We start from the raw sequence: 57,671 nt of genomic DNA, 5'->3' as shown, positions 1-57,671 counted from the left end.
GTCCGGCGGCGCCGGCCCCTGATTCCGGGCCGGCGCCCCCGGCTTTCCGACCTGGCGGCCCGGCATCGCCCCCTGCTCCGATCTTCGGTGCATAGGGTGGTGCCGGGCGCCGTCGTTTCTCGTAGATGGAGGGGTGTTGTCGTGAGTGTTCCCTCGGTCCTGATCCACCGGGACGCCGATGTGCTGGCCAAGGCCGTCGCCGCCCGCCTGATCACCGGGCTGGCCGACGCGCAGGCGGCCAAGGGGTCGGCCCACGTGGTGCTCACCGGCGGTGGCATGGGCGTCGCCACGCTGAGGGAGGTCGCCGCCACCCCGGCGCGCGACGCCGTCGAGTGGCGCCGCCTGGACGTCTGGTGGGGTGATGAGCGCTTCCTGCCCACCGGCGACGCCGAGCGCAACGAGACCGGCGCGCGGGAGGCGCTGCTGGACCGGGTGGAGGTCGACCCCGCGCGGGTGCACCCGATGCTCGGCCCGGACTCCGGGCTGAGCGCCGAGGAGTCCGCCGAGCGGTACGCCGACGAGCTGCGCAAGGCCGCGAGGCCCGAGGACCACGGGCCGGTGCCCTCGTTCGACATCCTCATGCTGGGCCTCGGCCCGGACGGCCACGTGGCCTCGCTGTTCCCCGAGATGCCGGCCGTCCACGACGAGCGTGCGGTGGTGGCGGTGCACGGCGCGCCCAAGCCGCCGCCGACGCGCATCTCGATGACCCATCCCACCATCAGGGCGGCCCGCGAGGTGTGGGTCATCGTGGCCGGCGAGGACAAGGCCGGGGCCGTCCGGCTGGCGCTGCAGGAGTCGGGCCCGTACCAGGTGCCGGGGGCGGGGGCCAGGGGGCGGCTGCGCACCCTGTTCCTGCTGGACCGGGCCGCCGCCTCCAAGATCCCGCCGGGGCTCACCCGGCGCGCGTCTCCCTGACAGGGCGCGCGGCGGGCCGTCCCGCCGCGCGACTCCGGCGCCGTCCGCCGAGACCCGCCGCCGGGTCATCGGAGCCGACGGGCCGGCGGCGGCGGGTCAGGCGCTCGCCGGCCCGGCCGCGCACACCTGGTCGATCTCGTCGATGATCTCGCGCTTGGCCCGCTCGCCGAGGAAGGACGCCCGCACGGCGTTGCGGGCCAGCGCGGCCAGCTCGGCCTCCCCCAGGCCGAAGACGCGGGCGGCGACGCCGTACTCGCCGTTCAGGGTGGTGGCGAACATGGGCGGGTCGTCACTGTTGAGCGTGACGAACAGGCCCTCCTCCAGCAGCCGGGGCAGCGGGTGGGAGGCCAGGTCGCGCACCTGGCCGGTGCACACGTTGGAGGTCGGGCACACCTCCAGCGGGATCTGGGTCTCCTTGAGGTGGGCGATGAGGCGGGGGTCGCGCACGCAGCTGATGCCGTGGCCGATGCGCTCGGCGCCGAGCCCCTCGATGACCTCCCAGATCGTCTCGGGCCCGCTCATCTCGCCCGCGTGCGGCACGCTGTGCAGACCGGCGGCGGTGGCCGCGCGGAAGGCGTCCCGGAAGGCGTCGCGGTACTTGGGCCGCTCCTGCTCGATGCCGGCCAGGCCGAGGCCGACCAACGCCTCCGGCGGCGTGGACAGCGCGTGGTCGAGCGTCGCCCGCGCGGCCTCGGGCCCGGCCTCTCCGGGGATGTCGAACACGTAGCCGACGCGCACGCCGTGGTCGGCCGCCGCGGCCCGGGCGGCCAGGTCCAGCGCCTCGGTGATCGCGGCGTTGGACATGCCCATCCGCTGGTGGGAGTAGGCCGTGACCGTCAACTCGGCGTAGCGGACGTTCTGCGCGGCCAGGTCGCGCGCGGCTCCGGTGACCAGCGTGGCGACGTCCTCGGGCTCGCGCACCAGGCGGTTGACGTCGGCGTAGATCTCCGCGAAGTGGGGGAAGTCCCTGAAGGCGTAGAAGGCGCGCAACTCCTCCTCGCTGGAGGGCACCGGGCCGCCGGGGTGCCGCCGGCTGAGCTCCAGGACCGTGGGCACCGAGGCGGCTCCCACCAGGTGCAGGTGCAGTTCGACCTTGGGCAGGGCGGCGATGAAGGCGTGTGTCGAGGCGGTGCTCTGCGTCATAGCGCCCGACCCTAAGCAGCCCGCCGGGACCGGTGGTAGTGTCCCGGCGGAAATCTCACACGAAGATGTCAGTTTCCGGTTCTCAGCTACGAATGGCGCACAGCAAGCGGTCGTTCCCGTTCTGCCACAGGGTGCCCACCTCGGCGAAGCCGGCGTCGCGCAGGGCGGTGACGTGCGCGGACAGCTCCAGCGACTCCGATCCACGGTGGGCCGCGCCGGCGACCTTGCGGGCGCGCTCGTCCGCCAGTGCCGCCAGGTCGGGGTCGGCGGCCACGGCGTCCCACCACTGGCGCCAGTCCTCGGGCCGTCCGGCGCCGAACCTGCGGCGCATGGCGCGCTCGTGCACCGCCCGCTCCAGCTTGGCCAGGGCCGGCGCGATGTCGATCACTTCCATGTGGTCGCCGTTGAGGAACACGCCGCCGGGCTTCATCACGCTCGCCAGCTCGGGGTACATCACGCGCAGTTCCGGCTCGGCCAGCCAGTGCAGCGCAGTGGTGCTCACCGCCGCGTCCACCGGGCGGTCCAGGCCGAGGGACGAGGCCCATCCGGGGGTCCGCAGGTCCACGTCGGCGAAGCGCAGCCCCGGCCTGCCCTCGTGCGCGGCGCGGGCGAGCGCGAGCAGCAGCGGGTCGGCGTCCAGGGCCACGACGGTGGCCTCGGGCAGGCGGTCGAGCAAACGGGCGGCGAGCGAGCCGGGCCCGCAACCGAGGTCGAGCACCAGCGGGTCGGGCCGCCCGGCCCCGGCCTCCACGGCGTCGATGAGGGCGGCGAAACGGGCCTCGCGGTCGGGCATGTAGCCCTCCTGCTGGCGATCCCACCGCAGGATCCAGTCGCGGGCCCGCTCGCGGGGAACAATGGACATGAGGACTCCCTGTAACTGCCGTAAACTATTTGGGCAGTCACACGGTAAGACGTGAGGATGTAACCGGTCAAGTGAATTTCAACAGTCACACCGATGCCGTGGTGGCCGTCGCCGCCGCCCTGGTCAACCGGCTCACGCCCGGCGAGGCGCACGGGAGGCCGTACACGCCTCCGCCGCCCGGCCCCGACCGGCGCGCCACCGTCACCGATGCCCTGCGCGCCGGCCACCGGGGCTCGCGGGAGGTCACCGACGCCGAGGCGGCCGAGCTGTCCCGGGTGGCCGCCGAGCTGCGGGTGGTCTTCGACGCGGTCGAGACCGGCGACCTGGACACCGCCGCCCGGCAGGTCAACCGCGTCCTCGACCGCACCCAGGCCCGGCCGCACCTGGAGCGGCACGACGGCGAGCCCTGGCACCTGCACTTCCACGGCGGCGGGGGCACCCTGGGCGACGACTGGGCGGCGGGCTGCGCCAGCGGCCTGGCCATCGTCCTGGGCGGCGACCTGTACGACCGGCTCGGGGTGTGCACGGCGTCCCACTGCGACCGCGTCTACGTCGACGTCTCGCGCAACGGCACCCGCCGCTTCTGCTCGACCACCTGCCAGAACCGGGTCAAGACCGCCGCCTTCCGGGCGCGCGCGAGCCGTCCCTAGCTCCCGCGGGCGGCCTCGACGCCGGCGAGCCGCCTCCGCCCCCGCGAGCCGCCTCACTCCGCGCGAGCCGCCTCAGCCTCACTGGAGGCCTCAGCACCCGCGGGACTGCTGAGCTGCTGCCCGCGGGACTGCTGAGCGCCCGCGGGAGGCCTGAACGCCCGCGGGAGGCCTCAGCGCCACACCATGCCGGTGAGTCCCCAGACCTCCGTGACGCGCCCGTCGGCGACGCGGATCATCTCCATGAGCGCCGGATCCGGCCGCCCGTCCGCCCCCGCGGCCCCGTGCACGGTGGAGCGCAGGGCGATCTTGTCCCCGTCGATGAGCATGTCCTCGATGGTGACCCGCAGGTCCGGGTAGCGCTCGCGGATGTCCCGCCAGGCGTTCTTGACGGCCTCGGTGCCCGTCGTCCCCATCGGGTGGCTGTAGAAGTCCGGGGCGAAGATCTCCTCCACGGCGTCGAGGTCTCCCGCGTTGGCGGCCGCGTACATGCGTTCCACGATCGCCTTCATGTCATCCCTGGTCATTTAGCTGCTCCGTTCACTTGCCGACCGTTCGGTAAGCAAGCGTGCAGCACTTACTGAACGGTCGTCAAGTACACTGCTCCGTGGAGGCGCGGACAGCGGGTCCGTCCTCCGCGGCCGGAGGGCGGGCGATGTCGGGCACCAGGGAACGTCAGGGCGGCCGGGCCGGGCAGAACGCCCAGGAGACCCGGCGGCGCATCCTGTCCATCGCCCAGGAACTGTTCGCCGAGCAGGGGTACGCCGGGACGTCCATCGCCGACATCGCCGGCCGGCTGGGCACGAGCAAGGCAGCCCTGTACTACCACTTCGCCTCCAAGGCCGAGATCATCGAGGCGCTGATGGCCGAGCCGCTGCTGGCCTACCAGCGGCTGGCCGACGCCGCCATCTCCGGCCGCGCGGACGCCGGAGAACTGCTGGGCGCGGTCATCGACACCACGGCGGAACTGCACACGCTGATCGACCTCATCGGCGGCGACCCCTCCGCGCGCGCCGCGCTCCAGCGCGTGGTCCCGAGGTCCCAGGAGATCAACGCCGCCCTCACCGCCGCGCTCACCCCGGCCGGGCCCGACGCGGCCGGGCCTGACGCGGCCGGCGTCGTGCGGGCGTACGCCGCGTACGCGGTGGCGAAGAACGGCACGCTGGCGCTGCTGTCGGCCGGCGACGGCGCCCTCACCCCCGCCGAGCGGTCCGGCCTGCTCGCCGCCGCCCTCCGCGCCCTGCACGGCTGACGCCTTCAGCCCGCTGACCTGCTCTTTTCCGCGGTGAGCCGGTCGCGTATCCTGTGAGCGCGGAGGGGAGTACCCCTAGACGCCAGGGTCGTCAGTACGGCGGGCCCGATGCCCGCCCGGTCCTGGCGCCGTCCCGGAACACCACGTGGCCTGGGCGGCGGAGAGACCTCCGGTCGTCTCGACCGGAAAGGTGTCCCCTTGTGAACGTCGCCCTGTGGGCCTGGCCGGCGGTGCTCGGTGTCATCGCCGCGATGCTCGCCATCGACCTGTTCACCCATCGCCATGCCCATGTGATCGGCATGCGCGAGGCGGCCCTGTGGTCGGCGATCTGGGTGTGCCTCGGACTGGCCTTCGGCGCCGCCGTCTGGTGGTGGTGGGGCGCGGAGTACGCCGGCCAGTACTACGCCGGTTATGTGATCGAGAAGTCGCTGGCCGTCGACAACATCTTCGTGTTCGCGATCATCTTCGGCCACTTCGCCGTGCCGGCGCGCTACCAGCACCATGTGCTGTTCTACGGCGTGCTGGGCGCGCTGCTCTTCCGCGGCGTCTTCATCGCCGCGGGCTCGGCGCTGATCGCGAGCTTCTCCTGGGTCCTGTACGTGTTCGGCGCCTTCCTGGTGCTCACCGGCGTCCGCCTGGCCCTGCACCGCGGCCAGACCGTCGACCCGGCGCGCAGCAGGACGCTGCGGCTGCTCCGCCGTCTGGTGCCGGTCACCGACGACTACCACGGGCAGCGGTTCTGGGTCCGGGAGGCGGGCAGGCGGGCCGCCACCCCGCTGCTGTCGGTACTGGTGCTGGTCGAGGTGACCGACATCGTCTTCGCGGTGGACTCCATTCCCGCGATCTTCGCCGTCACCACCGAGCCGTTCCTGGTCTTCACCTCCAACGCCTTCGCCATCCTCGGCCTGCGCGCGATGTACTTCCTGCTGGCCGGGCTGATGCACCGGTTCGTCCACCTGAAGCTCGGCCTGGCGCTGGTGCTGGTGTGGGTCGGGGTGAAGATGCTCCTGCTGGACGTCTACAAGATCTCGACCTGGATCTCGCTGGCGGTGGTCGCCGCGATCCTCACGACCGCCGTCATCGCGAGCTGGCTCACCACGCGCCAGGGCGCCGGCCCCGCGCCGACGAGCCGGCCCGCCGTGCCGGCGTCCGGCGACCGGCCGGCATCGGAAGGCGATGGGGAGAGCCCGCCGACCAGGGCCCAAGCCGCTCACAAGAGGCGCTCCCGAAGCTGAGCCGTATGACGGTCAGGTGCCGGGGACGGCGTACGGCAGGTCGGGCAGACCGGCCTGGAACAGCGCGTCGACCTGCGGTGACACCGTCCCGGGACGCGCGAGGGGGATGTCACTCGATCGAGTGGCAGGAAGTGGTCAGCGGCGTGCAGTTTGCTGCCGCCGAATTGTCTGTTCCGAGGGCCCGCAATGGCGGAGAGTTGTTCTCACAAGGACGAACGACAAGCCCTCCAGAAAAGAGAAATAAAATGACCGCCAGCGCCTTCTCCGCCGCCACCGCCACTCGTTCCGCCGGCACCACCTGGGACTCCTACTCGCGCACCGCGGGCACCACCTGGGACGGTTACTCCCGCGCCGCCGGCACCACTTGGGACTGATATTCGACATTGACTTCGAACCGGATTCCAGCACCATCTACCCGATAATAGACCTCAAGCGAAAACGCCGGACGTAAGATTCTCCGGCGAGGACGGCTGAACGCACCAGCCCGCCCGGGTGAACCGCATACGGTTCACGAAGACGGCGGAAGACAATGAACTCCTCGGCCCGGCGCCCGTATATTCGGAGAAATCGACGCCCGGCCGGCCGATCGCGACCGGCTCTCGGCCACACGAGCGCACCACCGCTCAGGCCCCGCCCCTCGGCCCCTCTCTGTCGGCCCCCGCCCTGTTGGGCCCCGCCGCACACGGCACGTCGTTCCCGCCGGCCACCTCTCCGCACCGAGGCCGCCCTCGCGCCATGTCGCGGCCGTCGCGGCCGTCACGGCCGTCGCCCCGGGCCGGCGACGCCGGTGGCCCGCGTGAACGCGACAACGCCGCCGAGACCGCCATCTCGCGCGCACCGGTCCCGCGTCCGGCGGGACGATCGCATCGCGGCGGACCCTCCCGGGCGGCCGATCAAGGCCGGACAAGGACGGAACCGGCATGCGACGCCCGCGGCAGCCGTGTCCGCATCGCGCCACACCGCCGTCCAGACCATCCGCGGCGAGCCGGCGCGGCCCGGCAACAGCGCCTGTGACCTGCATCAATGCGGGCGGTGCGCCTCTCGGCGACATGGCCGCTTTCCTGGTGGCAGCAAGTGGTCAGCGGCGTGCAGCTTGCTGCCGCCGAATTGTCTGTTCCGAGGGCCCGGAATGCCGGAGAGTTGTTCTCACAAGGACGAACGACAAGCCCTCCAGAAAAGAGACGAAAAATGACCGCCAACGCTTTCTCCGCCGCCACCGCCACTCGTTCCGCCGGCACCACCTGGGACTCCTACTCGCGCACCGCGGGCACCACCTGGGACGGTTACTCCCGCGCCGCCGGCACCACCTGGGACTGACACACAGAACCGGCAGCAGAATCCGGACGACGAAGAATCGCAGAGAAAGAAAACGACTCCCCAGACCGAATCAACGGGCGATCCGGCACCCCAGCGGACACCGCCAGAACAGCACCACCTCGCCGGCTCCGCCCAGTCCCCTCCGGAAATGAACCGGAATTCCGGACGACGGCGGCGGCAGCGTCCAAGCCACGAATAGCGAGAACGCCGGAAGCTCAGACGGCGACCATCGTGAGCCAGGATCGACGCACCCGACCATCCTCCGGTCCGCCGCCCCGCTCCCCATCCGCGGCCCCGCAGGACCCCTCCCCCGAACGACGCCCCCGGCGGCCCTCACCCATGCCCCGATGCCGTCCCGTGGGAACAAGGCGACGAAGGGTCATGTGATGATCACCACCTTTCCGCGGGCGTGTCCCTCTTCGAGGTGGCGGATGGCGTCGGGGACCGCGCTGAGCGGGTACGTCCGGTCGATGACCGGGGTGACCTTCCCGGCTTCGATGAGCTCACGCAGGACGACGAGGTCGTCGCCGCTCCGGTGCGCCAGCATGGGCGCCAGCGTCTGGCTCACGACCCGGGAGAGCGCGAGCATCTTGAGCGGACCGGTCACCGGCCCGATCCACCGCCCCTTGACCGGTCCTCCTACCGCCACGAGCACGCCCTTCGGCGTCAGTACGCCCCTGATGGCGGACAGGGTGTGGTTGCCGGCCATGTCGACCATCAGGTCGTAGCGCCGCCCGGCGCGGGTGACGTCGTCCCGGGTGTGGTCGACGACGTGGTCGGCACCGATCGATCGGACCAGTTCCACGTTGCCGGTGCCGCACACGCCCGTCACCTCGGCGCCGTACGCCTTGGCGAGCTGGACCGCGAAGGTGCCGACGCCTCCCGCCGCGCCGTTGACCAGGACCCTGTCCCCTGACCGGACGCGCCCCTTGTCGCGCAGCGCCTGCAAGGCGGTGACCGCCGCCACCGGTACGGACGCCGCCTGCTCGAAGGTCAGGTTGACCGGCTTCCTGCGCACCATCCCGTCCTGGTGGAGGCTGGCGTACTCGGCGAACGCGGCGCTGCGCTCGACGGGCGCGGCGGCGCGGCCGCCGAACACCTCGTCCCCTGTCTTGAATCTGGTGACCTTCCTGCCGACCGCTTCGACGCGGCCCGCCAGGTCGCCGCCCATTCCGCCGGTGCTGGGCCGGAACAGCCCGGCCCGCGTGCGCAGGACGTACGGCGTCCCCCTCATGAAATGGACATCCAGCGGATTGACGGCGGCCGCCATCACCTTGACCAGTACGTCCTCATCACCGACGACGGGCACGTCGACGTCCTCCAGGCCGAGGACGTCCGGTGATCCGTACCGGTGATAGCGAATCGCCTTCATGGTTTCCCCTCGACGCCGGCTTCCTCGGACATGCCCGCCAGCGTAGGAAGCCCCGCGAAGCGCCCACATCACGGAAATTCGCTATCGGGTCGCCAATTCGATCGGCCGCGGCGCTCGCGGCGGGAGTAATGTCCATCTCGACGATGGCCAGACCCCCGCGCCCCTCGGGCAACCTGCCCGCCGAGGCGAGCAGCTTCATCGGGCGCCGCCGCGAACTGGCGGAGATCAGGACCAGGCTCACCGAGGCCCGCCTGGTCAGCCTCGTCGGGCCCGGCGGGGTCGGCAAGACGCGCCTCGCGATCCGGGCGGCGACCCATCTCGCACGGGGGTTCCCCGGCGGGGCGTGGCTGGTCGAGCTGGCCGAGGTCAAAGATCCCTCACGGGTCGGCGACATCGCCCTGGCCGCCCTGGATCTACGAGACCAGGCGGCGGCCGAGCCCTTGCCCCATCTGCTCTCCCATCTGCGGGACAAGAGGCTGTTGCTGGTGGTGGACAACTGCGAGCACCTGCTCGAGGCGGCCGCCCGGCTGGTGACGGAGGTCATGAGAGCCGCTCCAGGTGTGCGCGTGGTGGCCACCAGCAGGGAGCCGCTGTCGGCGCCGGGTGAGCACGTGGTCCCCGTCCCTTCCCTCCGGCTGCCGCCGGCTCACGCGGACGCGTCCCTCGCGCAGGTCCGGCAGGCCGAGGCGGTGATGCTCTTCGCGGAACGGGCCGCGGCAGGGTCGGGCGCCTTCGAGCTGACCGCCGCGAACCAGGCCGCCGTGGCCGATCTGTGCCGCCGTCTGGACGGCCTTCCGCTGGCGATCGAGCTCGCCGCCGTCCGGACACGGGTCCTCACCGCCGAGCAGATCCTCGACCGCCTGGCCGACCGGTTCGGCCTGCTCACAGGAGGAGGCCATGCCGCGCTGCCCCGTCACCAGACGTTGCGCACCACGATCGACTGGAGCCACGACCTGCTGACGGCGGGCGAGCGGACACTGCTGAGGCGGTTGTCCGTGTTCGCCGGCAGGTTCACCCTCGATGACGTCGAGGCGGTCTGCACGTCCGGCCGGGCGCCGCGGACTCACGCGCTGGACCTGCTGGCGTCGCTGGTCGACAAGTCCCTGGTGCTGAAACAGGACGCCGGACACCTCGCCTGCTACCGGCTGCACGAGACGATGCGCGAATACGCCGGGCTCAAGCTGCGCGAGGCCGGTGAGGGGGAAGCCCTCGAACGGCGATGCGCCGAGTACTACATCACAAGGTGCCGCCGATCCGCGGCCGAGGCGCGATATCGGCTCGCCGAATGGCTCGACTGGATGGAGGTGGAGATCGACAACGTCCGGTCGGTCCTCCGGCGCTGCCTGGAGCACGAGGACGTCCCGCGCGGGACCGTCCTCGCCTGCTCCATCGGCTGGTTCTGGATGACGCGCGCGACCGGCGAAGGCGTCCGGTGGCTCGACGAGCTGCTCGCGATCGCGGGCGGGGACGCGCGCACACGCGCCCAGGCGTGTTTCCTGCGCGGGTTCCTCGCGGTGCTGCAGTCGGATCCGGAGGCCGCCAGGCCGGCGCTCGAACACGCGGTGACGGCGGCCCGGCGGGCGGGGCCGGCCGGCCTGCTGTCGCAGTCGCTCGCGCTGGCCTCGATGGCCGCCAACATGGCCGGTGACCGCACGGCCGCCAGGCGCCTGGCCGATGAGGCCGACCTCGTCGCGACGGGTCTTGACGATCTGCCGGCCACGCTCATGTCACTACAGGCGCGAGCGCTCAACGGTCTGTCCGACGGTGATCTCGACGCCGTCGCACGCGCGGCGTCACAGGGCGTGCGGCTCAGCCGGGAAGCCGGTGACCTCTACAGCCTCGACATGATGCTGCTGAACCTCGGCTCCGCCATGCTGATCGCCGGCGATCTCGGCGCATCGGAGCCGCTGTTCGCGGAGGCGTTGGGGATCGCCCGGCGGATCGACGACCGGGTGGCGCAGTATTGCCTGCTCGACACCTTGGCGTGCCAGGCCGCGGGTTCCGGCCGGCTCCGGCTCGCGGCCCGGCTGCTCGGGGCGGCGCAGACCGTGCGAACGGGCGCGGGCGCGCGCATCCTGCCGTTCCTCGCCCGGCTGGTGGCCCGGGCCGAGGAGTCGGCGGCGGCCGGGCTCGGCGCGTCGGCGTTCCGGCAGGAGTTCGAGGCCGGAAGACGCCTGAGCCGGGGCGACGCGATCGCGCTGGCGCTCGGCGAGCCGGCCGACGAGGCCGCGGCCCGCGCCGACGTGGGCGCGGCGCCGCTCGGGAAGCGGGAAGCGGAGGTCGCCCGGCTGGTCGCCGAGGGCCTGAGCAACAGGCAGATCGGGGCACGCCTGTTCATCTCCGAGCACACCGTCGACAGCCACGTCCGCAACATCCTGAACAAGCTCGGGTTCAACTCGCGTGCGCAGATCGCCGCCTGGACGGCCTCACCGGATCAGTAAGGGCCGCCGCCAGCCGATGAGGCGACGGACACGCCTAGGACGGAAGGGCCTCGACGCGGGCGGGGACGTGTTTGTGCCAGGGAGTGCCGGCGTGGGGGTCGCGGTCTTCCGAGGCGGTCAGCTCGTTCGGCGCGGCCCCGGTGGTGATCTCGCCCGTCTCGCCCGGGTAGGACAGGCCGAGGCCGTTGGGCAGGGATATGTGCCCCGCCTGGAGGGTGTCGGTGATCTCGACGGTCGCCTCGACCGAGCCGCGTCTGGTCGTCACCCGAGCCCGGGAACCGTCGGACAGGCCGAGGCCGGCGGCGTCCTTGGGGCTGACCCGCAGCACGCCGTCGGTGTCGCGCCTGCGCCAGGAGGGGTCGCGGAAGATCGTGTTGGCCGTGAAGGCCCGCCGCTCCCCCGCCGACAGGACGAAGGGGTACTCAGGGTGCGCGTCCGGGCCCGGCCCGAGGCTGGCCAGTTCGTCCAGCAGGTCGGGCAGCGCCAGGTGGATCTTCTTGTCCGGCGTGCCGAGCCGGTCCCAGCCGTCCCCGGGCTCGTCGACGGTGAACACCAGGCCGGAGGGGCTGTCCAGAATGGCGTCGAACAGCCGGTCGCCCAGCGCGAGGCCCTCGCCCTCGATGCCCGCCCGCCGCACCGCGCCGGGGTGGGCCATGGCGACCCGCACGGCCTGCGCCCACAGGGACGCGGCCGCCGCCGCGCCGCCGGGCAGGGTGGGCCCGAGGGTGCGGTAGAGCAGGGCGGGGGCCACCTTGGCCAGCTCGGGGTCGGCCATGGCGGCCAGGAACGCCTCGGCGAAGGCCGCGCGGCCCCGCTCGGCCGCCTCGCGCAGGGTCTGGACGCGGTCGGCCGGCAGCGCGCCCACGGCCTCGCACAGCCGGGCGTGGATCTCCGGCTCGGGCAGCAGGTCGGCGCCCTGCGGCGGGTCCAGCACCGGGCGGCGCAGGTGAAAGTAGTTGGCCGGCGCCTCCAGGTTGAAGAAGGTCGCCTCCCACTTCTCGAACTGCGAGGGCGCCGGCAGCACGTAGTCGGCCAGCCGGGCCGTCTCGGTCATCGCGACGTCGATCACCACGAGCAGGTCCAGCGCCTCCAGCGCTTCGCGCATCCGCTTGGAGTCGGCGACCGAGTGCGCCGGGTTGGCCGTCTCGACGAGCATGGCGTGGTAGCGGCGCGGGTGGTCGGTGAGGATCTCCTCGGCGACCACGTTGGCCGGGACCAGGCCGGAGATGATGCGCGCCCCGGCCACCGGGCTGACCCGGTCGCGCTTGGGCCCGTGGTGGCCGAAGGTGATGAACGGCGCGAACAGGATCGGCGGGTTGTTGGTGCCGGGGCGCCCGAAGTTGCCGGTCAGCAGCCACAGCAGGTTGTCCAGATAGCTGTTGAGCGTGGAGTGCAGCGTCATCTGCACGCCGAGGTCCTCGAACACCGCCACGCCGGAGGCGGCGGCGATGCGGCGCGCCGCCGTGCGCACCAGCTCCTCGGGCACGCCCGCGATCGCGCAGTTTTCACCGACCGGTACCGCTCGAAGGACGGCGCGCACCTCTTCGAGGCCGGCCGCGTGGGCGGCCAGCCACTCGTGGGCGATGAGGTCCTCCTGGACGAGCACCGCGGCCATCGCGGCGAGCAGCCAGGCGTCCGCGCCGGGGCGCACCTGGAGGTGGATGTCGGCCAGCTCCGCCGTCTCGGTGCGCCGGGGGTCGATGACGATCAGGCAGCGGGCCGGGTCGCGGGCGATCTCGCGCAGGGTGGGCCGGGCGCGCGGCAGCCCGTGGGACTGCCAGGGGTTCTTGCCGACGAACAACGCGACCTCGCAGTGGTCGAAGTCGCCGGTGGCGGTGTTGCCCAGCATGCGGTCCGACACCCAGAACAGGCCGGTCTTCTCCTGGGCGAGGGCGTTGGAGCGGTACTTGGCGCCGAGCGCGCGCATGAAGGCGCCCGAGTAGGAGCCGCCGAGGTGGTTGCCCTGTCCTCCGCCGCCGTAGTAGAAGATCGACTCGCCGCCGTGGGCGTCGCGGACCGCGGAGAAGCGCGCGGCGATCTCGGCGATGGCGGTGTCCCAGCCGACGCGCTCGAACGTGCCGTCGGGCCGCCGCCGCAGCGGGTGGGTGAGCCGGTCCTCGGCGTTCTGGTAGTGGTCCAGCCGCAGCGCCTTCTCACAGGTGTAGCCCTGGGAGGAGGGGTGGGCCTTGTCGCCCCGGACCCGCGCGAACCGCCGGCCGTCCAGCTGGATCTGGATGCCGCAGTTGCAGGCGCACAGCACGCACGCCGAAGGCCGCCACCCGGTCTCCACGTCGCCTCCCCCAGCACGGGTTGAGTTCGATATCAAGACCCAGCCTAAAGCAGAATGTCCTTCTTGTCGCTACCTGGCGAACCGCCGCAAGACCGGCGATCCAACCCCCACCGAGGGGGTATTTGCCGCATAGTGGAAGAAGCCGCCCGGAGTCGGTTCCGCGTGTACGTGACGGCCGGCTTCACCGACACCCGCGGAGGGGTCCCGTGTTCGAGCGCTTCACCGATTCCGCCCGCCGCGCCGTGGTCTCCGCCCAGGAGGAGGCCAGGAGGCTCGACCACGGCCACATCGGCACCGAGCACCTCCTGCTCGGCCTGCTCGGCGAGGGCAAAGGGCTCGCGGGGACCATGCTCGCCGGGTCGGGCCTCACCCTGGAGGGCGTCAGGGCCGACATCGAGGAGATGGTCGGGCGCGGCGAGAACGCCCCCGGCGCCCACATCCACATCCCCTTCACCGGCCGGGCCAAGAAGGTGCTCGAACTGTCCCTGCGTGAGGCGCTGCAGCTCCACCACAACTACATCAGCACCGAGCACATCCTGCTCGGCCTCATCCAGGAGGGCCACGGCGTCGGGGCCAAGGTGCTGGAACTGCACGAGATCGATCTGGAGCTGATGCGCGGCAGGCTCATCGAGGGCGCCGCGGCCCGCCGCGAGCGCCGGCCGGTCGGCCCGCCCACCGTGGATCCGATCCCGCTGCCGTCCCAGATGTCGTTCATGGGACGTCTGGAGCGGATACAGGAGAGCCTGAACCGCATCGAGCGGCGGCTGGACACCATGGGCGTTCCCCCCGCGGACGAGGGCGACGACGCGCCGGAGAACAGGGGCACGCAGGAGGGCGGCGCGAGCCGGCCGTCGTGATCCGCCATCCCCGACTCCCGCCCGGAGTACGGCGGCCGTCCTGATCCACCGGTCCGCCGGGAGTCCGGCGACCGGCCGTCGTGATCCGTGATCCCCGAGCGTTCCCGGAGCACGGCGGCCGGCCGGCGCTCAGTCGCGCGGAGCGGGCACCATCGCGCCGGTGGCGATCCGCGCCTCCAGCACCCCGGGGTCGTCGGTGTAGGCGAGCGTCGCGCCCAGGGAGATCAGCAGGCGGCGCATGCGCGTGTTGTCCGACAACAGACTGGCCTTGACCTCGGCGAATCCCAGGTCGCGCGCCTGTTGCACCAGAATCCGCGCCAGCGCGCCGCCGAGCCCGCGCCCCTGCCAGCGGTCCTCGACCAGGAAGGCCATCTCGGCGATCCCGGGGTCGGGTGTGAAGATCAGGTTGGCCAGCGCCACGACCTGGCCGTCGTACCCGGCGACGATCGAGTATCCGCGGTCGCGGTCGCAGAGCCGGTCGAACATGCGCGGCGGCAGGGCGGGCATCGAGGTGTGGTACCGGAACCGGCGCGAATCCGGCGAGCAGCGGTCGTGCAGGTCGCGGACGGCCTCGCGGTAGAGCAGGGTCAGCGGGCGCACCTGCACCTCGACGCCGTCGTCCAGCGCCACGGGACGCTCCGGGGAGGGCGTCTCGGCCGGCGGCTGCGCGAGCCGTACGAGGGCCGCCGCCCGGGCGGCCTCGGTCAGCGTGAACGGCAGCCCGGCCCGGCGCAGCCGCACGGCGCGGCGCGGCGCCACCGGGACGGTCAGCAGGGTGGGGTCGGGCAGGTCGGAGGACAGCTCCACGCCGTACACCCAGCGCGCGTCGTCGGCGCGCAGCAGGTCGCACAGCGCCTCCGGCAGCCGCCACGGCATCGCCCGCAGGCGCGCGCCCAGCAGCAGGACGCGGGTGGGCTCGTCGGTCAGCTCATGGGCCGTGGCGGGCACCACCTGGACGCGCCGGCCGCCGGCCGCCTCCAGCGCCTCGCGCACCGCGTCCACCGAGGCGGGGATGTCGGCGACGAACTCGTCCACGGTGCCGTCGGTGTCGGGCTGGACGCTCAGCCCAAGGATGTTGCCGCCCTTGGCCGCCAGCGCGGCGGCGAGCGAGGCCAGCCGGCCCGGTCGCTCGTCCACGGTGGTACGGATCCGCAGAAATCCCATCGAAACCCCCTGTCGTCCGAACAGCAGGATGCCTCCGAGCTGTTACCAGGTTGCTACATGGACATGAGCCCGGGGTTTCCGATTCATCGGATTTGACGTACTAAGTCAGATTTTGCATGACATGTGGTGGTATGACGGTCGATTTCCTGGTCGTACGCCGGGTGGCCGCGACGGCTATAGCATCGTCTCCGATGACCGAACTGCTCTTCCGCGGCGGCCGCGTGTACACCGGCCCCGCGCGCCCGTCCGGCTCCCGCGCCTCCGCCGCGGCCGCCACCGTCCCCGCCGACCCCACCGGGGGCCCGGCCGCCGGGCTCACGGAGGCCGCCTTCGCCGAGGCGGTGCTCGTCCGCGACGGGCGCGTCGCCGCCGTCGGCGACGAGGCCGAGGTCGCCGCGCAGGCGGGCCCCCGCCACCAGACGGTGGACCTGGCCGGGCGGCTGCTGACGCCCGCGTTCACCGACGCCCACATCCACCCGATCCAGGCCGGCCTCGAGCGCGCCAAGTGCGACCTGTCGGAGGTGTTCGGCCTGGCGGCGTACGTGCAGCGGATCGCCGTGTACGCCCGCGACCATCCCGGCAAGGAGTGGATCGACGGCGGCGGCTGGGACATGGCCGCCTTCCCCGGCGGGCTGCCGCACCGCACGCAGCTCGACTTCGTCGACCGGCCCGTCTACCTCATCCAGCGCGACCACCACGCGGCCTGGGTCAACACCCGCGCCCTGCGGATCGCCGGGATCAGCGCGGACACCCCCGACCCCGCCGACGGCCGCATCGAGCGCGACCCGGACGGCACGCCGAGCGGCGTCCTGCACGAGGGGGCCATGGACCTGGTCGGCCTGCTGACGCCCCGGGCGAGCGCCGCCGACGTCGACGACGCGCTGATGGACGCCCAGGCCCACCTGTTCTCGCTGGGCATCACCGGCTGGCAGGACGCCATCGTCGGCTCCTACGCCGGCTCCGACGACCACTTCCCGGCCTACCTGTCGGCGGCGGCCTCCGGCCGGCTGCGCGCGCGGGTGGTCGGGGCGCTGTGGTGGGACCGCGCGCGCGGCGCCGAGCAGATCGACGAGCTGGCCGAACGCCGCGCCCAGGCCGGCGGGCTGTTCTCCGCCGGCTCGGTCAAGATCATGCAGGACGGCATCGCCGAGAACTTCACCGCCGCCGTCATCGAGCCCTACTGCAACTGCGGCCCCGACCAGCGCGGACTTTCCTACGTGGACCCCGAGCTGCTGAAGGGCTACGTCGCCGAACTGGACCGGCGCGGCTTCCAGGTGCACTTCCACGCCATCGGCGAGCGGGCCGTGCGCGAGTCCCTGGACGCGCTGGAGAGCACCTCGCCGCGCAACCGGCACCACATCGCCCACCTGCAGATCGTCGAGCCGTCGGACGTGCCGCGCTTCGCCCGCCTCGGCGTCACCGCCAACCTGCAGCCGCTGTGGGCCACCCACCACCTGCAGATGGACGAGCTGTGCATCCCCTACCTGGGTGAGCGGCGCTCCTCCTGGCAGTACCCGTTCGCCGACCTGGTGCGCACCGGCGCCCGGCTGTGCGCGGGCAGCGACTGGCCGGTCTCCTCGGCCGACCCGCTGCAGGGCATGCACGTCGCGGTCAACCGCACCGAGCCCGGCGGCTCGGTGCACGCGGGCTATCCGACCGCGCAGACGCCGTTCCTGCCGCACCAGAGCCTGGACCTGGCCACGGTCATGGCCGCCTACACCGCCGGGTCCGCGTGGATCAACCACGACGACGAGGCCGGCGTCATCGCCGCCGGCAACCGCGCCGACCTGGTCGTGCTCGACCGTGACCCGTACGCGCTGCCCGCCAAGGAGATCTGGACCACCCAGGTGGCCATGACCTTCGCCGCGGGAGAGCTCGTGTACGAGCGGCGCGGCTGACAGGCCCACGTAGAACACCGGCAGAGCGTGAGAAGGCCCCCGCGGAGCACCGCGGGGGCCTTTTCGCTCGTCGGAGCGGTGGCCGCGGACCTACCAGGGTGAGCGGTTGTTGCGCAGCCGCTCGAGGGCCTCGGCGAGGATCGCCGCGCCGTCGGTGTCGCTGCGCCGCTCCTTCACGTACGCCAGGTGGGTCTTGTACGGCTCGTTGCGCGGCGGCGCGGGCGGGGCCGACTCGTCCTGACCGGCGGGAAGACCGCACCGGGGGCAGTCCCAGTACTCCGGGACGGCCGCGTCACTGGCGAAGCTCGGACGCGTCTCGTGCATGTTGGCGCACCAGAACGAGACCCGGACCCGGGGGGCCGCCTCGCCTCGCTCGGCCTCCCCCATCGGACCGGCGCCGACACGGCTACCACGGATGGCGTTGCCACTGCCCACGGATGAACTCCTCGCTTGATCGCCCCACCGCGCGGCGGGGAAAAGAATCTCTGTCAGGCTTCGGGAAAGGCGTCTACGCCGGCCGGAGCAGCAGCCCGAGCGCGATGATGCAGACGAACCAGATCGAACCGGTGATGATCGTGAGTCGGTCGAGGTTCCGCTCCACCACCGAGGATCCGCCGAAGGACGATGTGAAGCCGCCGCCGAAGAGATCCGAAAGGCCGCCACCCTTGCCCTTGTGGAGCAGTACGAGCAGCACCATAAGGGCGCTCGACAGGATGAGGGCGATGGAGATGCCGATAATCACCGTTGACCTGTTTCCCTGTTATGCGCGCCGAAGCGCGACCTGACCTGCCCGGCGACCGCCGGGGTGACGATTCAAAGTGTCTCTTCGAGGGTACGTCGTAATGTCAACTCGTACCTCCCGAACAGCTCAGCTAGCCCGACATTTCGCCAAAACGACTGATCTTAACGAAGTCGGCCGGGTCGAGGGACGCGCCGCCGACCAGAGCCCCGTCGATATCCGGCTGAGCCATGATGCCGGCGATGTTGGCGCCCTTGACCGACCCACCGTAAAGGATACGGACGCCTCCGGCCACCTCCTCGTCGTACAGCTCGGCGAGTCGCGCGCGAACGGCGCCGCAGACCTCCTGGGCGTCGTCGGGCGTGGCGACCTCGCCGGTGCCGATCGCCCAGACGGGCTCGTAGGCGATGACGATCGACTTGGCCTGGTCGTGCTTGACGCCGTTCAGCGCCGCGTCGAGCTGCGACACGGTGTAGGCGACGTGGCCGCCCGCCTGGCGGACCGGCAGCCCCTCGCCCACGCACAGGATCGGCGTGAGCGAGTGGCGGTAGGCCGCCTGCACCTTGGCGTTGACGAGCTGGTCGTCCTCGCCGTGGTACTGCCGCCGCTCGGAGTGCCCGGCCAGCACGTACGTGCAGCCGAGCTTGGCCAGCATCGAGCCGGAGACCTCACCGGTGTAGGCGCCGGCGTCGTGCACCGACAGGTCCTGTGCGCCGTACACGATGCGGAGCTTGTCGCCGTCCACCAGGGTCTGCACGCTGCGCAGGTCGGTGAACGGAGGCAGCACCGCGACCTCGGCACGGTCGAAGTCCTTGTCGGTCAGGGTGAAGGCCAGCTTCTGGACAAGAGCGATGGCCTCGAGGTGGTTGAGGTTCATCTTCCAGTTGCCGGCGAAGAGCGGCTTGCGGGCTGTGCTCATGGGGCGCTCAGTCCTCCAGCGCGGCGAGTCCGGGCAGGGTCTTGCCCTCGAGGTATTCGAGGCTGGCCCCGCCGCCGGTCGAGATGTGGGAGAAGCCGTCCTCGGGCAGGCCGAGCTTGCGCACGGCGGCCGCCGAGTCGCCACCGCCGACGACGGTGAAGGCGCCGGAGGCGATCAGCGCCTCGGCCACGGCACGGGTGCCGCCCGAGAACGCCTCGAACTCGAACACGCCCATCGGTCCGTTCCAGAAGACGGTCGCGGCGTCGGCCAGCTTGCCGGCGAACAGCTCGCGCGTCTTCGGGCCGATGTCCAGGCCCTCACGGTCGGCCGGGATCGCGGTGGCCTCGACCACCTCGAACGGCGCGTCCTCGGCGAAGGTCGTCGCTGCCAGGATGTCGACCGGCAGCACCAGCTCGACGCCGCGCTTGCCGGCCTCGGCGATGAAGCCGCTCACCTGCTCGAGCTGGTCTTCCTGCAGCAGCGAGTTGCCCACCTCGTGGCCCTGGGCCTTGAGGAAGGTGTAGGCCATGCCGCCGCCGATGACCAGGCGGTCGACCTTGTCCAGCAGGTTGGCGATCACGCCGAGCTTGTCGGAGACCTTGGCACCGCCGAGCACGACGACGTAGGGCCGGGCGGGGTCCTCGGTGAGCTTCTTGAGCACCTCGACCTCGGCCACGACCAGGCCGCCGGCGGCGTGCGGCAGGCGCTGGGGCACGTCGTACACGCTGGCGTGCTTGCGGTGCACCGCGCCGAACCCGTCGCCGACGTACAGCTCGGCCAGGGCGGCGAGCCTGCCGGCGAACGCGCCGCGCTGCTCGTCGTCCTTGGACTCCTCGCCGGGCTCGAAGCGGAGGTTCTCCAGCAGGGCGACCTCGCCGTCGGCCAGGCCCTCGGCGGTCTCGCGCGCGGAGTCGCCGACGACGTCGGAGGCGAAGGCCACCGGGCGGCCGAGCAGCTCGCCGAGGCGCGCCGCGACCGGCGCCAGCGAGAACTGCGGCGCCACCTTGCCCTTGGGGCGGCCGAGGTGGGCGCAGACGATCACCCGCGCGCCGCGCTCGGCGAGCGCGGTGATCGTGGGCACCGAGGCGCGGATGCGCCCGTCATCGGTGATCACGTCCCCGTCGAGGGGGACGTTCAGGTCGGCGCGCACGAGCACGCGCCGGCCCTTCACGTCGAGGGAGTCGATGGTCTGCATCAGAGCTGCGAACCAACCAGCTCGATGAGGTCGCCGAGGCGGTTGGAGTAGCCCCACTCGTTGTCGTACCAGCCGACGACCTTGACCTGGTTGCCGATGACCTTGGTCAGGCCGGAGTCGAAGATGCAGGAGGCCGGGTCGGTGACGATGTCGGAGGAGACGATCTCGTCCTCGGTGTAGCTGAGGATGCCGCGCAGCGGGCCCTCGGCGGCGGCCTTGAGGGCGGCGTTGACCTCTTCGACCGAGGCGTCGCGCTTGAGCTCGACGGTCAGGTCGGTGGCCGAGCCGGTGGGGATCGGCACGCGCAGCGCGAAGCCGTCCAGCTTGCCCTTGAGCTCGGGGAGCACCAGGCCGATCGCCTTGGCCGCGCCGGTGGAGGTGGGCACGATGTTCAGGGCGGCGGCGCGGGCGCGGCGCAGGTCCTTGTGCGGGCCGTCCTGGAGGTTCTGGTCCTGGGTGTAGGCGTGGATCGTGGTCATCAGGCCCTTCTCGATGCCGAAGGTGTCGTTGATGACCTTCGCCATGGGGGCCAGGCAGTTGGTCGTGCAGGAGGCGTTGGAGATGATGGTGTGCGCCGCCGGGTCGTACTTGTCGTGGTTGACGCCCATCACGATCGTGATGTCCTCGCCCTTGGCGGGCGCGGAGATGATGACCTTCTTGGCGCCGTTCTCGGCGTGCACCTTGGCCTTGGCGGCGTCGGTGAACAGGCCGGTCGACTCGACGACGACGTCCACGCCCAGGTCGCCCCACGGCAGCTTGGCGGGGTCGCGCTCGGCGAACACCTTGATCGCCTTGCCGTCGACGGTGATCTCGTCGGCCGAGCTCTTGACCTCGTACGGCAGGCGGCCCAGGATGCTGTCGTACTTGAGCAGGTGGGCAAGGGTGGCATTGTCGGTCAGGTCGTTGACGGCGACGACCTCGATGTCCTTACCGCCGGCCGCCACGGCTCGCCAGAAGTTGCGGCCGATACGACCGAAGCCGTTGATGCCTACGCGGATGCTCACGGAACCTGATCTCCTCGAACGTCGTTGCGCCGGCTCGTGCCGGCGTCGTGGCGGGCTGAAACCTCAGATAACCCTACCGGGTGCCAATTGGTGTAGACCACGTGGCCATCCCCTTTCCCGCCGCCCCTGCGGACCTGGTGGATCTCCCCAGCTCACGGCCACTCCACGGCGCCGCCGTCCCCCTCGCCTTCCCCCGCCCGGCACCGCCGCCTGCCCGTCCGGCGGCCGCCGCGGCGCGGCCCGTCAGGGGGCGAGCATCTCGGCGGTGAGGTTGGCGTCGGTGCTGGCGATGCCGAGGTCGGAGGCGCGTTTGTCGGCCATGGCGAGCAGCCGCCGGATGCGGCCGGCGATGGCGTCCTTGGTCAGCGGCGGGTCGGCGATCTGGCCGAGCTCCTCCAGCGACGCCTGCTTGTGCTCCACCCGCAGACGCCCGGCGACGACCAGGTGCTCGGGGGCTTCGTCGCCGAGGATCTCCAGCGCCCTCTGCACCCTGGCGCCGGCGGCCACCGCCGCCCGCGCCGAGCGGCGCAGGTTGGCGTCGTCGAAGTTGGCCAGGCGGTGGGCCGTGGCGCGCACCTCGCGGCGCATGCGGCGTTCCTCCCATGCCAGGACGCTGTCGTGCGCGCCGAGCCGGGTCAGCAGGGCGCTGATCGCGTCGCCGTCCCTGACCACCACGCGGTCGACCCCGCGGACCTCCCGCGCCTTGGCGTGGATCTTGAGCCGCCGGGCGGAGCCCACCAGGGCGAGCGCGGCCTCCGGGCCGGGGCAGGTCACCTCCAGCGACATCGAGCGGCCCGGCTCGGTCAGCGAGCCGTGGGCGAGGAACGCGCCCCGCCAGGCGGCCTCGGCGTCGCAGGTGGCCCCGGAGACGACCTGGCGCGGCAGCCCGCGCACCGGCCTCCCGTGGTTGTCGATCAACCCGGTCTGGCGGGCGAGCGCCTCGCCGTCGCGGTACACCCGCACCACATACCTCGACCCCTTGCGCAACCCCGCGGGCGCCAGCACCAGCACCTCGGCCTTGTGCCCGAACACCTCGCCGATGTCCTTGATCAGCCGCCGGGCGGTGACGTTGGTGTCCAGCTCCGCCTCGATCACGATGCGGCCGCCCACAAGGTGCAGCCCGCTCGCGAACCGAAGCAACGTCGACACCTCGGCCTTGCGGCAGCAAGGCTTCAGCACCGACAGCCGGCTCAGCTCGTCCTTCACCACACCCGTCATGGCCATGTGCCTGTGTCCTCCCCCATACAGACGCCTTTCACGGTCGAAGCAGCCTCGTCGCGCCAGGCGGACCTCCGCCGGCGCCCGGCGCGGCTCCATCGGCCCCCGGCAAGTCTCTCGCACCCCGTGGGCGCGCTGACCAGGATCAACGCTTCCCACGGAAAATCTCGTCCAGGACCGAGGCAAGTCGTCGTGCATCATGCCTGGGTGAGCCGTCGGAGGCGGCGACGTCGGCGAGCACCAGACGCCCGCCCAGCGCGTCGGCGGCCTTCTCCAGTTCGTCGCGCTCGCCCACCACCCGGTGGTCGGCGAGCACCACGTCGACGGTGAGCCCGGGAGCGTGATCGCGCAGCACCTGCAGGTGCTTCTCGGCGGAGAACCCGTCGGTCTCCCCCGGCTGCGGGGCCAGGTTGAGGGTGACCAGCCGCCTGGCGGCGGCGCCGTGCAGGGCGGCGGCGAGCTGGGGCACCTTCAGGTGCGGCAGCACACTGGTGAACCACGACCCCGGCCCGAACACCACCCAGTCGGCCTCGCGCACCGCCTCGACCGCCTCGGGACAGGCCGGGGGGTCGGCCGGCACCAGGGAGATCGCTTGGACGTTGCCCGGGGTGAGGGCGCACGCGACCTGCCCGCGGACCACGCTGACGAGCCCGTCCAGCTCGACCTCGGCCTCGATGTCCAGCGGCACCGAGGCCATCGGCAGGACGCGGCCGTGCGCGCCGAGCAGGCGGCCCACCCAGTCGAGCCCCGCCACCGGGTCGTCGAGCAGCTCCCACAGCGCCACGATGAGCAGGTTGCCGACGGCGTGGCCGTGCAGCTCGCCCTCGCTGAGGAAGCGGTGCTGGACCACCTTGCTCCAGGTCTGGCCCCAGTCGTCGTCGCCGCACAGGGCCGCGAGGGCCATGCGCAGGTCACCGGGCGGCAGGACGCCCAGCTCGCGCCTGAGACGCCCGCTGGAGCCGCCGTCGTCGGCCACGGTCACCACCGCGGTCAGCTCGCCGGTGACCCGCCGCAGCGCCGACAGCGAGGCGTACAGCCCGTGCCCCCCGCCGAAAGCCACCACCCGCGCCGCCCCACCCCGCCCGAACCGCTCAAGCCCGTCGAGCAGGGAGGCTGAGCCGGCCGACCCGTCCGGGGTGGAGCGTGCCGGCACCGCTGGAGTGGAGGGTGCCGAACCCTCTGGAGCGGAGGGTGCCGACCCATCCGGGATGGAGGGTGCCGGCACCGCCGGAGTGGAAAGTGCCGACCCATCCGGAGTGGAGCGTGCCGAACCGTCCGGAGTGGAGGGTGCGGACGCCGCCGCTGGCTCGGCCGGGCCTCGGGGGCCGGCCGGCGCGTCGGTGGAGCGTGCCGGCGGCGCCGTGGACCCCGCCGGGCTTGGGGCGTCTTCGGTCTCCTCCGCGCCGCGGGCCGCGTGCCGGCGGCCCGCCGGGGTCTCGGTGCGGGCGCCGCCCGCGCGAGCCCCGTCATCGACGTTCACTCGCGGCCCACATCCCGGTGGCTGACCTGAACCTCCATGCCCCGATCGCGCAGGCGGGCGCCGATCTGCTCGGACATGGCCACGCTGCGGTGCTTGCCGCCGGTGCAGCCGACGGCCAGGGTGACATACCCCTTGCCCTCGCGGACGTAGCCTGCGGCCACGACGCCGAAGGCCTCCTCATAGGCGTCCAGGAACTCCTTGGCTCCCGGCTGGCTGAGGACGTACTCGCGCACGGGCGCGTCCAACCCGCTCATCGGCCGCAGCTCGGGCACCCAGTGCGGATTGGGCAGGAACCTGCAGTCGACCACCAGATCGGCGTCCACCGGCAGGCCGTACTTGAACCCGAAGGACACCACGTTGACCCGCAGGCCGGGGCGGTCGTCCCCGCCGAAGAAAGAGACGATCTTGCCGCGCAGCTCGTGCACATTGTGCGAGGAGGTGTCGATCACCAGGTCGGCGTTGGCCCGCACCTCGCGCAGGATGCCCCGCTCGCGGGCGATGCCGTCCACCAGGCGCCCCTCGCCCTGGAGCGGGTGCGGCCTGCGGACGTTCTCGAAGCGGCGGACGAGCTCCTCGTCGCTGGCCTCCAGGAAGACCACGCGCACCCCGACGCCCCGCGCCTCGAGCTCTTCGATCGCGGTGTTGAGGTCGGTGGTGAAGGCCAGGCTCCGGACGTCGACCACGGCGGCGACCTTGTCGGTGTCGAGCTTGACCCGGCCGGCCTCCTCCGCCATGGCGAACAGCATGCCCGGCGGCAGGTTGTCGATCACGAACCAGCCGAGGTCCTCCAGGGCCTTGGCGGCCGTGCTGCGGCCGGCTCCGGACATGCCGGTGACGATGACGAACGCGGTGTCGCGCACCGCCCCCTTGCGGCCCCGCGCCTCCGCCGGCCGCGGCCGCGACACCTCGCGCCCGTCGCCGTCTGTCTGCTCGGTCATGTGCTCTCCCCCTTCAACGCGGCAACGATCGCCTCGGCGGTCGAAAGCCCGATGCCGGGAACCTCGCGGATCTCCTCGACGGTCGCCCCCTGCAACCGCTTGACGGACCCGAAGCGCTTCAGCAAAGCCTGTTTGCGCGCTGACCCGAGCCCCCGGATCTCGTCCAGAACGCTCACCTTGACAGACTTCGAACGTTTCGAACGATGGTAGGTGATGGCGAAGCGGTGTGCCTCGTCACGCACCCTTTGCAGCAGATAAAGGCTTTCGCTGGTTCTGGGCAGGATCACCGGCTGGTCGTCGCCGGGGACCCAGACCTCCTCCAGCCGCTTGGCCAGCCCGCTCACCGAGACGTCGTCCACGCCGAGCTCGTCCAGCGCCCGCTGGGCCGCCGCCACCTGGGCGGGGCCGCCGTCGACCACGACCAGGTTGGGCGGATAGGCGAACCTGCGCGGTTTGCCGGTCTCGGGGTCGATCGGCTCGGGATCGAGCTCGCCGCTCTCGGCGCGCTCTTCGACCAGGCGCTTGAACCGGCGGTGGATCACCTCGTAGATGGAGGCGACATCGCCCTGCCCGGCCGTGCCGCGGATGGCGAACCGGCGGTACTCGCTCTTGCGGGCCAGGCCGTCCTCGAAGACGACCATCGAGGCCACGACGTCGTCGCCCTGCAGGTGGGAGACGTCGTAGCACTCGATGCGCAACGGAGCCTGGTCGAGGTCGAGCGCGTCGGCGATCTCTTGCAGCGCACGGCTGCGCGTGGTCAGGTCGCTGGCCCTGCGCAGCTTGTGCTGGGCGAGGGACTCTTTGGCGTTGCGCTCGACGGTCTCCATGAGGGCTTTCTTGTCGCCGCGCTGCGGCACGCGCACCTCGACCCTCGCGCCGCGCTGCTCGGTGAGCAGCTCGGCGACCGCGCCGGCCTCCGGCGGCAGGGCCGGGACCAGCACCTCACGCGGCACCGCCTCGGGCGTCGCCTCGCCGTACATCTGGAGCAGGAAGTGTTCGACCAGCTCGCCGGTGGTGGCCTCCTCGACCTTGTCGACGACCCAGCCGCGCTGGCCGCGGATGCGGCCCCCGCGCACGTAGAACACCTGGACCGCGGCCTCCAGCGGATCTTCGGTGAGGGCGACCACGTCGCAGTCGGTGCCCTCGCCGAGCACCACGGCCTGCTTCTCCAGCGCCCGCTGCAGGGCCTGGATGTCGTCGCGGAGGCGGGCGGCCCTCTCGTACTCCTCGGCGGCGGCGGCCTCGCGCATGGCGCGTTCGAGCCGCTTGATGAACCGGCCGGTGTTCCCGGCCATGAAGTCGCAGAAATCCTCGGCCAGCTCGCGGTGCTGCTCGGGGGTGACGTTGCCGACGCAGGGCGCCGAGCACTTGTCGATGTAGCCCAGCAGGCAGGGCCGGCCGATCTGCCCGGCGCGCTTGAACACCCCCGCCGAGCAGGTGCGCACGGGAAAGACGCGCAGCAGCAGGTCGACGGTCTCTCTGATGGCCCAGGCGTGGGAGTAGGGCCCGAAGTAGCGGGTGCCCTTGCGCTTGGCGCCGCGCAGCACCTGCACCCGGGGGAAGTCCTCGCCCATGGTGACCGCGAGGAAGGGATAGGACTTGTCGTCGCGGTACTTGACGTTGAACCGGGGGTCGAACTCCTTGATCCAGGAGTATTCGAGCTGCAGGGCCTCGACCTCGGTGCCCACGACGGTCCAGTCGACCCCCGCGGCCGTGGTGAGCATGGTCTGGGTGCGCGGGTGGAGGCCGGCGAAGTCGGCGAAGTAGGAGTTGAGGCGCTGCCGGAGGCTCTTGGCCTTGCCGACATAGATGACCCGGCCATGGGCATCCCTGAAGCGGTACACACCTGGTGACTCAGGGATCGACCCCGGCTCGGGGCGGAAGCTCAGGGGGCTGTTCGCGGGTCTCGCCACAACAGAAAGCCTATCCGGACCCGCCGACAGAATAGGGCTATCCACCTCCCCCGGAGATCGCCCCCAGGCATCCCCACCCCCTGGCACACACCACCTCCGCCGCCCTCGCCCGGTGCTCGCCGCGGAACCGCCCGGCCGTCCGCCCGTGCAGCTCGACCGACTCGCAGACGACCGCCCGCTTGCCGGTGCGGCCGCCGCGCAGCCGCATGCGCACGTTCTGCCCTCGCGGCGCCCGCTCCGGCGGGCCGGCCTCCTCGAACCTGCGCGGCCGCGTGCGGGCGGCGCGGTAGGAGGAGGCCACCGCGTCGTTGTTGGCGGCGGTCTGGCGCAGGGTGTTCACCAGCTGCCTGAGCCTGGCATGCTCCTCCTCCCAGCGGCGCTTCAGCTCCTCCAGGCGCTCGACGCGGTCGTGCCGGGCCTGGGCGTAGGAGGCGAAGCCGCCGCCGTGGACCCACACTCCCCGGTCCTCCACGGTGAGGATGCGGTCGGCGGTGTTCGCCAGCAGGCGGCGGTCGTGCGAGACGAGCAGAACGGTCTTCCCCACGGCGCGCAGGCGCTCCTCCAGCCACTGCTTGGCGGGCACGTCCAGGTAGTTGTCCGGTTCGTCCAGCAGCAGCAGTTCGTCCGGCCCGCGCAGGAGAGCCTCCAGCACCAGCCGCTTCTGCTCGCCGCCCGACAGGGTGTTCACCGGCCGTTCCTCGACGCGGTCGTAGGGCAGGCCGAGAGCCGCGGTCGCGCAGGTGTCCCAGACGACCTCCGCCTCATAGCCGCCGGCATCGGCGTAGTCGGCCAGAGCCTGGGCGTACGCGAGCTGCGCCGGCTCGTCGCCCGCGCGCGCCAGCGCGGCCTCGGCGCGCCGCGGGCGGGGACGGAGGTGGTCCTCCGGCCCCGCCCGCGTGCGGTCGCCTGGTGGTGGCGGTGTCAGGCCAGGGTGATGGACCCGCCCTCGACCTTGATCTTCTTCTCCTCCAGCGGCGAGCTCGCGGGGCCGTCGGCCACGGAGCCATCGGCGATCTTGAACTTGCTGCCGTGGCACGGGCAGTTGATCGTTCCACCGGACACCGAGCCCACTGGGCAGCCCTGGTGGGTGCAGATCGCGCTGAACGCCTTGAACTCACCGTCCGCCGGCTGGGTGATGACGATCTTCTCGTCCTTGAAGATCTTGCCGCCGCCCTTGGGGATGTCGCTGGTCTTGGCCAGAGCGTTCCCGCCGCCGCCGGAGCCGGAGTCGCTCGCGGCGCCGTCCGACGAGGACGCGGGCGCCGGATCGGAGGAAGAGTCGCCGCTGTCCGTCGAGGCCGACGTCCCATATCCGCCGCACGCGGTCAGCACGACGGCCAGCCCCGCGCCACTCGCGCCGAGCATCACCGCACGCCGTGTCGTATCCGTCTCGGTCATATTCGCCTTCCTCGGTTTTCCTTATCTCCTGCTACGGCTCTCGCCGCCACGTGGTTCAGCATGGAGCACACGTGACTCAGGCAGTATGAACAATTACGCATAAGACATGAGTCAGGCCCGCCGCTCCACCTGATGTGCGAAGGAGCGGCGGGCCGTCGTGACGCGGGCGAAGCGCCTCAGTCGCGAGGAGACGGGCTCAGCCGCCCAGGACCTTGCTGAGGAAGCGGCCGGTGTGGCTGTCCTCGATGCGGGCGACCTGCTCGGGAGTGCCGGTGGCCAGCACCAGGCCGCCCCTGGAGCCGCCCTCGGGGCCCATGTCGATGACCCAGTCGGCGGTCTTGATCACGTCCAGGTTGTGCTCGATCACGATGACGGTGTTGCCGCCGTCCACCAGGCGGCCGAGGACGCCGAGCAGCTTGCGGATGTCCTCGAAGTGCAGGCCGGTGGTGGGCTCGTCCAGCACGTAGATGGTGCGGCCGGTGGAGCGGCGCTGCAGCTCCGAGGCGAGCTTGACGCGCTGGGCCTCGCCGCCGGACAGCGTGGTGGCGGGCTGGCCGAGCCGGACGTACCCGAGGCCCACGTCGTTGAGCGTCTTGAGGTGGCGCTTGATCGGCGGGATGGCGTCGAAGAACTCAAGGGCCTCCTCGATCGGCATGTCGAGGACCTCGGAGATCGTCTTGCCCTTGTAGTGCACCTCGAGCGTCTCGCGGTTGTAGCGGGCGCCGTGGCAGACCTCGCAGGGGACGTAGACGTCCGGCAGGAAGTTCATCTCGATCTTGATGGTGCCGTCGCCCGAGCACGCCTCGCAACGGCCGCCCTTGACGTTGAAGCTGAACCGGCCGGGCTGATACCCGCGGATCTTGGCCTCGGTGGTCTGGGCGAACAGCTTGCGCACGTGGTCGAACACCCCGGTGTAGGTGGCCGGGTTGGAGCGCGGGGTGCGGCCGATGGGGCTCTGGTCGACGTGCACGACCTTGTCCACCAGGTCGGTGCCGGTGACCCGGGAGTGCCGGCCGGGGACGGTCTTGGCGCCGTTGAGCTCCTTGGCCAGCGCGTTGTAGAGGATGTCGTTGACCAGGGTGGACTTGCCGGACCCCGACACGCCGGTGACCGCGGTGAACACGCCCAGCGGGAACTCGACGTCGACGCCCTTGAGGTTGTGCTCGCGGGCCCCCTTGACGACCAGTTTGCGCTTGGCGTCGCGCTTGCGCCGGGCGGCCGGCACGTCGATGCTCCTGCGCCCGGACAGGTAGGCGCCGGTGAGGGAGTGCTCGCTGGAGAGCAGGTCTTGCACCGTGCCCGACACCACGACCTGGCCGCCGTGCTCGCCCGCGCCCGGGCCGATGTCGACGACCCAGTCGGCGGCGGCGATGGTGTCCTCGTCGTGCTCGACGACGATGAGGGTGTTGCCCATGTCGCGCAGGCGGATCAGCGTGTCGAGCAGGCGCTGGTTGTCGCGCTGGTGCAGGCCGATGGACGGCTCGTCCAGGACGTACAGCACGCCGACCAGGCCCGAGCCGATCTGCGTGGCCAGGCGGATGCGCTGCGCCTCGCCGCCGGCCAGGGTGCCGGCCGCGCGGTCGAGGGTGAGGTAGTCGAGGCCGACGTCCAGCAGGAAGCCCAGCCGCGCGTTGATCTCTTTGACGACCCGCTCGGCGATGTGCATGTCGCGCTCGGACAGGGTGAGCCCGCCGAGGAACTTGGCGCACTCGCCGATGGACATGGACGAGACGTGGGCGATGGAGCGGTCGCTGACCGTCACCGCCAGCGACACCGGCTTGAGGCGGGCGCCCTTGCAGGTGGGGCAGGGGATCTCGCGCATGAAGCCTTCGAAGCGCTCGCGCGAGGAGTCGCTCTCGGCCTCGGCGTGCCGCCGCTGCACCCAGGGGATCACGCCCTCGAAGGTGGTGTAGTACGAGCGCTGCCGGCCGTAGCGGTTGCTGTAGCGGACGTGGACCTGCTCGTCGTAGCCGCGCAGCAGGGCCTTCTGCGCCTGCTTGGGCAGCCGCTCCCACGCGGTGTCCAGGTCGAAGCCCATGGCGAGCCCGAGCGCCTCCACCAGCCGGATGAAGTAGTCACTGGTGTGGCCGCCCGCCCACGGGGACAGCGCGCCGTCGCCCAGGGTCTTCTCGGGATCGGGCACCACCAGGTCGGGGTCGACCTCCATGCGCGTGCCGAGGCCGGTGCAGTCGGGGCAGGCGCCGAACGGCGAGTTGAAGGAGAACGACCGGGGCTCGAGCTCCTCGAACGACAGGTCGTCGTAGGGGCAGTAGAGGTGCTCGGAGTAGAACCGCTCGCGCCCGGGGTCGCCCTCGGGCAGGTCGACGAAGTCGAGCGTGATCGTGCCGCCGGAAAGCTGGAGGGCGGTCTCGACCGAGTCGGTGAGGCGGCGGCGCGCGCCGTCCTTCACCGAGAGACGGTCGACGATGACCTCGATGTCGTGCTTTTCGTACTTCTTCAGGGTCGGCGGCTCTTCGAGCCGGATCACGGTGCCGTCGACCCGCGCCCGCGCGAAGCCCTTGGACTGCAACTCGCGGAACAGCTCGGCGTACTCGCCCTTGCGCCCGCGGATGACCGGGGCCATGACCTGGAAGCGCGTGCCCTCCTCCAGCTCGAGCACGCGGTCGACGATCTGCTGCGGGGTCTGCCGGGCGATGGGACGGCCGCAGGTGGGGCAGTGGGGCTTGCCGATGCGGGCCCACAGCAGACGCAGGTAGTCGTAGACCTCGGTGATGGTGCCGACCGTGGAGCGGGGGTTGCGGGAGGTGGACTTCTGGTCGATCGAGACGGCCGGGGACAGGCCCTCGATGAAGTCGACGTCGGGCTTGTCCATCTGCCCGAGGAACTGCCGTGCGTACGCCGAGAGCGACTCGACGTAACGCCGCTGGCCCTCGGCGAAGATGGTGTCGAAGGCCAGGCTGGACTTGCCCGAGCCGGACAGCCCGGTGAAGACGATGAGAGCGTCTCGCGGCAGGTCGAGCGAGACGTCTTTGAGATTGTGTTCGCGCGCGCCACGAACGATCAAGCGGTCGGCCACAGCAGATCTCTCATGTTGGGGTTGCGATCCACGGCGGCCGGAGAAGGCCACCTCTGACTAGTCGCCGCCACTGTAACGACGGGGTCCGACAGTTTTTCCGCGCTCCGGCGAGGGACATGCCGGGCACCGGCCGCCCGGCACCCGCGGAAGATCGCGCGGGCGGAGGATTTCGGATGAAGGATGTGTCGCATGACCGTTTTGAACGCCCTCCGGGCCGAGCTCACCGCGGCCACGAACCGTTTGCTCGCCACCACGGCCGCGTTGTCCGGCTCGGACGTCACGGCTCCCTCCCTGCTTCCGGGGTGGACGCGCGGCCACGTGCTGGCCCACATCGCGCGGAACGCCGACAGCCACGTCAACCTCGTGACGTGGGCCAAGACGGGTGTGTACACACCACAGTACCCAACGCACGAGGCCAGAGAGACGGAGATAGCGGAAGGAGCCGGCAGGCCCGCCGCGGAGCAGCACGCGGACATCGCCGCGAGCGCGGCGCGCCTGGAGGACGCCATCGCCTCGATGCCGGCGCCCGCCTGGGCCGCCACCGTGGGCGGCCTGAACGGCGGCGGGCACCCCGCCTGGTACATCCTGGTGCGCAGGATCCGGGAGGTGGAGATCCACCACGTCGACCTGGACGCCGGCTACACCTGGGCGGCCTGGCCCGAGCCCTTCGTGTGGCGCGAACTGCACGACTCCATGGCCGCCTGGCCGCGCGAGCAGAGCCCGGTCGGCGCCGTCCACGCCGGCGGGCGGCGCTGGACCGGCCTCGGTGACGGCCCGGCGGTGGAGGGGCCGCCCGGGGCCGTTCTCGCCTGGGTGGCCGGCCGCCTGCCTTCCCGTGATCTGGGCGAGGTGGTGCGCCTGAGAGACGAGCCCGCCGGCCGGGCGGAGGGCGACGATCAACCTGGGCCCGGGAGGCTTAGGCTGGCGGGAAAGCCTCCGGCTGCGCCGCGGTGGCCGGCGACGGCACCTCCCGGCCTGCCGGCGACGCCACCTGAGGAGTATCCATGAGCTACACCGGTGATGTGACGGCCGGCGGCCCCGCGGACGTCCGCGAGCTGCCCGACCTGACGATCAGCAAGGTGGAGGTGGGCGGTTTCGGGAACAACGCCTACCTGCTGCGCTGCCGCGAGACCGGCGACGGGGTGCTGATCGACGCCGCCGCCGATCCCGCGAGGCTGCTGGAGCTGGTCGGCGACCGGCCCATCAGCAAGGTCGTCACCACGCATCGCCACCAGGACCACTGGTCGGCGCTGGCGGAGGTCGTCAAGGCGACCGGGGCCGAGACCGTCGCCCACCCGCTGGACGCCCCGCACCTGCCCGTCCCGGTGACCCGGCCCGTGGAGCACGGCGACAGGGTCACCGTCGGCGTGGTCACCCTGGACGTCATCCACCTGCGCGGCCACACCCCCGGCTCCATCGCGCTGCTGTTCCAGAACGCCCACCTGTTCACCGGCGACTCCCTGTTCCCCGGCGGCGTGGGCAACACCGAGCGCGACCCGGCCCGGTTCGAGCGGCTCTACACCGACGTGGTGGAGCGCGTCTTCGACCGGCTGCCCGACGAGACCTGGGTGTACCCCGGCCACGGCAAGGACACCACCCTCGGCGCCGAGCGCCCTTCCCTGCCCGAGTGGCGCGCCCGCGGCTGGTAGGCCGGCGATGCGGCGCCCGGAACGGCCGGACGGCCGCCCACCGGAGCGCGGAACGGCCGTCGCCGGAACGGGCGTCCATCGGAAACGGCCGCCCGCCGGACGCGAGACGGCCCGATCTCCTCGGTGTCGAGGGGACCGGGCCGTGTGCGCGTCGCAGGGGCCGCCGCCGGGCTAACGGACGGCGGACTCGGTGTCCTTGCGCTCCTTGCGCTGCTCGCGCTTGAACATGAGCACGCGCAGCGGGATGGCCGACACCAGGGCGATCTGCATGCAGGCGCCGACCTGGATGAGCAGGTCACCGCCGGACAGGTCGGCCGCCCACACGATGAGGCAGACCACGTTGATCATGACCCAGCCGAGCACCACCGCCGCGAGGTTGCCCTTGGGCTTGGGGTACTCGATGCGGCTCACCATGAGCCAGGCCACGGCAAAGATGCCGAGCAGGGTGAGGTACGACGGCTGGAAGAGCAGCACGATGGAGACCACCGTCATGGCGCCCATCGGGATGGGCAGGCCCATGAAGTCGCCGCTCTTGGTCTTGACGCAGGCGAAGCGCGCGAGCCGGACGACACCGGCCACCAGCACCGAGACGGCCGCGCAGAGGACCACCCACAGGGGCAGCTTGTGGGAGAAGCCGGCCCAGGCGACCACCATGAACGCCGGGGCGAAGCCGAAACTGATCACGTCGGCGAGGTTGTCCAGCTCGGCCCCCATGGCCGAGGCGCGGAACTTGCGGGCGACCAGCCCGTCGAACAGGTCGCACGTGGCGCCGATCAGCAGCAGCACCACGGCGGTGGCGAAGTAGCGGGGGTCGGACTGGAACTCGCTCTGGGCCTGCAACTGACTGATCGCCGACCACGCCAGCACGCACACCGCGAGGAACCCGCAGACCGCGTTGCCGATGGACAGCGAGTCGGCCGCCGACAGCCGGAAGGCCTTGCCGACCGGTCCCCGGGGTTCTTCGTCCTCGTCCACGCCCTCTATGGACCAGCCTGCGTCAGCCGCGGTCAATGCGAGTCACTCCTGCCGTCGTCCGCTCCCCCACGCTCACCGCAGGGGCGATCCCTTCTGGAAGGTAGATGTCCACGCGGGAGCCGAACCGGATGAGCCCGATGCGCTCCCCTCGCGTGAGCTTCGCCCCCATGCCGACGTACGGCACGATGCGGCGCGCCACCGCTCCGGCGATCTGCACGAGCTCCAGGTCGCCGATCTCGGTCTCGAAGTGCCACACGACCCGCTCGTTCTGGTCGCTGTCCTTGTTGAACGCCGGGCGGAAGCCGCCCGCCACGTGCCGGATGGAGGTCACCGTGCCGTCGAGCGGCGCGCGGTTCACGTGGACGTCCAGCGGGCTCATGAAGATCGCCACGCGGGTGCGCCCGTCCGGCTGCGGGTCGATGCTCTGGACCACGCCGTCGGCGGGGCTCAGCACCAGCCCTGCGCCCGGCTCGCGGTCGGGGTCGCGGAAGAACCACAGCATGGCGCCGGTGAGAGCCGTCAGCGGAGCCGCCGCGAGCACCCACGGGCGGGACCGCCGGGCCAGGCCCGCCGAGACGACGGCCGCGGCGGCGGTGGGGGCCAGCCAGGGGGAGACACCACGTGCCAGCCGCACGCGGCGGCGACTGTGGCTTGGCGAATCGTTGGACACGGGGAACCTTTTGTGATGTTTGCGGCCAGAGACCGGTTCGTGACTTGTCGCCGAATGTTACCCATCCCGTCGCCATTGCATAGCGATACGAGACAAGCAAATCGCCTCATGCACCAATTCGCTACCCCTGGGACACCTTCGCCGGGGCGGCGGCGCCACCGGACCGCTTGTCGCGCCTGGCCTTGATGAGGCTGGCCACGGTGGTGACCACCATCGTCACGCCGATGACCGAGAGGGAGACCCAGATCGGCACTTCGGGCGCCCAGGAGACACCACTGGTGTGCAAGGCCTCCATGATGAGCTTAACCCCGATGAAGCCCAGAATGAACGACAGACCGTAGCTGATGTACACCAACCGCTGCAGGAGCCCACCGAGCAGGAAATAGAGCTGACGCAGGCCCATCAGGGCGAACGCGTTGGCGGTGAAGACGATGAAGGCGTCCTGCGTGAGCCCGAAGATCGCCGGGATGGAGTCCAGCGCGAACAGCAGGTCGGTGGTGCCGATGGCCACCATGACGATCAGCATCGGGGTCACCATGCGGCGGCCGTCCACCCGGGCGGTGACCTTCGAGCCGACGAAGCCGTCGGTGGTCGGGAAGATGCGGCGCACCCACCGCAGCAGCAGGTTCTCCTTGAACTCCTCCTCGTCGTGGCCGCGCAGCAGGTTCACGGCCGTGTAGAGCAGGAAGGCCCCGAACACGTAGAACAGCCAGCCGAAGCGCTGCAGGGCCGCCGCGCCGACCAGGATGAAGATCCCGCGCATCACCAGCGCCATCAGCACGCCCACCAGGAGCACCTTGTGCTGGTACACCCTCGGCACGGCGAAGCGGCCCATGATGATGTAGAAGATGAACAGGTTGTCCACGCTCAGGCTGTACTCGGTCAGATAGCCGGCGAAGTACTCGCCCGCGTGGTCCGGCCCGGCGATCATCCACAGGCCGATGCCGAACAGGACGGCCAGCGTGACGTAGAAGCCGACCCAGAAGCTCGCCTGCCTCAGCGAGAACTCGCGGGGCTCACCTCTGTCGACGATCCACAGGTCGAAGGCCAGCACCACCAAGAGCCCAGCAATGAGCCCCGCCCAAACCCATACGGAAACGTCCAAGACAAACCTCCGGCCCGCGTCAAAGTGCCGGAGGTCTCTCCCGCCCGCACCAGTGGCGCGGACCGGCAGCCCCGGGCCCGCCGTAAGGGACGTTCCGTGATGACGAGGCTGTCGCGAAGGGATACTCCCCCCCTCGCCGAGGAGTATAGGCGAGCGCATAAGCCGTACCTAATCAGCGGTTTCACCAGGCGCGGCCTCCCGGCCGCCCGCGCTCCCGAATCCGCTGATCAACGCCGGTTCCCGCACGGTCCACCCCCATCCGAGACACCCTCCACGAGGACGGCCGGCCCGAGAAGGACCACCGGAAACCGCGACCAGGACATCCGAAGGCCGAGGGCCGGCCAGAACGCACAAAGACCGCCGCGAGGAAGCGCCCGGACGCGCCTGAACCGTCGCGAGGCGGCACAGGAACGCACAAGGACCATCCCGAGAAAGCGCACGGACGCGCGAGAAACCCTGGCGAGGGGGTGCCCAGGAGGCGCTGGGGCCGCCGGAAGGGTGGCCGGGACGCGAGAGGGCCGCCGCGGGAACGGTCAGGCGTGGCCGGTGGCGGTCGCTCGCGCGGCCTCGTAGGCGGTGGCGGCGGCGCGCAGGGCGGCCTGCTCGTCCGGCAGCGGGCGGGCCGCCGCAGCGGCCGACAGGCGGGCGGCCAGCGCCGGGTCGGCGATCAACCGCGCGATCGCCTCGCGCAGAGCGGCCGCGTCCCCGGGCGGGACGAGCAGCGCGGCGTCGCCGACCATCGCAGGGACGCCGCCGACCGCCGTCGCGACGATCGGCTTGGCGGCCCTGAGCGCCTCCTGGACGTTCAGCGGCTGTCCCTCCCAGCGGCTCGGCGACACCAGCGCGTCGGCCGCCTGGAGGAGGTCGGCCACATCGGCGCGGTCGCCCAGGAGCAGGACCGGGAGCCCTTCGGCCTCGACGCGCGACCGCAACTCGCCGCGCAGCGGCCCGTCCCCCGCGACGACGAACAGCGGGGCGGCGCCCTCCGCGTACGGCCCGCGCGCGGCGTCCAGGAGCGTCTCCAGGCCCTTCTGCTGGGCCAGCCGGGCGATCGTCAGCAAGATCGGCCCGCCGCCCTCCCGGGCCCCTGCGGCCCCGTCGCCGGGCGTCGCTTGCGGCACGAGGTCACCTGACACCCCACCCGGCTCGCCACCGACATCGACCGTGTCCGACACCCGACCAGGCTCGCCACCGACATCGACCGCGTCCGACACCCGAGCCGGCACCGCGCCGGCCTCCGCCCCGTCCGACACCCCAGGCTCGGCACCGACCCCGACCGCGTCCGACACCTCACCTGGCTCGGCGCCGGCCGCGGCTGTGCGCGGCGCCCGATCGGGTTCGGCGCCGACGTCGGCCGCGCCGGACGCGCGACCCGGCTCGGCGCCGGACTCGGCGGGGTTCGACCGACCAGATTCTGCTCTCGGTCCTGCTCTCAGTTCGGCGCGGACTTCGGCGGGCGTCCTGGTCGCGGGCGACAGCGGCGGGGCCGGGACGACCGCGGCAGCGACGTGACGGGCCCCGAGGGCGGTCATCCGCTCCCCCAGGTCGGGAGCCACCACGAGCACCTGATCAGCCTTCTTCGCAACAATGCGCTCCAAAAGCCCATATATCGCGCCAACCGCTCCCCCGGCGGTCAGCGCGTTGTGCAAGGTGACCACCAGTGCGGTACGGCGGCCGGCCAGCGCCAGGGCCGCCAGCGCGCCGGCGCGCAGCCCGTGCGCGTGCACCACGTCGGCCCCCGCCAGCAGGGTCCGCAGCCGCGCCACGGCCCGCAGGTCGGCCGCCGGACGGGGCCGGTCGGAGATGGGCACCCCCGCGAAGCCCGCGACGCCGGAGAAGCCGAACGCCTCGTCGGTGCTCGCCGGGCCGATCACCACGACCTGGCGGCCCTCCCGGGCGAGCCCTCCGGCGAGCATGCGCACGTGCCGCCCCACCCCGCCGGTGCTCGTCCCGAGAACCAGGGCCACGCGCCGCGCCGTCTCAGCCATCTCCGCCGTTCCCTCCCCGGCCGCCCCCGCGCACGCGCGACAGCGCCGCCATCACATCAGGCCTGTCCACGACCAGCGCCACGGCCAGGGCCGCCACCAGGGCCGCCGCACCGGCCGGCACCGTCACCGCCGCCCCGGCCACCGGCCCGCGGGCGGGCAGCAGCGCGGCGACCCACAGACCGGCCACGAAGCCGGCTCCGCCGCCCAGCACCGCGGCCAGCGTCGCGCGCCCCACCCCGGCCAGCGCCGCCGCGCCCCCGCTCCGCAGGACGGCGGCCATCAGCAACGCCCCGCCCGCCGTCATGCCCACGGCGCTGCCGAACGCGAGGCCGCCGAGCCGCCAATCGGCGGGGAAGGCCACGGCGAAGGCCGTCTGCGCGGCCATGACCACCAGCCACCCGGCCACCGTGCCCGCGGCGGCCGCCCTTCCCCTTCCCCGCGCGTACAGCACGCGGCCCAGGTGGGCGATCAGGCCGTACCCGAGCAGGCCGGGCGCGAACAGCGCGATGGCCCGCGCCAGCTCGGCCGGGGGCACCTCGCCGGCCTTGCCGCCGACGAAGACCTCCGCCACCGGAACCGCCACCCCCGCCAGCGCCCCGGCGGCGATGCCGGACACCAGGATGACCGCCCGCGTGGTCTGCGCCGACAGAACGGCGAACCCGTGGCCGTCCCCCTCCTCGGCCCGCGCGGAAAGGGCGGGGAACGCGCTGGTGGCGATGGGCACCGCCAGGACGGCGTAGGGGACCTGGTAGATCGCCCAGGCGAAGTTGTACCCAGGGAGCCCGCCGGCGCCGAGGTACCGGTTGGCGAGCCACACCACCAGCGCCGCGGCCGCCTGCTGGGCGATCAGGGCGCTGAGCCCGGCCACCGCCAGCCGGCGCACCCGCGCGGCCACGCCTTCGGGGAAGCGCAGGGTCGGCCGCAGCCGCAGGCCGAGCCGCGAGGACGGGCCGATGACCGTCACGACCAGCGCGAGCACGCCGAGCGTGGTGCCGACGGACAGGGCCAGCTCGGCCGGGCGCGGCACCGCCGTCAGGGGGGCGGTGACGCCGTGGGCGAGCGGCACGAACAGCAGGTAGGCGACGATGACCACCAGGCTGGACACCAGCGGGGCCAGCGCCGGGCCGGTGAAGCGCCGGTGGGCCTGGAGCACCCCGTACAGCACCACGGCCAGGCCGTACAGGGGGATCTGCGGGGCGAAGACGACGAGCATCCGGGTCGCGGTGTCCAGCAGGTCGCCCGGGTCGCAGCCTCGCACCTGCCCGGCGAACAGCTCCATCACCGGACGGGCCGCCAGGGCGGTGAGCGCTCCGAGCGGCACCAGCAGCACCAGCACCCAGCTCAGCAGCGCCGAGGTGATCCGCCCGACCCGGTCCCGGGCCTCCTCGGCGCTCGACTCGGCGCTCGACTCGGCGCCCTCACCGGCCGCACCGCCGCCTACCGGCGCCGCGCGCGAGCCGGCGGGGACCGGCGCCGAGGAGCGGGAGGCCGCCCCGGCGAGCACCGGGACGATCATCCCGGCGAGCGCGCCGCCGACGACGACCTCGAACACGATGTTGGGCACCTGGTTGGCGGTGAAGTACGCCGTGGCCAGGCAGCCGGTGTCCACCGTGCGGGCCAGGACGAGCTGCTTGGCGAAGCCCACCACGCGGGCCAGGATCGTGACGGCCGCGATGAGGGCCGCCGCGGCGGCCAGGCCCCGGCCCACCCGTGCGGTCATGCGGGACGGCGGCCCAGCATGTCGAGGCGGTGGAGCACCGGGTTTCCGGCGATGACCTTGGTGAAGCTGACCTTCTCGGAGGCGGCGGTGAGCGCCGCGACCGCGCCGAGCAGCACCAGCCGGGCCGGGCGGCGCAGCCCCGCGACGGCCGCGACGCCGAGCAGCGCCCCGAGGGCGTTGGCGCCCGCGTCGCCGAGCATGGCCCGCTCGCCGAGGTCCTCCGGCAGCAGGGCGAGGCCCGCCCCGATCGGCACCGCGGCAAGCGCCGCCCCGGTGGCGGCGCCCGACCCGGCACGCCCGGCCACGCCCGCACGGCCGGGGACGACGCCCGCGCCCGCGGCCATGCCCGCGCGACCGGCGAGGAGCCCCGTGCCGTCGATCGCGCTCGTACGACCGGCGGTCGCGCCCTTGACGAGCGAGGCCGCGAGCAGCGGCCCGCCGGCGAGCAGCCCCACCTTGATGGCCCGCCCGGGACGCAGGTCGAACAGGTTGGCCAGGTTGGCGCTGCCCGCGATGAGCGCGCCGTCGAGCAGGGTGTCCACGGCGGCGGACACCGCGCCGCGTCCCGCCTCGCCGGGGTGGCGGGGCAGCAGGGCGGCGGCGGCCAGGCCCGCCGCGCCGATGCCGAGGATCTTCACCGCGCCGCTGGTCACCTCACCGCGCGCCAGGGCCGTCAGGTGTCCCTTGAAGCCCTTGGAGGACGTCGCCCCCCGAAGGTCGTCGTAGGCGCCGAGGGCGCCACCGCCCACGGTGGCGAGGACCGCCGCCGCGCGGGCCCGCGGAGGCAGGCCCGGCGCCAGCGCCACCGCCGCGCCGGCGCCTGCCACGAACGCGGGCCCCTCCAGCAGAGTGAGCGGCTCGCCGCGGTGGTTGGTGCGCGTCCAGGTCTTCTCGTCGCCGATCGGCGGGCGGCGCGTGAACGCCGAGTAGGCGGCGCGGGCGGCGACGGCGCCGAGGGCCGCGCCCGCCAGGGCGCCGAGCCAGGTGCGATGGGCCACAGCAGATCCCTCTTCGTCAGGAGCACCCGGCGCGACCGCCGGGACTGGGCGTGCGGCGCGTCAGCCGCCCGCGCCCGCGGTCGGAGTGGGCGTGGACGAGGACACGGGGGTCGGTTCGACGGCCGTGGCGTCCGAGCCGAGGCCGTACTGCCCGGCCTTGCCGGCCGCCTGCTCCCGCAGAGCGTAGACCACCACGGCCTGCCCAGAAGCCATATCGGGGTTGTCGACGGTGGAGACCTTCGCCGCCGCGTCGCTCTCGGCGCGCAGCGCCGCGATGACGCCCGCCGCGGTCGAGGTGGGCACCGCGCCGGTGACGACGGCGCCCTCTCCGCCATCGTCCAGCCCGGTGGCCAGCGCGACGACGGCGGAGTTCTGCGCGTCCGCGGTGTCGCCCTCGTAGGGGGTGGCCGGGGCCACGACCAGCGCCAGCGTCGCCCGCTTGCCGGGGTCGCCTTCGACCGACAGCAGCCCGTCGCTCTCGAAGGAGCCGAGCACGCCGGCGGCGGCCGGCTCGTCCTTGCCGGCCTGGGCCTTGTCGGAGGTCATCAGGGCGCCGGCCAGCACCGCGGCCGCCTTGTCGTACGGCGTGGCGTTGAGGGGGAACTCCATGGCGGCGGGCTTGGCGGTGGTCGCCAGCTCGTCCAGGACCGCGGCCTGCTCGGCGTTGAGGTACTTCTCGGTGAGCGTGACCCGGCCGGTGACCACGGCCCCGGCCGCGGTGACCACGTGATCGATGGGGTCGCGCAGCTTGGAGTCAGCGCCGGGCGCCTCGACGATCACGACGCGCTCGCCGGTCAGGGCGCCCTGGACCAGCAGCGGGAGGCGGTCGGCGATGAAGGAGTCGTCGGCGCCTTCGCGGCTCTGCACCCCGCTCACCTGCGCCTGCAACTCGATGTTGCGGGCGCGCAGCTGCGCGGTCACCGCCTCGGTGGAGGCCACCAGCGGGGCGTTCAGCACCGTGCTGCCCAGGACGATGCCGATGGCGAGCGCGAGGAAGATCGCGACGATGGAGACGAGGTGATAGCGGAAATCGATCACGAGAAGAGTCCGACCAACCAGAAGATGAAACCGTTCCAGGCGTCCCGAAGTCCGTTCAGCCAGACCTTCCCCATCGGGGAGAACCACAGCACGACGCCTACCGTGACCATCGCCGTCGCCACCAGCAGCAGCAACGAGCCGATCGAGATGCGGCTGCGGTACAGCCGGCTCACGCCCTTGGCGTCCACGAGCTTGCCGCCGACCCGGAGCCGGGTGAGGAAGGTGCTCGCCATGCCCGAGCGCCCCTTGTCCAGGAACTCCACCAGCGTGCCGTGGGTGCCGACCGCCACGATCAGGCTCGCGCCCTTGTCGTCGGCCAGCAACATCGCGATGTCCTCGCTGGTGCCGGTGGCGGGGAACACCACGGCCTGCTGGCCGAGCTGCTGGACCCGTTCGAGGCCGGGCGCCCGGCCGTCGCGGTAGGCGTGCACGATGAGCTCGGCGCCGCAGCACAGGCTGCGTTCGGACACCGAGTCGAAGTCGCCGACGATCAGGTCGGGCATGTAGCCGGCCTCCAGCAGGGCGTCGGCGCCGCCGTCCACCCCGATGAGCACCGGGCGGTACTCGCGGATGTAGGGGCGGAGGGTGGCGATGTCCTCCTTGTAGTGGTAGCCGCGCACCACGACCAGAACGTGCCTGCCCTCCATGGATGTGCGGATGTCGGGGACGCCGACGCCGTCGATCAGCAGGTCGCGCTCGCGGCGGATGTACTCCATCGTGTTGATGGCGAAGTCCTCGATCTGGACCGACAGGCCCGCCCGCGCCTCGGCCATCGCGGCGGCGACGCTGTCGGGGGTCGCGATCTCGCCCTTCCCGACGATCTCGTCCTCCAGGTACACCACGCCCTCGTGGACGCGCACCAGGTCGCCGTCGCGGACGCGGTCGAACACCTCTGGGGTGACGTTGTCCACGAGCGTCACCCCGGCGTTGAGCAGGATCTGCGGGCCGAGGTTCGGATAGCGGCCGCTGATGCCGGCGGCGATGTCGAGCACGACGGAGACGCCGCACGCGACAAGAGCCTCCGCGCTCACCCGGTCGACGTCGACATGATCGATGATCGCGATTTCCCCGGGCCTGAGGCGCTTGGTCAGCCTCTTGGTCCGCCGATCGATCCTCGCCACTGCCGTCACCCCGGGAAGGTCTGGGACCTTCCTGCGGCGGAGGCCCTGAACCTTCAAGGTCGGCACCTTCATCACGAACCATCCTGCCAGAGCGTGCGACCAAGATGGGCCCGCATCACGGCGTGTCAGACCTGTCACTGTGGGTACACCGGACGCCCACCGCCGGACAACCACTGCCCTCCACTCATCGTCACGAACGCCCAGCCCCCCTCCTCACGAACGCCCAGCCCCCATTCTCACGAACGCTCGGCTCGCATCCGCACGAACGCTCGCGCGCGAAGCGCGGCAACGCCCCGCACGCATGGGCACGAACGCTCGGCACGCTTCCTCACAGACGCTCGGCACGCTTCCTCACAGGACGCCCAGCACGCATCCTCGCTGCACCGGCGGCATCCTCACGAACGCTCGGCACCGCCCCAGGACCATGCCACGCGCGCCCCTGGCCTCCCGCGAGGCGCCTGCGGAGGCAGGCACTTCCGAACCCCGCGTGTCTCTCATGTGCGACCCGACGCCTTCGCGTACGCGAACCCCCGCCGGCTCCCGCGCGAGCACAAGCCGGCACAAGACCGTCCCCAGGGTACGCACATCCGGCCGCCCAGGACGGGCGGTCGCCGTGATCCACCCCCTGATGGGCGGCCGAATCCATCGGCCGTCCCCGCCGCGGGCCTCCGTCGCGGGGACCGCCGGTGCGTGCGACCGATGACCGACGGCTCGCGTGTGCTCGCCGCCGCACGGCTGGAGCGCGGCGCCGAAGACCGGGGGCCGTCAGGGCTCACGGGTTCGGTCGACGATCGACGGCCGGCGCGTACGACCGGCGGCCCGTGAGGGTCATGAGCGGCCGGTTGACTTGCCCGTGGCTGCGGGCTTGCCGGACGCGCCGACGCTCCTGCCGCCGCGGGCGGGCCTGCCGGACGGGGTCGCCGCCGTGGCCTTGTCGGCCGCGGCGATGGACAGCAGTTCCTCGGCGTGCGCGCGGCCCAGCGCGGAGTCCTCCAGACCGGCCAGCATGCGCGACAGTTCCCTGGCGCGGCCCTCCGGGTCCAGAGCGGTGACACCGCTGCGCACGACGCTGCCGTCACTGGCCTTCTCGACGACCAGGTGCTGGTCGGCGAACGCGGCGACCTGGGGCAGGTGGGTCACCACGATGACCTGCGAGGTGCGGGCCAGCCGGGCGAGCCGCCTGCCGATCTCCACCGCGGCCTTGCCGCCGACTCCGGCGTCGACCTCGTCGAACACGAACGTCGGCACCGGGTCGGCGCCGGCGAACACCACCTCGATCGCCAGCATGACCCGGCTCAGCTCGCCGCCGGAGGCACCCTTGTTCAACGGCAGCGCCGGAGCCCCGGGATGGGACATCATGCGCAGTTCGACGTCGTCGGCGCCGTCGGGACCGAACGAGCCCGTCGGGGTGATCACCACGACGACCCGGGCGTGCGGCATGGCGAGCGCGGTCAGCTCGGCGGTGACCGCCGCGCCGAAACGCTCGGCGGCGGCGGTGCGGATGTTGGTGAGCTCGGCCGCCAGCTCGGTCAGCCGCGCCGTCAGCTCCTCGTGCTCGCGGCTCAGCTCGGCGATGCGGTCGTCGTCCCCCGCCAGCTCGCCGACGCGGACCGCGGCCGACTTCGCCCAGGCCAGGACCGCCTCGCTGTCCTGGCCGTACTTCCTGATCAGGCCGTTCAGCAGCGCGCGGCGTTCCTGCACGGCGGCCAGCCTGGCGGGGTCGGCGTCGACGGACTCGGAGTAGGCGGCCAGTTCGGTGGCCACGTCCGACACCAGGTACCCGGCCTCGGCGAGGCGGTCGCCGATGCCCGACAGCGCCGTGTCGTACTCGCGGACGGCCTCGACCGCCGCCCGGGCCTGCCCGAGCAGGGAGACGGCGTCCTGCAGCCCCTGGACGGCGGCCATGGGGTCGCCGAGCAGGGCGGAGTGGGCGGTCACGGCGGCGTTCTTCAACGCGTCGGCGTGCGCGAGGCGCTCTTCCTCCTGCTTGAGCTCGGCCTCTTCGCCGGCCCTGGGGTCGGCCTTTTCGATCTCCTCCAGCCCGAAGCGCAGGTGGTCGGCCTCCTGGGCCCGCTCACGCGCCTTGGTCGTGAGCTCCTGGAGCGTCTCGCCGACCTCCCTGTGGCGCTTGTAGGCCTGGGTGTAGGCCCGGAGCGGCTTGACGAGCTCCTCACCGGCGTAGCGGTCGAGCGCGGCGCGCTGGCGTCCGGGCTGCAGCAGCCGCTGCTGGTCCATCTGTCCGTGGACGGCCACGAGGTCCTCGGCGAGGTAGGTGAGCGTGCCCACCGGCACGGACCTGCCGCCGAGCCACGCGCGGGAGCGGCCCTCGGTGGAGACCGTCCTGGCGATGATCAGCTCGCCGTCCTCGATCTCGCCGCCGGTGTCCTCCACCTGCTGGGCGACGCGGCCGCCCTGCTCGACGAACAGCGTGCCCTCGACCGTGGCCCGCTCGGCGCCGGGGCGGACGCGCGCGGGGTCGGCCCGGCCGCCGAACAGCAGCCCGAGCCCTGTCACGACCATCGTCTTGCCCGCGCCGGTCTCGCCGGTGACGACGGTGAAGCCCGAGGAGAGCTTCAGGACAGCCTCGTCGATCACCCCGAGCCCTTTGATCCGGACCTCATCGACCCGTGGCCGCACTGGGTCCCTCCCGCCGTTTCGCCGCGCCGCCTCCGCTCGGGCACCTCGCCGGAGCGTGTGGAGCTTGGCTCGGTCACCTCTTTTGTGCGGGTCGATCCTACGCGGAAATCGCCAAGGTTTTCGATGACCGGTGCCCTCTGCGCCTCAAAGGAGCGCACCCAACCGGTCGATACGACCAGAAACCGTACATTCCACGTCTTGTGGCGACGGGACCTGGATGCCCGTCGCCCGCCCTCGGACAGGGGGCGACGGCCGGGTGGACATCCCGGCCGCGCGGCCACCGGCCGCACATCCCACCGGCCCGCGCCTCCTGGAACCAGGGCTCAGTGGCGTACGCGGCCGCGCCAACCCTGGACGGGCAGGTCGAACTTGGCGACGAGACGGTCGGTGAACGGGGCTCCGGTGGTGTCCGGGCCGTGCAGGCGCGCCAGCCGGACCGGCAGGTCGGCGCGCCGGACCTCCACCCGCACGCCCGGCGGCAGGTCGAAGCGGCGCCGCCCGTCGCACCACAGGACTCCTCCCGACGTTCCGGGAAGGATCTCGATGGCGATGTTGGAGCGCGGAGAGACCACCAAGGGGCGGGCGAACAGCGCGTGGGCGCTGTTGGGCACCAGCAGCAGCGCCTCGACCTCCGGCCACACGACCGGCCCGCCCGCCGAGAACGCGTACGCCGTCGAACCGGTCGGAGTGGCACAGATCACGCCGTCGCATCCCCACCGGGACAACGGCCTGCCGTCGATCTCCGCCACGACCTCCAGCATGCGGTCGCGCTTCTCGACGCTCGCCTCGTTGAGCGCCCAGGTCGAGGCCAGCAGCTCGCCGTTGGCGCGGACCTTCACATCGAGCGTTAGCCGCTCTTCGACGCCGTACCGGCCGGTCACGACGTGGTCCACGGCCTCGGCGAGGTCGGCCATCTCGGCCTCGGCCAGGAAACCGACGTGACCGAGGTTGATGCCCAGCAGCGGGGTGCGGGCCGGACGGGCGAGCTCGGCCGCGCGCAGCAGCGTGCCGTCACCGCCGAGCACCATGAACACCTCGGCGTCCTCGGCGGCGGCGGGGCTCGCCGGCACCACGTCCACGCCGGGAGCGGCGATCTCCTCGGCCTCCGGCTCCATGACGCGGACCGTGAACCCTTCGGCGAGGAACCGGTGGATCACCAGCCGCGCGCTCTCGACCGCCGGCTCGCGCCCCGTGTGAGCCGTGATCAGCACCGTACGCTTCGCGCTGTCCATCGTTGGCGCCGCTCCTCCCGCGGGTAGGTCGCGCACTACTGGGGACCTTCCGTGACCGCGCGATCGATCTCGGCGTCCAGGTCTGTGACAGAGTCGGGCCCCGGCCCCTTGCCGAGCCAGAGCAGATATTCGACGTTGCCCGACGGGCCCGGCAGGGGGCTCGCCGTCACACCGCGCACCGTGAGCGACAGCGTGGCCGCCGCGGCGGCCACGTCCCGGACGGCGCCGGCGCGCAGGCCGGGGTCGCGGACGACGCCCCCCGCCCCCACGCGGTCCTTGCCCACCTCGAACTGCGGCTTCACCAGCATGACGAAGTCGGCCTCCGGGGCCGCGCAGGCGGCGAGAGCCGGCAGGACCAGGCGCAGCGAGATGAACGACAGGTCGCCGACGACGAGCGTTGGAGGCTCGCCCACCGCGTCGCGGGTCAGGTCGCGCACGTTGACCCGCTCCATGACCGTGACCCGATCGTCGGTGCGCAGCGACCAGGCGAGCTGGCCGTACCCGACGTCGACCGCGAGGACATGCGCGGCTCCGCGCCGCAGCAGCACGTCGGTGAAACCGCCGGTCGAGGCTCCGGCGTCCAGGCAGCGGCGCCCTTCGACGGCCAGGCCGCGCGGCTCGAACGCCTCCAGCGCGCCGATCAGCTTGTGGGCTCCCCGCGACACGTAATCGGGGCCCTCCGGGGCTTCGACGACCACGATCGCCGAGGCCGTGTCCACCTGGGTCGCGGGCTTGGCCGCCGTACGGCCGCCGACGCTGACCCGGCCGCCGGAGATCAGCTCCGCGGCCTGCTCCCTGGAGCGGGCCAGGCCGCGGCGCACCAGCTCGCTGTCCAGCCGTATCCGACGGCTCACCGAACCCACCCCCCGGCCGACGTAGCGCGTCCTGCCGTCGCGCGAGTGGTACGGCCCGAGAAGGCCCGCCCGGCGCGCGCGGGGGCCGATCGTCCCGGCGCGGGAGCTGACCGTGCCGGCGCAGGGGCCGATCGTCCCGGCGCGGGGACTGAGGCGGCCGAGGACGCCCACCTGGGCATGAGAATCCGCCCGGCCATCAGGAGACGCCGTCCCCCTGGATCGGGGAGGCGTCGTCCACGGAGGCGAGGGTGGCCTCCAGGCCCCCCAGCACCTCCTCGAACACCGGGACGTGCTCCCGGACGGGAACCTCGCCCAGGCCGCCCAGCCTGGCCAGGGCGGCGGCCACGCGGGCCTCGCCGCTCTCCGTCATGCGTCGTCTCCACGTCTCGTGCTTGCTCCGCCGTGCGGCGTGTCCGTTTCGCCCCTGTGCCGCCGACTCGCGGTGTGTTCGTTGGTCGTGGGGCCGATCAGGGACATGATGGAATGGTCGCTCGCCGGGTCACCGCCGCCTACGCGACGGCCGTAGACCCTGACCGTATCGGAAGCGGCCATCCATGTGATGCTCTTCTCTGCCCGGGCCGCGCTCGCGCGCCGGATTTGGCGTAGTACTCAAGTGAAACGCTACCTTCCGTAAGTCAGAGGGGCTTCGGGGATGAGAAGGGGTACCACGCATGGCGACCGTCGACGAGTGCAGGGCGGCGCTGGACAAACTCGCCGAGCAGTTCGCCGAGCTTGATCCAGAGACCCGTACCAAGCATGTGGTGGACAGAAGCCTGAGCTGCCGGATCACCGATCTCGACGTGACCTTCTACGGGCGGATCCACCATGACGGCCTCGAGCCGTTCACCGACGTCCCTCCCTCGACAGGGCGGCCCGCCGATGTGCGCATCCGCATCTCCAGCGACGATCTGCTCTCCATGGTGAACGGCGAGCTCGACATGGCACGGGCACTTCTGGGCGGCCGAGTCAAGATCGACGCCAGCCTGGGAGACCTCCTGCGGCTCCGCAAACTCCTCTGAAGCCCCCCGGGCCGGCGACCCCCGCGACCATCCACCCTCCCTCACGGCTCCAGCACCGCGCGTCCCCACGCACAGACGATCAGAGCGCCGAAACGCACCACGACACCGGCGGACAGGTCCGTCAGAGGTGCAGAACCACTATGACCACCGCGGACAAGACCATCTGAGCGCCACCACCGCCGAGGCGCCCGAGGGACGGACCGTCAGGGGGACAGAGCCGCCATGACATGGGTGAGGGCGGCCTTGTCGGCCCGGCCGTCGCCCGCGTGCGCCCAGGAGGCGGCACAGGCGGCGCGGAGCCCGTCCAAGGGGTCGCCCTCGCCCTTCAGGCGCAGCTCGCCGGACTCCCATCGCGCCACCCAGCCCTCCCGGACCCACTCGTCGCCCTCGCCGGTGACCGGCGCCGGCGGCAGGTGGACGGCGGAGACGTCCGTGCCGATGTGGGTCGGACGGTGCTCGGGCGGCGCGACGAGCAGGTCCAGCGGGCCGGTGACCCCGCTCAGCACGAGCAGGCTGTCGACGCCCGCCCGGGTGGCCGCCTCGATGTCGGTGTCCAGCCGGTCTCCCACGATGAGCGGCTTCTCGGCGCCCGTGCGCAACACGGACTCCCGGTGCAGCGGCGGCTCCGGTTTGCCCGCCGACACGGGCTCGACCCCGGTCGCGGTCGCGATGACGCGGGTCATCGAACCGTTGCCGGGCAGGACCCCCCGGTTCGTCGGCATGGTCGTGTCACCGTTGGCCGCGACGAACCAGGCTCCCTGCCGAACGGCGAGCGCTCCCTCACTCAGCAGGGCGTAGGACAGATCAGGCGAGATGCCTTGGACCACGGCCACGGGCGCGTCCGCGGCGGTCGTCACCGGGCGCAACCCCTGCCCGCGTACGGCGGAACGCAGGCCCATGCCGCCGACCACGAGCACGGCCGATCCCTTCGGCACCCGTTCGGCGATCATGCGAGCGGCCGCCTGGGCGGAGGTCACGACGTCGTCCGGCGTGGCCGGAACCCCGATGGACACCAGGTGCTCGGCGATCGCCGCCGGTGTGCGGGAAGCGTTGTTGGTCACGTAGGCGAGCCGCACCCCGGTGTCACCGGCCCGGGTCAGCGCCTCGGGCGCGCCTTTCACCGGCTGACGGCCGAGGTAGACGACTCCGTCGAGATCGAGCAGCAAGGTGTCGTAGAGGTCGATCAGCGTGGTTACCATGGCCCCACTATTTCCGATGCCCGGACACTCCCATGACCCGGCCACCACCCTCGCTCCGCACTCCCCCAACGCCCCAGATCAGACCAGCCCTCCTCAGGCCAGGCCGACCCACCTCCAGTCAGGCTTGGCGGGCTCGCAAGGTGGCGCGGACCTGCTTCAGGGCGGAGACGTAGTCGCGAAGGTCAGGGCGCATCGCCACGGCCATGGCCAGGTGCTCCTGGGCGGCCTTCATGTCGCCGGTGCGCCACAGGGCCATGCCCAGGCCGAAGTAGGCGTAGTCCTCGGTGGGGTTGGCGGAGACGATCCAGCGGAAGCTGTCGGCGGCGTCCTCGTACCGGCGCGAGTTGAACTGCGCCCTTGCCAGAGCCTCCCGGATGCTGCGCGAATCGGGTTCGGCATCGGCGGCCCGCGCCAGGATCGCCGCCGCGGCGGCCGGGCTGCCGTCCTTCAGCAGCTTGACCCCGCGCTGAAACCATTCATAGACGTCACCGGCAGGAGCGTTCGGGTCGTAGACATGATCCACAGGAGCGTTCGGCTGGTAGTCGGAGGGCTCCGGCCCGCTTCGTCCCTGCACCATCTTCAGAGGCCTCCTTCAGAGGACATGTCATCCCGGCTTCCTGACGAGCCGGGCAGCGCTACGACGTCGGGGCTGTCTCTGAGCGACGCGGGCCTTATGGCACCATGCCCGGTATGGCCATCTCTGAACTGCCGTCGCCTGACGGACTGGTATTGCGCCCGTTCCGGGGTGTGCGTTTCGCAGTGGACGATCTGGCTGCCGTCACCTCTCCACCGTACGACCTCGTCTCGCGCGAAGACGTCCGCCATCTCCTCGACGCTCACCCCAACAACGTGGTACGGCTGATCCTTCCCGGGGCTGACCAGCACCGTTACGCCGAGGCTCGGGAGACCCTCACCGTGTGGCTCGACTCGGGCGTACTCGTCGTCGACGATCTCCCTTCCCTTTACGTCTACGAGCAGAGCGGGCCTGACGTGCTGCTCCGCGGCCTGATCGGTGACCTCGCCCTCTCTGAACCGGACAAGGGCATCGTGCTGCCGCACGAGAACGTCATGCCGGCGACGGTGGCCGATCGCCTGGCGCTCATGAAGACCACCGAGAGCAACCTGGAGCCCATCTTCCTGCTGTACGACGGCGACGGCGCCGCCGCCTCGGAGCTGGTCGACGAGGTGGCCTCGACGCGGACTCCGCTCCTGGACATCCGCACCGACGACGGCATCTCGCACCGGTTGTGGGCCCTCACCGATCCGGCGGAACTGCGGACCGTGGCGGACGCCCTCTACGGGTGCCGGGCCCTCATCGCCGACGGCCACCACCGGTACGCCACCTACCTCGCCCTGCAACGGGACTACCACTCACAGGGACGCGGCGCGGGCGCCTGGGACTTCGGCCTGGCCATGCTGGTGGACTCCCGGGCCTACCCGCCCGACCTCAAGGCCATCCACCGGGTCATCCCCGGGCTGCCCCTGGAGGAGGCCGCGGCACGGGCCAAGGGAGCCTGGCGGGTGCACGAGTTCGTCCGGCTGGAGGAGGCGCTGGAGGCCCTGGCCACGGCGACGGGCCCCGCCTTCGTCCTGGGCGGCGAGGGGCACAGCCACCTGCTGACCGACCCCGACGCCGTGCAGTTGGAGCACGCGATGCCGGCGGCCCGGTCGGACGCCTGGAAGTCTCTGGTCACGTCGATCCTCTCGGAGTTCCTCTTGCCCAAGGTCTGGGGGTTGCAGGACGACGAGCAGACCGTGCGCATCGTCCACCATGACCCCTACCTGGCCGTCCGGATGGCCGGCCGCGAGTCGGGTACGGCGGTGATCGTCCCGCCCCTGACGGTCGAGAACGTGCTGGCCATCGCCGCCGGAGGCGAGCGCGTGCCCCGCAAGTCCACCTCATTCGGCCCCAAGCCCCGCACCGGCCTCGTCCTGCGCACCTTCTCCACCAACTGACTCCCCTCCACGGCCGTTCGCTTCGCCTCCAACGGATGGGGCGCCGCTCGGTCCGTCCTGCCGACGGCTCACCCCGTCGCCGGCCGAATGCCGGACCGGTGGTCGGTGCTCGGCGGCGGTGGTGGGACCGTCCGCGTGGTCTTGGGCCGCGGCCGTGGGGGACGGGGCGGCCGTGTCCCTTCGTCCGGGATCTCGGGCCTGTAGGCGGCGCGCCTCGCGCACCTCGACCTCGTAGGTGCTGACTCCGCCGCCGGCGCCGCCCCGGTAGCGCTGGTGCAGCGCTCCCTCGACCGTGACGACGTCGTCGACCCGCCACCCGGCCACCGTTGCGCCCACCCCGGGGTCAAAGGTGACGCACGCAATGCCGTCGGCCTTCTTGCCGCTCGGATGCTCGGCGGGCCTGCGCACCGCGAGCCCCCACATGGTCATGACATCTCCGCTGGGCAGCTCTCTGCGCCTCGCCGGCTTGGACAGCCGGCCGACCAGCGTCACCTCGTTGCGGTGCATGGGAACCCCTTTCCTGCCGCGTCCTGTCCATGGCAGGGCCATCCTTCGCCACCAGGCCGGACCACACGGGGTTCGAACGTCGTTCTGTGGAAAACATCGCGGGAGCCTGAGGCGAGCGAAGAAACGTGACCGCGGGTCACCCGTGGGATCGCCCAGGTGGTACGAACATAGGGGTCGCGGGCACGGCGCGCGCCCCGGGAACGAAGGAGCAGCTGTGGACAACGTCACGCCACTGGGCGGAGAAGTCTACGAGATCGACACGCGCATGGCGGGATTCTCGGGGATCACCGCGGGCTATCTGATCCTCGGCGACCGGCCCTGCCTGGTCGAGACCGGCACCTCGACCTCCGCTCCCGTCGTCCGCGACGCGCTCACCTCCCTGGGGGTCGGACCGGACGATCTCGCCACGGTGGTCGTCACGCACATCCACCTCGACCACGCCGGAGGCGTCGGCGACATCGCCGGGTTCTACCCCTCGGCCGAGGTCGTCGTGCACCAGAAGGGCGCACGTCACCTCGCCGATCCGACCGTCCTGATGGCCAGCGCGAAAAAGGTCTGGGGCGACCGGCTCGACACGCTCTTCGGAACCCTGTCGCCCACCGAGGCATCTCGCATCCGGGCCCTGGACGACAGCGACTCCATCGACCTCGGCGGCGGCCGTACGCTGTCCAGCCACTACTCCCCTGGGCACGCCAAGCACCACGTCGGACTGCTGGACTCGGCGACCGGCGATCTCTACGTCGGCGACGCCGCGGGGGTGTACCTGCCGCAGACCGGCGACGTGCGGCCCGCCACGCCTCCCCCGGACTTCGATCTGCGGACGGCACTGAACTCGGTGTCGCTGTTCAAGGACCTGGGCCCCCAGCGGCTGCTGTTCAGCCACTACGGACCCGTCTCCGACGTCTCCGAGATCTTGGACCGATCGGCCGAGGAGCTGCGCGTCTGGGTCGATCTGACCCGCCAGGCCCACGCCCAAGGCATGGACCTCGACCACGCCGTGGCGATGGTGGGCGAGAAGACCCGTCAGCGCTACGCCGCCCCCGCGCCGGAGGACGCCGAGACGGTGCGGCAGATGGAGATGATCAGCGGAGTCCCGTTCAACGTGGCCGGCATCCTGCACTGGCTCGACCGCGCCGAGCCCTCCTCGGGCTGAAGGCCGCTCCGGTGTCGTGCGCCGGGCGAGCCGGGGCACGGTGGCGATGTCTCGCGCCGAGCAGGCTTAGATCGATCTGGCGAGGGAACGATGAGTGGCGGGCGCCGCATGCCTCGAGTCTGTCGGCGCCCACCACCCTTCGTCAGCCTCCGCGCCTGTCAGGCATCACGCCGGTCCGGCCTGCGCGGCTGGACATCGGCGTCGTCGTCATCGTCGTCGTCCTCCAGAACATCCCCCGGAACCGGTCTCGCCGAAACACCGAAGTCGGGTTCGATGAAGGCCGGCCCCATGCCGATCTCCATGCGCGGAGCCTCCGGCGCGGGACCGTCCGGTATCTGGGCCTCGGCGGCCTGCACGTCCTCGGTCGCCGTCCCCGACGCCTTGACCGGCGTCTCGGCCGTCTCCGTCCCCGCCGATTCGTCGGACTTACCCGGCTTGTCGGTCACTTCGGACGGTGAGGCCACCGAGGAGGACGCGGACGGTGCGGCGACGGACGTGACGACAGTGGACTCCGGCGACGGCGCCGGCTCCTCGGCCGAGCTGTCGGCGGACGCCACAGCAGCAGCGGCTTCCTCACCGGCGTCCGGATTCCCGGCAGCACTCACCTCGGAACCGAGCTGGACACCAGCACCGGCCTGTTCCCCGGACTCGCCGCCCGAGTCAGCCAAGTCATCCGGGGCATCCCGGTCATCCCGGTCACCCGACTCGGTGGCGGTCTCGTCATCGCGCTCGGCGCCCGGCTCGGCCGGGTCGCCGTCTTCGCCATCCTGGACGAGCGCGTCGCCGTCCACGTCGAACTCGCCGTCCTCCTCGTCCTCCTCGATGTCCTCGATGACGGCTCCGGTGAGGACCGCGTACCGCTCGGCCGCGTCGGTCTCTCCGTCCTCGTCGAACATCATGGCCCGCTCGAACCAGTCGGTCGCCGCGCTCTCGTGCCCGGCTTCCGCCAGGGCGTCGGCGTAGGCGAAGGCCAGGCGGGCGGACCAGGGATGCGGCTCCTGGTTGCGCAGTTCCGGCACCCGCTGCAGAGTGATGACGGCCGCGTCGTGCTGACCGAGGTCGCGGCGGGCGCCCGACTCCACGATCGCCAGCTCGATGCGCCCCGCACGGTCGAGGCGCTCGGCCTCGGGCGAACGGACCAGGTCCAGCGCCCGTTCCGGACGCCCCAGCCCGCGCTCACAGTCAGCCATGATCGGCAGGAACTCGTCCGAACCGGTCATCCTGCGCGCGGCGCGCAGATCACTGAGCGCCTCGGCGTAGTGTCCGGCACGGTAGGCGGCCAGGCCCACCGCCTCCCGCACCACTCCGATGCGCGCGGCGAACCGGCGGGCGACCTTCGCGTGCTCGTACGCGAGCTCGGCGTCGTCGTCCCCCAGCGCGCGCTCCGCGGCCACCAGATGAGAAGCGATCATGGCGGCGAGGTCGTTGGGGAGGGAGCGGAGCTCGTCGCGGACGTCCTTCTCCAGCTCCTCGGGAGTGATGTCCGGCGCCAGCTCCGGAATGGCGACATGCTCCTCCCGGCGCCCCTGCCCGTCGCGGGGGCCGTGTTCGGTGTCGCGCGCGAACGGGCGGCCGCCCTCCCGGCCGTAGCGGCCACGGGAGCCACCGCGCTCACCCTGACCGGCGTCGCCCCGGTCATCCCTGGAGCCGTACCGACCGCGGTCGCCGTACTCCCGGCTCCGGTCGTCAGCGGACGTGCGCCCCTCGCGGGGACCGCGGTCGTCCCGTCCTTCACGGCTGAACGGGCGCGGCCCTGAGCCGGATCGGTCGTCGCGGCGGAAGGGACGATCGCCGCCCTCGCCTCGGGTGTCGCGCCCGTACGGCCGGTCGCCGCCACCGAACCGGCGGTCGCCACCGCCCTGCGGACGGTCGTCGCGATCTCCTGGACGGGACCCGCGCGCCGCGAACCCACCGCGGTCACCGCGGTCGTCACGGCCCGGACGGCCTTCTCCGCCGAACGGGCGTGCTCCCGGACCACGCCGGTCGTCCCGCTGGAACGGCGGCCTTCCGCCCCGGTCGCCGGCGCCCGGAGGTCGCCCGCCACGGTCATCCCGCTCGAACGGACGGCCACCACGGTCGCCACGGTCGAACGAACGACCGCCGCGGTCGTCACGGTCGAAGGAGCGCGGGCCACGGTCACCGCGGTCATCCCGCTGGAAGGAGCGCGGGCCACGGTCACCACGGTCGAACGAGCGACCGCCACGGTCGTCACGGTCGAACGGACGGCCCCCAGGGCCACCACGATCGTCCCTGAAAGATGGCCGGCCCTGCCGGTCACCGCGGTCATCCCGGTTGTACGGACGGGAACCCGCGCCACCGCGGTCGTCCCGTCCTTGATGGCCTTCGCGTCCCTCACGGTTGAAGGGACGCGAGCCCGAACCTGTGCGATCGTCCCGCTGGAACGGGCGGTTCTCGCGGTCGCCCCGCCCGGGGCCGGAAGGACGGCCTCCACGGTCATCACGGTCGCGCCAGCCGGAGGAGCCGCCGGCGCCTTGCTCGCGCCGATCTCCGTAGCGCGACTCGGACCGGCCGCCGTACGGGCGGTCACCGCGCGGCCCCTGGAATCCCTGGCCGCTACGGGGGGCGCCGTCCCGATCGCCACGACTGTACGAACGCTCACCGGCGCCGGATCCGCCACTGCGGTCGTCACGACGATCCCCGCGCTCGAAGGAACGGGCGGGACGCTCCGGCCGGTCCCCTCGGTCGGAGGGACGGCCCTGGTAGCCGCCGCGCTCACCACGCTCATAGGGGCGTCCAGGACGGTCGCCACGGTCGCCACGGCCGAACGTGGCGCGATCTTGGTAGCCCCCCCGCTCAGAACGCTCGTAGGGCCGCCCCGTCCGATCTCCACGATCGGAGGAGCCACCCGGACGGTCACCGCGATCGAACGAGCCCCCGGGCCGGTCACCGCGATCCGACGGACCACTCGGACGGTCGCCACGGTCGTAGGAGCGGCCTGGACGGTCCTGGCGGTCGCCACGGTCGAAGCCACGGCCCGGACGGTCGGGGCGATCAGGGCGGTCACCGCGCTCGTAGGAGCGACCAGAGCCCCCTGCCCTGTCGTCACGGCCGAAGGACCGGCCTTCGCCGGCCCCGCCCCGGCCCTCTCGGTTGAACGGCCGACCGCCGCGGTCGTCGCGCTGGAAGGGGCGTCCTCCACGAGAATCACGGTCGCGAGACCCGTACGAGCCGCCGGGGCCGCCTTCGCGGCGCTCGCCGTAGCGCGGACCATCGCCGGAGCGCCTCTCTCCGCGCGCTCCCGCGCGGTAGCCGTCGGCCGGTCGCCCCTCCCTCGCGCTGTCGGAGCGGTCACCGCGGAATGCTCCGGACCCCTCGCCCGAGCGGTTCCCGCCATCTTCGGGACGGCCCGAGTCCTCACGTCCGTTATCTCTGTTCACTTCTGTCCTTCGTTGCTCGCTCACCGCGTCCGCCGTGATCGGCGTTCACCCGTAGCGCCGACCATGGCGCGGAGGGGACGGGTCATCCGGCCGCGGGACTCAAGGCCCGTTCACTCTGTCGCTGCCCGCCCTTTGGCGCCTTACGCGACGAAGGCCACCCGTGGTGGGGTGGCCCGGCCCTGTCCAGCCTAGCAAGCCCCCACCCCCCAACCATCCATTCGCCCGAACACCACGGGCTCTCCATCACTGAAACGACCTTTCCGGCGGCTCTGACGTCAGCAGGCCGATCCACACTCACGACGACCTTGTGCGATCATCACTGGGCCCGATCCCGGTCAACGGCGAACAGGTTCTGCTGCAGACGGGCTGGCTCATGACCAGGAGCTTTCCCGCTCGAACACGATTCGCCCGCTGTAGAGGAGTCCGGAATGAAAGGGGTCTCCGCGCCATGGCATCCATCCGCCACGAGTTCGCGATCGACGCGTCCCCCGAGTACATCTGGGACGTGCTGCGCGATGTGGGCGCCGTCCACCAACGCCTGCTGCCCGGCCGCGTCGCCGACACCCGCATCGAGGGCGACCACAGGTTCCTGAGCTTCCCCGACGGACATGTGATCCACGAGTTGATCATCGCGATCGACGACGACGCCCGCCGCCTGGCCTACTCCGTCGTCGAGGGCGCTCGGCCACCGACCGAGCACCACCACGCCTGTTTCGAGGTTCACTCCGAGGGTGACCGGGCGGGCCGGGTCGTCTGGACCACGGACGTGTTGCCGCACGCGCTCGCCACCGAGATCAGGATCCGCGTCCAACGCGGCGCGGAGGAGATGAGACAGGTGATCGAGCGGCAGTACGAAGTCGCACTCGCCGACCCCGGACACTGACCGGCGCGCAAGATCGCGCCGAATGCGCCGGCGTGACGGCCGTGGAATCTCCAGTTCTGGTGAGCGGCTTCTTCGCGCGAATCCCGGGTGCCCGCGAACTGTCCGGAGCGGAGCCACCACTCCACCGCCTCCAGCCAGGGCAAGACTAAAGGTCCGTAAACGCAGGTAGGCCATCCACACCGTGGATGGCCTACCTTGCATTATAAAGTTTTGTCCGGCGGTGTCCTACTCTCCCACACCGTCCCCGGTGCAGTACCATCGGCGCTGGAAAGCTTAACTTCCGGGTTCGGAATGTAACCGGGTGTTTCCCTTCCGCTATGACCGCCGTAACCCTC

General features: G+C 72.0%; 47 protein-coding genes, 1 rRNA gene and 2 pseudogenes. 15 read left to right on the top strand and 35 right to left on the bottom strand.

Features of this window, described 5'->3' with window-relative positions; genetic code table 11:
• The first annotated feature begins 141 nt into the window (after window positions 1-141).
• Window positions 142-915 carry a 6-phosphogluconolactonase gene (gene pgl / locus ACFQSB_RS34955; protein ID WP_380831154.1) on the top strand — a complete coding sequence of 258 codons (774 nt, stop codon included), beginning with the start codon at window positions 142-144 and terminating at the stop codon, window positions 913-915.
• 96 nt (window positions 916-1,011) lie between these two features.
• On the opposite strand, the gene add is transcribed toward pgl, so the two are convergent.
• Both add and ACFQSB_RS34945 read right to left on the bottom strand, forming a co-directional pair.
• Window positions 1,012-2,058, bottom strand: a complete 1,047-nt coding sequence (gene add / locus ACFQSB_RS34950) for an adenosine deaminase (protein ID WP_380831152.1) — start codon at window positions 2,056-2,058, stop codon at window positions 1,012-1,014.
• Window positions 2,059-2,140: 82 nt separating this feature from the next.
• Window positions 2,141-2,920, bottom strand: a complete 780-nt coding sequence (locus ACFQSB_RS34945; RefSeq protein WP_380831150.1) for a class I SAM-dependent methyltransferase — start codon at window positions 2,918-2,920, stop codon at window positions 2,141-2,143.
• 71 nt (window positions 2,921-2,991) lie between these two features.
• Between ACFQSB_RS34945 and ACFQSB_RS34940 the strand changes: the two genes are divergently transcribed.
• Window positions 2,992-3,570, top strand: a complete 579-nt coding sequence (locus tag ACFQSB_RS34940) for a CGNR zinc finger domain-containing protein (protein ID WP_380831148.1) — start codon at window positions 2,992-2,994, stop codon at window positions 3,568-3,570.
• A gap of 170 nt (window positions 3,571-3,740) precedes the next feature.
• Here ACFQSB_RS34940 and ACFQSB_RS34935 read toward each other — a convergent pair whose 3' ends face one another.
• Window positions 3,741-4,094 carry an ester cyclase gene (locus ACFQSB_RS34935; RefSeq protein WP_380831146.1) on the bottom strand — a complete coding sequence of 118 codons (354 nt, stop codon included), beginning with the start codon at window positions 4,092-4,094 and terminating at the stop codon, window positions 3,741-3,743.
• A gap of 128 nt (window positions 4,095-4,222) precedes the next feature.
• Between ACFQSB_RS34935 and ACFQSB_RS34930 the strand changes: the two genes are divergently transcribed.
• The 4 genes from ACFQSB_RS34930 (at window position 4,223) to ACFQSB_RS34915 (ending at window position 7,371) form a co-directional block, all read left to right on the top strand.
• Window positions 4,223-4,819, top strand: coding sequence for a TetR family transcriptional regulator (locus ACFQSB_RS34930; protein WP_380831145.1), 597 nt, complete (start codon window positions 4,223-4,225; stop codon window positions 4,817-4,819).
• 200 nt (window positions 4,820-5,019) lie between these two features.
• The gene (locus ACFQSB_RS34925) at window positions 5,020-6,054 is read left to right on the top strand and encodes a TerC family protein (RefSeq protein WP_380831143.1); all 1,035 of its coding nucleotides are present in this window, start codon (window positions 5,020-5,022) and stop codon (window positions 6,052-6,054) included.
• Window positions 6,055-6,299: 245 nt separating this feature from the next.
• Window positions 6,300-6,428: a hypothetical protein gene (locus tag ACFQSB_RS34920; RefSeq protein ID WP_354844761.1), complete on the top strand. Its 129-nt coding sequence runs from the start codon at window positions 6,300-6,302 to the stop codon at window positions 6,426-6,428.
• A gap of 814 nt (window positions 6,429-7,242) precedes the next feature.
• Complete coding sequence (locus ACFQSB_RS34915) at window positions 7,243-7,371, top strand: hypothetical protein (RefSeq protein WP_354844758.1); 129 nt, start codon at window positions 7,243-7,245, stop codon at window positions 7,369-7,371.
• Between the two features lie 379 nt (window positions 7,372-7,750).
• Here ACFQSB_RS34915 and ACFQSB_RS34910 read toward each other — a convergent pair whose 3' ends face one another.
• Complete coding sequence (locus ACFQSB_RS34910) at window positions 7,751-8,743, bottom strand: NAD(P)-dependent alcohol dehydrogenase (RefSeq protein ID WP_380831141.1); 993 nt, start codon at window positions 8,741-8,743, stop codon at window positions 7,751-7,753.
• A gap of 143 nt (window positions 8,744-8,886) precedes the next feature.
• Between ACFQSB_RS34910 and ACFQSB_RS34905 the strand changes: the two genes are divergently transcribed.
• Window positions 8,887-11,184 (top strand): LuxR C-terminal-related transcriptional regulator, encoded by a 2,298-nt coding sequence (locus tag ACFQSB_RS34905; protein WP_380831139.1) that lies wholly within the window; start codon window positions 8,887-8,889, stop codon window positions 11,182-11,184.
• Window positions 11,185-11,218: 34 nt separating this feature from the next.
• Here the strand turns inward: ACFQSB_RS34905 and ACFQSB_RS34900 are convergent, their stop codons facing one another.
• On the bottom strand, window positions 11,219-13,474 hold the full coding sequence (locus tag ACFQSB_RS34900; RefSeq protein ID WP_380831137.1) for a molybdopterin-dependent oxidoreductase: 2,256 nt from the start codon (window positions 13,472-13,474) through the stop codon (window positions 11,219-11,221).
• 206 nt (window positions 13,475-13,680) lie between these two features.
• Between ACFQSB_RS34900 and ACFQSB_RS34895 the strand changes: the two are divergent.
• Window positions 13,681-14,106, top strand: a pseudogene (locus ACFQSB_RS34895) (Clp protease N-terminal domain-containing protein); the annotation flags it as partial.
• A gap of 354 nt (window positions 14,107-14,460) precedes the next feature.
• Here the strand turns inward: ACFQSB_RS34895 and ACFQSB_RS34890 are convergent.
• Window positions 14,461-15,495, bottom strand: coding sequence for a GNAT family N-acetyltransferase (locus ACFQSB_RS34890; RefSeq protein ID WP_380831135.1), 1,035 nt, complete (start codon window positions 15,493-15,495; stop codon window positions 14,461-14,463).
• A 191-nt stretch (window positions 15,496-15,686) separates the two neighbouring features.
• Between ACFQSB_RS34890 and ACFQSB_RS34885 the strand changes: the two genes are divergently transcribed.
• On the top strand, window positions 15,687-17,393 hold the full coding sequence (locus ACFQSB_RS34885) for an amidohydrolase (protein WP_380831134.1): 1,707 nt from the start codon (window positions 15,687-15,689) through the stop codon (window positions 17,391-17,393).
• 90 nt (window positions 17,394-17,483) lie between these two features.
• On the opposite strand, the gene ACFQSB_RS34880 is transcribed toward ACFQSB_RS34885, so the two are convergent.
• From ACFQSB_RS34880 to uvrA, 12 genes and pseudogenes are all read right to left on the bottom strand, one after another.
• Complete coding sequence (locus ACFQSB_RS34880) at window positions 17,484-17,828, bottom strand: RNA polymerase-binding protein RbpA (RefSeq protein ID WP_189163482.1); 345 nt, start codon at window positions 17,826-17,828, stop codon at window positions 17,484-17,486.
• Between the two features lie 73 nt (window positions 17,829-17,901).
• Entirely contained in the window at window positions 17,902-18,135 is a 234-nt protein-coding gene (gene secG, locus ACFQSB_RS34875; RefSeq protein ID WP_354844747.1) for a preprotein translocase subunit SecG, read from the bottom strand.
• A gap of 130 nt (window positions 18,136-18,265) precedes the next feature.
• Window positions 18,266-19,051 (bottom strand): triose-phosphate isomerase, encoded by a 786-nt coding sequence (tpiA, locus tag ACFQSB_RS34870; protein ID WP_354844745.1) that lies wholly within the window; start codon window positions 19,049-19,051, stop codon window positions 18,266-18,268.
• Window positions 19,052-19,058: 7 nt separating this feature from the next.
• Window positions 19,059-20,246: a phosphoglycerate kinase gene (locus tag ACFQSB_RS34865; protein WP_354844743.1), complete on the bottom strand. Its 1,188-nt coding sequence runs from the start codon at window positions 20,244-20,246 to the stop codon at window positions 19,059-19,061.
• Window positions 20,246-21,250 carry a type I glyceraldehyde-3-phosphate dehydrogenase gene (gap, locus tag ACFQSB_RS34860; protein WP_354844740.1) on the bottom strand — a complete coding sequence of 335 codons (1,005 nt, stop codon included), beginning with the start codon at window positions 21,248-21,250 and terminating at the stop codon, window positions 20,246-20,248. The genes ACFQSB_RS34865 and gap overlap by 1 nt, the downstream gene beginning before the upstream one ends.
• 243 nt (window positions 21,251-21,493) lie before the next feature.
• Window positions 21,494-22,474 (bottom strand): DNA-binding protein WhiA, encoded by a 981-nt coding sequence (gene whiA, locus ACFQSB_RS34855; protein ID WP_354844737.1) that lies wholly within the window; start codon window positions 22,472-22,474, stop codon window positions 21,494-21,496.
• 139 nt (window positions 22,475-22,613) lie between these two features.
• Window positions 22,614-23,531 (bottom strand): gluconeogenesis factor YvcK family protein, encoded by a 918-nt coding sequence (locus ACFQSB_RS34850; protein WP_380831188.1) that lies wholly within the window; start codon window positions 23,529-23,531, stop codon window positions 22,614-22,616.
• Window positions 23,532-23,944: 413 nt separating this feature from the next.
• Window positions 23,945-24,886: an RNase adapter RapZ gene (gene rapZ / locus ACFQSB_RS34845; RefSeq protein ID WP_380831131.1), complete on the bottom strand. Its 942-nt coding sequence runs from the start codon at window positions 24,884-24,886 to the stop codon at window positions 23,945-23,947.
• Window positions 24,883-26,775: an excinuclease ABC subunit UvrC gene (gene uvrC / locus ACFQSB_RS34840; protein WP_380831186.1), complete on the bottom strand. Its 1,893-nt coding sequence runs from the start codon at window positions 26,773-26,775 to the stop codon at window positions 24,883-24,885. Before uvrC ends, rapZ begins: the two co-directional genes overlap by 4 nt.
• A 166-nt stretch (window positions 26,776-26,941) precedes the next feature.
• Window positions 26,942-27,652: pseudogene (locus ACFQSB_RS34835) on the bottom strand (ATP-binding cassette domain-containing protein); the annotation flags it as partial.
• Between the two features lie 68 nt (window positions 27,653-27,720).
• The gene (locus ACFQSB_RS34830) at window positions 27,721-28,197 is read right to left on the bottom strand and encodes a Rieske (2Fe-2S) protein (RefSeq protein ID WP_380831129.1); all 477 of its coding nucleotides are present in this window, start codon (window positions 28,195-28,197) and stop codon (window positions 27,721-27,723) included.
• Window positions 28,198-28,393: 196 nt separating this feature from the next.
• Window positions 28,394-31,234 carry an excinuclease ABC subunit UvrA gene (uvrA, locus tag ACFQSB_RS34825; protein ID WP_354844724.1) on the bottom strand — a complete coding sequence of 947 codons (2,841 nt, stop codon included), beginning with the start codon at window positions 31,232-31,234 and terminating at the stop codon, window positions 28,394-28,396.
• Between the two features lie 189 nt (window positions 31,235-31,423).
• On the opposite strand from uvrA, the gene ACFQSB_RS34820 reads away from it, so the two are divergent.
• Window positions 31,424-32,242, top strand: a complete 819-nt coding sequence (locus ACFQSB_RS34820) for a maleylpyruvate isomerase N-terminal domain-containing protein (protein ID WP_380831128.1) — start codon at window positions 31,424-31,426, stop codon at window positions 32,240-32,242.
• Window positions 32,239-32,883, top strand: coding sequence for an MBL fold metallo-hydrolase (locus tag ACFQSB_RS34815; RefSeq protein ID WP_380831127.1), 645 nt, complete (start codon window positions 32,239-32,241; stop codon window positions 32,881-32,883). Before ACFQSB_RS34820 ends, ACFQSB_RS34815 begins: the two co-directional genes overlap by 4 nt.
• Window positions 32,884-33,054: 171 nt before the next feature.
• Here the strand turns inward: ACFQSB_RS34815 and pssA are convergent, their stop codons facing one another.
• The 12 genes from pssA to ACFQSB_RS34755 all read right to left on the bottom strand — a co-directional run bounded on the left by pssA (window position 33,055) and on the right by ACFQSB_RS34755 (window position 47,591).
• Complete coding sequence (gene pssA, locus ACFQSB_RS34810; protein ID WP_354844715.1) at window positions 33,055-33,894, bottom strand: CDP-diacylglycerol--serine O-phosphatidyltransferase; 840 nt, start codon at window positions 33,892-33,894, stop codon at window positions 33,055-33,057.
• Entirely contained in the window at window positions 33,881-34,528 is a 648-nt protein-coding gene (locus ACFQSB_RS34805) for a phosphatidylserine decarboxylase (protein ID WP_354844712.1), read from the bottom strand. The genes pssA and ACFQSB_RS34805 overlap by 14 nt, the downstream gene beginning before the upstream one ends.
• Window positions 34,529-34,649: 121 nt before the next feature.
• Complete coding sequence (locus ACFQSB_RS34800; protein ID WP_354844709.1) at window positions 34,650-35,633, bottom strand: TerC family protein; 984 nt, start codon at window positions 35,631-35,633, stop codon at window positions 34,650-34,652.
• Between the two features lie 533 nt (window positions 35,634-36,166).
• A complete protein-coding gene (locus ACFQSB_RS34795) occupies window positions 36,167-37,621 on the bottom strand; it encodes a glycosyltransferase family 4 protein (protein WP_380831125.1) in 1,455 nt (484 codons plus the stop codon).
• Window positions 37,614-39,341 (bottom strand): murein biosynthesis integral membrane protein MurJ, encoded by a 1,728-nt coding sequence (murJ, locus tag ACFQSB_RS34790; protein ID WP_380831123.1) that lies wholly within the window; start codon window positions 39,339-39,341, stop codon window positions 37,614-37,616. The genes ACFQSB_RS34795 and murJ overlap by 8 nt, the downstream gene beginning before the upstream one ends.
• Window positions 39,338-40,339, bottom strand: coding sequence for a hypothetical protein (locus ACFQSB_RS34785; RefSeq protein WP_380831122.1), 1,002 nt, complete (start codon window positions 40,337-40,339; stop codon window positions 39,338-39,340). The genes murJ and ACFQSB_RS34785 overlap by 4 nt, the downstream gene beginning before the upstream one ends.
• Before the next feature lie 60 nt (window positions 40,340-40,399).
• Complete coding sequence (locus tag ACFQSB_RS34780; protein ID WP_354926626.1) at window positions 40,400-41,377, bottom strand: copper transporter; 978 nt, start codon at window positions 41,375-41,377, stop codon at window positions 40,400-40,402.
• Window positions 41,374-42,570, bottom strand: a complete 1,197-nt coding sequence (steA, locus tag ACFQSB_RS34775; protein ID WP_354926624.1) for a putative cytokinetic ring protein SteA — start codon at window positions 42,568-42,570, stop codon at window positions 41,374-41,376. The genes ACFQSB_RS34780 and steA overlap by 4 nt, the downstream gene beginning before the upstream one ends.
• A 756-nt stretch (window positions 42,571-43,326) precedes the next feature.
• Window positions 43,327-45,135 (bottom strand): DNA repair protein RecN, encoded by a 1,809-nt coding sequence (recN, locus tag ACFQSB_RS34770; RefSeq protein ID WP_380831120.1) that lies wholly within the window; start codon window positions 45,133-45,135, stop codon window positions 43,327-43,329.
• A 323-nt stretch (window positions 45,136-45,458) separates the two neighbouring features.
• Complete coding sequence (locus ACFQSB_RS34765) at window positions 45,459-46,367, bottom strand: NAD kinase (protein ID WP_354844688.1); 909 nt, start codon at window positions 46,365-46,367, stop codon at window positions 45,459-45,461.
• Window positions 46,368-46,402: 35 nt separating this feature from the next.
• Window positions 46,403-47,221 carry a TlyA family RNA methyltransferase gene (locus ACFQSB_RS34760; RefSeq protein WP_380831184.1) on the bottom strand — a complete coding sequence of 273 codons (819 nt, stop codon included), beginning with the start codon at window positions 47,219-47,221 and terminating at the stop codon, window positions 46,403-46,405.
• A gap of 196 nt (window positions 47,222-47,417) precedes the next feature.
• A complete protein-coding gene (locus ACFQSB_RS34755) occupies window positions 47,418-47,591 on the bottom strand; it encodes a hypothetical protein (protein ID WP_354926618.1) in 174 nt (57 codons plus the stop codon).
• Between the two features lie 301 nt (window positions 47,592-47,892).
• On the opposite strand from ACFQSB_RS34755, the gene ACFQSB_RS34750 reads away from it, so the two are divergent.
• A complete protein-coding gene (locus ACFQSB_RS34750) occupies window positions 47,893-48,240 on the top strand; it encodes an SCP2 sterol-binding domain-containing protein (protein WP_380831118.1) in 348 nt (115 codons plus the stop codon).
• A 203-nt stretch (window positions 48,241-48,443) separates the two neighbouring features.
• On the opposite strand, the gene ACFQSB_RS34745 is transcribed toward ACFQSB_RS34750, so the two are convergent.
• Window positions 48,444-49,439 (bottom strand): HAD-IIA family hydrolase, encoded by a 996-nt coding sequence (locus ACFQSB_RS34745; protein ID WP_380831117.1) that lies wholly within the window; start codon window positions 49,437-49,439, stop codon window positions 48,444-48,446.
• 118 nt (window positions 49,440-49,557) lie between these two features.
• On the bottom strand, window positions 49,558-50,016 hold the full coding sequence (locus ACFQSB_RS34740) for a tetratricopeptide repeat protein (RefSeq protein WP_354844672.1): 459 nt from the start codon (window positions 50,014-50,016) through the stop codon (window positions 49,558-49,560).
• A 182-nt stretch (window positions 50,017-50,198) separates the two neighbouring features.
• On the opposite strand from ACFQSB_RS34740, the gene ACFQSB_RS34735 reads away from it, so the two are divergent.
• Window positions 50,199-51,395 carry a DUF1015 family protein gene (locus ACFQSB_RS34735; RefSeq protein WP_380831115.1) on the top strand — a complete coding sequence of 399 codons (1,197 nt, stop codon included), beginning with the start codon at window positions 50,199-50,201 and terminating at the stop codon, window positions 51,393-51,395.
• On the opposite strand, the gene ACFQSB_RS34730 is transcribed toward ACFQSB_RS34735, so the two are convergent.
• Entirely contained in the window at window positions 51,339-51,902 is a 564-nt protein-coding gene (locus tag ACFQSB_RS34730; RefSeq protein ID WP_380831113.1) for a single-stranded DNA-binding protein, read from the bottom strand. The two genes, ACFQSB_RS34735 and ACFQSB_RS34730, sit on opposite strands and share 57 nt — an antisense overlap.
• 214 nt (window positions 51,903-52,116) lie before the next feature.
• Between ACFQSB_RS34730 and ACFQSB_RS34725 the strand changes: the two genes are divergently transcribed.
• Window positions 52,117-53,055 carry an MBL fold metallo-hydrolase gene (locus ACFQSB_RS34725; protein ID WP_380831111.1) on the top strand — a complete coding sequence of 313 codons (939 nt, stop codon included), beginning with the start codon at window positions 52,117-52,119 and terminating at the stop codon, window positions 53,053-53,055.
• Window positions 53,056-53,213: 158 nt separating this feature from the next.
• Here ACFQSB_RS34725 and ACFQSB_RS34720 read toward each other — a convergent pair whose 3' ends face one another.
• The gene (locus ACFQSB_RS34720) at window positions 53,214-54,467 is read right to left on the bottom strand and encodes a hypothetical protein (RefSeq protein ID WP_380831110.1); all 1,254 of its coding nucleotides are present in this window, start codon (window positions 54,465-54,467) and stop codon (window positions 53,214-53,216) included.
• A gap of 2,434 nt (window positions 54,468-56,901) precedes the next feature.
• Here ACFQSB_RS34720 and ACFQSB_RS34715 point away from each other — a divergent pair.
• Complete coding sequence (locus ACFQSB_RS34715; protein WP_380831108.1) at window positions 56,902-57,336, top strand: SRPBCC family protein; 435 nt, start codon at window positions 56,902-56,904, stop codon at window positions 57,334-57,336.
• 212 nt (window positions 57,337-57,548) lie between these two features.
• Here the strand turns inward: ACFQSB_RS34715 and rrf are convergent.
• Window positions 57,549-57,665 (bottom strand): 5S ribosomal RNA (rrf, locus tag ACFQSB_RS34710).
• Window positions 57,666-57,671 lie beyond the last annotated feature (6 nt).

Source organism: Sphaerisporangium rhizosphaerae (genome assembly GCF_042665155.1).
Classification (GTDB): domain Bacteria; phylum Actinomycetota; class Actinomycetes; order Streptosporangiales; family Streptosporangiaceae; genus Sphaerisporangium; species Sphaerisporangium rhizosphaerae.
The sequence above is the reverse complement of the archived record's forward strand: the minus strand, read 5'-3'. Positions and strand labels throughout refer to the sequence as shown.

Excerpts from the sequence above, each read along its gene's own strand:
- ACFQSB_RS34885 (WP_380831134.1), top strand. The coding sequence starts at position 15,687 with ATGACCGAACTGCTCTTCCGCGGCGGCCGCGTGTACACCGGCCCCGCG.
- ACFQSB_RS34910 (WP_380831141.1), bottom strand. The coding sequence starts at position 8,743 with ATGAAGGCGATTCGCTATCACCGGTACGGATCACCGGACGTCCTCGGC.
- rapZ (WP_380831131.1), bottom strand. The coding sequence starts at position 24,886 with ATGACCGAGCAGACAGACGGCGACGGGCGCGAGGTGTCGCGGCCGCGG.
- ACFQSB_RS34740 (WP_354844672.1), bottom strand. The coding sequence starts at position 50,016 with ATGGTGCAGGGACGAAGCGGGCCGGAGCCCTCCGACTACCAGCCGAAC.
- ACFQSB_RS34745 (WP_380831117.1), bottom strand. The coding sequence starts at position 49,439 with ATGGTAACCACGCTGATCGACCTCTACGACACCTTGCTGCTCGATCTC.
- ACFQSB_RS34915 (WP_354844758.1), top strand. The coding sequence starts at position 7,243 with ATGACCGCCAACGCTTTCTCCGCCGCCACCGCCACTCGTTCCGCCGGC.
- ACFQSB_RS34920 (WP_354844761.1), top strand. The coding sequence starts at position 6,300 with ATGACCGCCAGCGCCTTCTCCGCCGCCACCGCCACTCGTTCCGCCGGC.
- ACFQSB_RS34865 (WP_354844743.1), bottom strand. The coding sequence starts at position 20,246 with ATGCAGACCATCGACTCCCTCGACGTGAAGGGCCGGCGCGTGCTCGTG.
- ACFQSB_RS34730 (WP_380831113.1), bottom strand. The coding sequence starts at position 51,902 with ATGCACCGCAACGAGGTGACGCTGGTCGGCCGGCTGTCCAAGCCGGCG.
- ACFQSB_RS34795 (WP_380831125.1), bottom strand. The coding sequence starts at position 37,621 with ATGGCTGAGACGGCGCGGCGCGTGGCCCTGGTTCTCGGGACGAGCACC.
- ACFQSB_RS34945 (WP_380831150.1), bottom strand. The coding sequence starts at position 2,920 with ATGTCCATTGTTCCCCGCGAGCGGGCCCGCGACTGGATCCTGCGGTGG.
- ACFQSB_RS34890 (WP_380831135.1), bottom strand. The coding sequence starts at position 15,495 with ATGGGATTTCTGCGGATCCGTACCACCGTGGACGAGCGACCGGGCCGG.
- ACFQSB_RS34905 (WP_380831139.1), top strand. The coding sequence starts at position 8,887 with ATGGCCAGACCCCCGCGCCCCTCGGGCAACCTGCCCGCCGAGGCGAGC.
- ACFQSB_RS34755 (WP_354926618.1), bottom strand. The coding sequence starts at position 47,591 with ATGACGGAGAGCGGCGAGGCCCGCGTGGCCGCCGCCCTGGCCAGGCTG.
- ACFQSB_RS34935 (WP_380831146.1), bottom strand. The coding sequence starts at position 4,094 with ATGACCAGGGATGACATGAAGGCGATCGTGGAACGCATGTACGCGGCC.
- ACFQSB_RS34715 (WP_380831108.1), top strand. The coding sequence starts at position 56,902 with ATGGCATCCATCCGCCACGAGTTCGCGATCGACGCGTCCCCCGAGTAC.
- ACFQSB_RS34830 (WP_380831129.1), bottom strand. The coding sequence starts at position 28,197 with ATGACCGAGACGGATACGACACGGCGTGCGGTGATGCTCGGCGCGAGT.
- ACFQSB_RS34815 (WP_380831127.1), top strand. The coding sequence starts at position 32,239 with ATGAGCTACACCGGTGATGTGACGGCCGGCGGCCCCGCGGACGTCCGC.
- murJ (WP_380831123.1), bottom strand. The coding sequence starts at position 39,341 with ATGACCGCACGGGTGGGCCGGGGCCTGGCCGCCGCGGCGGCCCTCATC.
- ACFQSB_RS34765 (WP_354844688.1), bottom strand. The coding sequence starts at position 46,367 with ATGGACAGCGCGAAGCGTACGGTGCTGATCACGGCTCACACGGGGCGC.
- ACFQSB_RS34720 (WP_380831110.1), bottom strand. The coding sequence starts at position 54,467 with ATGATCGCTTCTCATCTGGTGGCCGCGGAGCGCGCGCTGGGGGACGAC.
- ACFQSB_RS34820 (WP_380831128.1), top strand. The coding sequence starts at position 31,424 with ATGACCGTTTTGAACGCCCTCCGGGCCGAGCTCACCGCGGCCACGAAC.
- steA (WP_354926624.1), bottom strand. The coding sequence starts at position 42,570 with ATGAAGGTGCCGACCTTGAAGGTTCAGGGCCTCCGCCGCAGGAAGGTC.
- whiA (WP_354844737.1), bottom strand. The coding sequence starts at position 22,474 with ATGGCCATGACGGGTGTGGTGAAGGACGAGCTGAGCCGGCTGTCGGTG.
- ACFQSB_RS34930 (WP_380831145.1), top strand. The coding sequence starts at position 4,223 with ATGTCGGGCACCAGGGAACGTCAGGGCGGCCGGGCCGGGCAGAACGCC.
- ACFQSB_RS34750 (WP_380831118.1), top strand. The coding sequence starts at position 47,893 with ATGGCGACCGTCGACGAGTGCAGGGCGGCGCTGGACAAACTCGCCGAG.
- add (WP_380831152.1), bottom strand. The coding sequence starts at position 2,058 with ATGACGCAGAGCACCGCCTCGACACACGCCTTCATCGCCGCCCTGCCC.
- tpiA (WP_354844745.1), bottom strand. The coding sequence starts at position 19,051 with ATGAGCACAGCCCGCAAGCCGCTCTTCGCCGGCAACTGGAAGATGAAC.